At 73.6% G+C, this 56,916-nt stretch carries 47 protein-coding genes, 1 tRNA gene, 1 other RNA gene and 1 riboswitch (1 of these 50 only partly in view); of the genes, 13 read left to right on the top strand and 36 right to left on the bottom strand.

The features are described 5' to 3' along the window. On the top strand, positions 1-121 hold the 3' end of the coding sequence (locus ACFVGO_RS15795; RefSeq protein WP_359904158.1) for a hypothetical protein. The gene continues 320 nt to the left of window position 1, outside the view; the window shows 121 of its 441 coding nt (coding positions 321-441); the start codon falls outside the window, past its left edge; it ends in the stop codon at positions 119-121. Positions 122-151: 30 nt separating this feature from the next. On the opposite strand, the gene ACFVGO_RS15790 is transcribed toward ACFVGO_RS15795, so the two are convergent. Continuing rightward, complete coding sequence (locus tag ACFVGO_RS15790; RefSeq protein WP_359904161.1) at positions 152-748, bottom strand: DinB family protein; 597 nt, start codon at positions 746-748, stop codon at positions 152-154. 206 nt (positions 749-954) lie between these two features. Here ACFVGO_RS15790 and ACFVGO_RS15785 point away from each other — a divergent pair, with 206 nt between their 5' ends. Continuing rightward, entirely contained in the window at positions 955-1,536 is a 582-nt protein-coding gene (locus tag ACFVGO_RS15785) for a GNAT family N-acetyltransferase (protein WP_380351929.1), read from the top strand. Here the strand turns inward: ACFVGO_RS15785 and ACFVGO_RS15780 are convergent. The 4 genes from ACFVGO_RS15780 to ACFVGO_RS15765 all read right to left on the bottom strand — a co-directional run bounded on the left by ACFVGO_RS15780 (position 1,530) and on the right by ACFVGO_RS15765 (position 5,569). Further along, complete coding sequence (locus ACFVGO_RS15780; RefSeq protein ID WP_380632225.1) at positions 1,530-2,750, bottom strand: S8 family serine peptidase; 1,221 nt, start codon at positions 2,748-2,750, stop codon at positions 1,530-1,532. The genes ACFVGO_RS15785 and ACFVGO_RS15780 overlap by 7 nt on opposite strands. Before the next feature lie 84 nt (positions 2,751-2,834). Next, positions 2,835-4,271 (bottom strand): hypothetical protein, encoded by a 1,437-nt coding sequence (locus tag ACFVGO_RS15775; protein WP_380632223.1) that lies wholly within the window; start codon positions 4,269-4,271, stop codon positions 2,835-2,837. Between the two features lie 37 nt (positions 4,272-4,308). Beyond that, entirely contained in the window at positions 4,309-4,758 is a 450-nt protein-coding gene (locus tag ACFVGO_RS15770) for a hypothetical protein (protein ID WP_359904173.1), read from the bottom strand. 97 nt (positions 4,759-4,855) lie between these two features. Continuing rightward, positions 4,856-5,569 (bottom strand): endonuclease V, encoded by a 714-nt coding sequence (locus ACFVGO_RS15765; RefSeq protein WP_359904176.1) that lies wholly within the window; start codon positions 5,567-5,569, stop codon positions 4,856-4,858. A 222-nt stretch (positions 5,570-5,791) separates the two neighbouring features. Between ACFVGO_RS15765 and ACFVGO_RS15760 the strand changes: the two genes are divergently transcribed. After that, a complete protein-coding gene (locus tag ACFVGO_RS15760) occupies positions 5,792-6,094 on the top strand; it encodes a hypothetical protein (protein ID WP_380632220.1) in 303 nt (100 codons plus the stop codon). A gap of 36 nt (positions 6,095-6,130) precedes the next feature. Here the strand turns inward: ACFVGO_RS15760 and ACFVGO_RS15755 are convergent, their stop codons facing one another. Beyond that, entirely contained in the window at positions 6,131-6,883 is a 753-nt protein-coding gene (locus ACFVGO_RS15755) for an RDD family protein (RefSeq protein WP_359904181.1), read from the bottom strand. A gap of 73 nt (positions 6,884-6,956) precedes the next feature. Then, complete coding sequence (locus tag ACFVGO_RS15750; protein WP_380632218.1) at positions 6,957-8,597, bottom strand: RDD family protein; 1,641 nt, start codon at positions 8,595-8,597, stop codon at positions 6,957-6,959. A 405-nt stretch (positions 8,598-9,002) separates the two neighbouring features. On the opposite strand from ACFVGO_RS15750, the gene ACFVGO_RS15745 reads away from it, so the two are divergent. Further along, positions 9,003-9,419 (top strand): SsgA family sporulation/cell division regulator, encoded by a 417-nt coding sequence (locus ACFVGO_RS15745; RefSeq protein WP_097237712.1) that lies wholly within the window; start codon positions 9,003-9,005, stop codon positions 9,417-9,419. A 173-nt stretch (positions 9,420-9,592) separates the two neighbouring features. Here the strand turns inward: ACFVGO_RS15745 and ACFVGO_RS15740 are convergent, their stop codons facing one another. From ACFVGO_RS15740 to ACFVGO_RS15730, 3 genes are all read right to left on the bottom strand, one after another. Then, entirely contained in the window at positions 9,593-10,993 is a 1,401-nt protein-coding gene (locus tag ACFVGO_RS15740) for a glycosyltransferase 87 family protein (RefSeq protein WP_359904187.1), read from the bottom strand. Positions 10,994-11,229: 236 nt separating this feature from the next. Then, positions 11,230-12,801 carry a sensor histidine kinase gene (locus ACFVGO_RS15735; protein WP_380632261.1) on the bottom strand — a complete coding sequence of 524 codons (1,572 nt, stop codon included), beginning with the start codon at positions 12,799-12,801 and terminating at the stop codon, positions 11,230-11,232. Positions 12,802-12,860: 59 nt separating this feature from the next. Continuing rightward, entirely contained in the window at positions 12,861-13,565 is a 705-nt protein-coding gene (locus ACFVGO_RS15730; RefSeq protein ID WP_380632215.1) for a response regulator transcription factor, read from the bottom strand. A gap of 134 nt (positions 13,566-13,699) precedes the next feature. On the opposite strand from ACFVGO_RS15730, the gene ACFVGO_RS15725 reads away from it, so the two are divergent. Then, positions 13,700-14,245 carry a hypothetical protein gene (locus ACFVGO_RS15725; RefSeq protein WP_380632213.1) on the top strand — a complete coding sequence of 182 codons (546 nt, stop codon included), beginning with the start codon at positions 13,700-13,702 and terminating at the stop codon, positions 14,243-14,245. 114 nt (positions 14,246-14,359) lie between these two features. On the opposite strand, the gene ACFVGO_RS15720 is transcribed toward ACFVGO_RS15725, so the two are convergent. Further along, entirely contained in the window at positions 14,360-14,902 is a 543-nt protein-coding gene (locus tag ACFVGO_RS15720) for a VOC family protein (RefSeq protein ID WP_380351918.1), read from the bottom strand. A 342-nt stretch (positions 14,903-15,244) separates the two neighbouring features. Here ACFVGO_RS15720 and ACFVGO_RS15715 point away from each other — a divergent pair, with 342 nt between their 5' ends. Both ACFVGO_RS15715 and ACFVGO_RS15710 read left to right on the top strand, forming a co-directional pair. Next, on the top strand, positions 15,245-15,706 hold the full coding sequence (locus tag ACFVGO_RS15715; protein ID WP_359904275.1) for an Lrp/AsnC family transcriptional regulator: 462 nt from the start codon (positions 15,245-15,247) through the stop codon (positions 15,704-15,706). A gap of 153 nt (positions 15,707-15,859) precedes the next feature. Next, positions 15,860-16,630 carry a helix-turn-helix domain-containing protein gene (locus ACFVGO_RS15710; protein WP_380632211.1) on the top strand — a complete coding sequence of 257 codons (771 nt, stop codon included), beginning with the start codon at positions 15,860-15,862 and terminating at the stop codon, positions 16,628-16,630. 44 nt (positions 16,631-16,674) lie between these two features. Here the strand turns inward: ACFVGO_RS15710 and ACFVGO_RS15705 are convergent, their stop codons facing one another. The 3 genes from ACFVGO_RS15705 to ACFVGO_RS15695 all read right to left on the bottom strand — a co-directional run bounded on the left by ACFVGO_RS15705 (position 16,675) and on the right by ACFVGO_RS15695 (position 20,355). Further along, positions 16,675-17,481 carry a S16 family serine protease gene (locus ACFVGO_RS15705; RefSeq protein WP_359904204.1) on the bottom strand — a complete coding sequence of 269 codons (807 nt, stop codon included), beginning with the start codon at positions 17,479-17,481 and terminating at the stop codon, positions 16,675-16,677. Between the two features lie 38 nt (positions 17,482-17,519). Then, positions 17,520-18,170 (bottom strand): IclR family transcriptional regulator, encoded by a 651-nt coding sequence (locus ACFVGO_RS15700; RefSeq protein WP_049654777.1) that lies wholly within the window; start codon positions 18,168-18,170, stop codon positions 17,520-17,522. A gap of 352 nt (positions 18,171-18,522) precedes the next feature. Beyond that, a complete protein-coding gene (locus tag ACFVGO_RS15695; protein WP_380632259.1) occupies positions 18,523-20,355 on the bottom strand; it encodes a DEAD/DEAH box helicase in 1,833 nt (610 codons plus the stop codon). Positions 20,356-20,667: 312 nt separating this feature from the next. On the opposite strand from ACFVGO_RS15695, the gene ACFVGO_RS15690 reads away from it, so the two are divergent. After that, positions 20,668-21,093: an SsgA family sporulation/cell division regulator gene (locus ACFVGO_RS15690; RefSeq protein ID WP_359904206.1), complete on the top strand. Its 426-nt coding sequence runs from the start codon at positions 20,668-20,670 to the stop codon at positions 21,091-21,093. Between the two features lie 114 nt (positions 21,094-21,207). Here the strand turns inward: ACFVGO_RS15690 and ACFVGO_RS15685 are convergent, their stop codons facing one another. Genes ACFVGO_RS15685 through ACFVGO_RS15675 form a run of 3 tightly spaced genes read right to left on the bottom strand, consistent with a single transcriptional unit; the run spans position 21,208 to position 25,741 of the window. After that, positions 21,208-23,781 carry a rhomboid family intramembrane serine protease gene (locus ACFVGO_RS15685; RefSeq protein ID WP_380632209.1) on the bottom strand — a complete coding sequence of 858 codons (2,574 nt, stop codon included), beginning with the start codon at positions 23,779-23,781 and terminating at the stop codon, positions 21,208-21,210. After that, entirely contained in the window at positions 23,778-25,103 is a 1,326-nt protein-coding gene (locus ACFVGO_RS15680) for an alpha/beta hydrolase-fold protein (RefSeq protein ID WP_359904212.1), read from the bottom strand. The genes ACFVGO_RS15685 and ACFVGO_RS15680 overlap by 4 nt, the downstream gene beginning before the upstream one ends. Beyond that, positions 25,100-25,741 carry a class F sortase gene (locus ACFVGO_RS15675; RefSeq protein ID WP_380351913.1) on the bottom strand — a complete coding sequence of 214 codons (642 nt, stop codon included), beginning with the start codon at positions 25,739-25,741 and terminating at the stop codon, positions 25,100-25,102. The genes ACFVGO_RS15680 and ACFVGO_RS15675 overlap by 4 nt, the downstream gene beginning before the upstream one ends. 404 nt (positions 25,742-26,145) lie before the next feature. On the opposite strand from ACFVGO_RS15675, the gene ACFVGO_RS15670 reads away from it, so the two are divergent. Continuing rightward, positions 26,146-27,468 carry a hypothetical protein gene (locus ACFVGO_RS15670; protein ID WP_380351911.1) on the top strand — a complete coding sequence of 441 codons (1,323 nt, stop codon included), beginning with the start codon at positions 26,146-26,148 and terminating at the stop codon, positions 27,466-27,468. Positions 27,469-27,471: 3 nt separating this feature from the next. Here the strand turns inward: ACFVGO_RS15670 and ACFVGO_RS15665 are convergent, their stop codons facing one another. After that, a complete protein-coding gene (locus tag ACFVGO_RS15665; protein WP_380351909.1) occupies positions 27,472-28,911 on the bottom strand; it encodes an MFS transporter in 1,440 nt (479 codons plus the stop codon). A 124-nt stretch (positions 28,912-29,035) separates the two neighbouring features. Beyond that, on the bottom strand, positions 29,036-29,350 hold the full coding sequence (locus ACFVGO_RS15660) for an SMR family transporter (RefSeq protein ID WP_359904224.1): 315 nt from the start codon (positions 29,348-29,350) through the stop codon (positions 29,036-29,038). Between the two features lie 44 nt (positions 29,351-29,394). Next, positions 29,395-29,460: riboswitch (guanidine-III (ykkC-III) riboswitch) on the bottom strand. 85 nt (positions 29,461-29,545) lie between these two features. Here ACFVGO_RS15660 and ACFVGO_RS15655 point away from each other — a divergent pair. Beyond that, a tRNA-Cys gene (locus ACFVGO_RS15655) sits at positions 29,546-29,617 on the top strand. Between the two features lie 106 nt (positions 29,618-29,723). Here ACFVGO_RS15655 and ACFVGO_RS15650 read toward each other — a convergent pair. The 6 genes from ACFVGO_RS15650 to ACFVGO_RS15625 all read right to left on the bottom strand — a co-directional run bounded on the left by ACFVGO_RS15650 (position 29,724) and on the right by ACFVGO_RS15625 (position 37,222). Continuing rightward, a complete protein-coding gene (locus ACFVGO_RS15650; RefSeq protein ID WP_359904227.1) occupies positions 29,724-32,051 on the bottom strand; it encodes a xanthine dehydrogenase family protein molybdopterin-binding subunit in 2,328 nt (775 codons plus the stop codon). Continuing rightward, complete coding sequence (locus ACFVGO_RS15645) at positions 32,048-33,373, bottom strand: 2Fe-2S iron-sulfur cluster-binding protein (protein WP_380632205.1); 1,326 nt, start codon at positions 33,371-33,373, stop codon at positions 32,048-32,050. Before ACFVGO_RS15645 ends, ACFVGO_RS15650 begins: the two co-directional genes overlap by 4 nt. Then, positions 33,370-34,236: an FAD binding domain-containing protein gene (locus ACFVGO_RS15640; protein ID WP_355265826.1), complete on the bottom strand. Its 867-nt coding sequence runs from the start codon at positions 34,234-34,236 to the stop codon at positions 33,370-33,372. Before ACFVGO_RS15640 ends, ACFVGO_RS15645 begins: the two co-directional genes overlap by 4 nt. A gap of 357 nt (positions 34,237-34,593) precedes the next feature. Next, positions 34,594-36,204, bottom strand: a complete 1,611-nt coding sequence (locus ACFVGO_RS15635) for a beta-N-acetylhexosaminidase (RefSeq protein WP_359904230.1) — start codon at positions 36,202-36,204, stop codon at positions 34,594-34,596. A 91-nt stretch (positions 36,205-36,295) separates the two neighbouring features. After that, positions 36,296-36,574: a DUF3039 domain-containing protein gene (locus tag ACFVGO_RS15630; RefSeq protein ID WP_359904233.1), complete on the bottom strand. Its 279-nt coding sequence runs from the start codon at positions 36,572-36,574 to the stop codon at positions 36,296-36,298. A 63-nt stretch (positions 36,575-36,637) separates the two neighbouring features. After that, entirely contained in the window at positions 36,638-37,222 is a 585-nt protein-coding gene (locus tag ACFVGO_RS15625) for a YqgE/AlgH family protein (protein WP_359904235.1), read from the bottom strand. Between the two features lie 300 nt (positions 37,223-37,522). Here ACFVGO_RS15625 and murA point away from each other — a divergent pair, with 300 nt between their 5' ends. Next, positions 37,523-38,863, top strand: a complete 1,341-nt coding sequence (gene murA / locus ACFVGO_RS15620) for a UDP-N-acetylglucosamine 1-carboxyvinyltransferase (protein WP_359904238.1) — start codon at positions 37,523-37,525, stop codon at positions 38,861-38,863. A 73-nt stretch (positions 38,864-38,936) separates the two neighbouring features. Here murA and ACFVGO_RS15615 read toward each other — a convergent pair whose 3' ends face one another. The 8 genes from ACFVGO_RS15615 to ftsE form a co-directional block, all read right to left on the bottom strand. Further along, entirely contained in the window at positions 38,937-39,221 is a 285-nt protein-coding gene (locus ACFVGO_RS15615; RefSeq protein ID WP_030242980.1) for an HU family DNA-binding protein, read from the bottom strand. A gap of 508 nt (positions 39,222-39,729) precedes the next feature. Continuing rightward, positions 39,730-41,202 carry an NAD-dependent malic enzyme gene (locus ACFVGO_RS15610; RefSeq protein ID WP_359904241.1) on the bottom strand — a complete coding sequence of 491 codons (1,473 nt, stop codon included), beginning with the start codon at positions 41,200-41,202 and terminating at the stop codon, positions 39,730-39,732. Positions 41,203-41,581: 379 nt separating this feature from the next. Beyond that, positions 41,582-43,885 carry a UvrD-helicase domain-containing protein gene (locus ACFVGO_RS15605; RefSeq protein WP_359904244.1) on the bottom strand — a complete coding sequence of 768 codons (2,304 nt, stop codon included), beginning with the start codon at positions 43,883-43,885 and terminating at the stop codon, positions 41,582-41,584. Positions 43,886-44,037: 152 nt separating this feature from the next. Then, positions 44,038-44,419, bottom strand: a transfer-messenger RNA (tmRNA) gene (gene ssrA / locus ACFVGO_RS15600). A gap of 86 nt (positions 44,420-44,505) precedes the next feature. Further along, positions 44,506-44,982: an SsrA-binding protein SmpB gene (gene smpB / locus ACFVGO_RS15595; protein WP_359904247.1), complete on the bottom strand. Its 477-nt coding sequence runs from the start codon at positions 44,980-44,982 to the stop codon at positions 44,506-44,508. A gap of 44 nt (positions 44,983-45,026) precedes the next feature. Then, entirely contained in the window at positions 45,027-46,163 is a 1,137-nt protein-coding gene (locus ACFVGO_RS15590; protein ID WP_359904249.1) for a S41 family peptidase, read from the bottom strand. Positions 46,164-46,275: 112 nt separating this feature from the next. Continuing rightward, positions 46,276-47,187: a permease-like cell division protein FtsX gene (gene ftsX / locus ACFVGO_RS15585; protein ID WP_359904252.1), complete on the bottom strand. Its 912-nt coding sequence runs from the start codon at positions 47,185-47,187 to the stop codon at positions 46,276-46,278. 78 nt (positions 47,188-47,265) lie between these two features. Then, the gene (gene ftsE / locus ACFVGO_RS15580; RefSeq protein ID WP_030059730.1) at positions 47,266-47,955 is read right to left on the bottom strand and encodes a cell division ATP-binding protein FtsE; all 690 of its coding nucleotides are present in this window, start codon (positions 47,953-47,955) and stop codon (positions 47,266-47,268) included. A 351-nt stretch (positions 47,956-48,306) separates the two neighbouring features. On the opposite strand from ftsE, the gene ACFVGO_RS15575 reads away from it, so the two are divergent. Further along, positions 48,307-48,501, top strand: a complete 195-nt coding sequence (locus ACFVGO_RS15575; protein ID WP_359904255.1) for a hypothetical protein — start codon at positions 48,307-48,309, stop codon at positions 48,499-48,501. Between the two features lie 67 nt (positions 48,502-48,568). On the opposite strand, the gene prfB is transcribed toward ACFVGO_RS15575, so the two are convergent. From prfB to ACFVGO_RS15560, 3 genes are all read right to left on the bottom strand, one after another. Further along, entirely contained in the window at positions 48,569-49,681 is a 1,113-nt protein-coding gene (gene prfB, locus ACFVGO_RS15570) for a peptide chain release factor 2 (RefSeq protein WP_359904258.1), read from the bottom strand. A gap of 81 nt (positions 49,682-49,762) precedes the next feature. Continuing rightward, entirely contained in the window at positions 49,763-51,040 is a 1,278-nt protein-coding gene (locus ACFVGO_RS15565; RefSeq protein WP_359904260.1) for a serine/threonine-protein kinase, read from the bottom strand. A gap of 225 nt (positions 51,041-51,265) precedes the next feature. After that, positions 51,266-53,179 (bottom strand): protein kinase, encoded by a 1,914-nt coding sequence (locus ACFVGO_RS15560; RefSeq protein WP_380632199.1) that lies wholly within the window; start codon positions 53,177-53,179, stop codon positions 51,266-51,268. 379 nt (positions 53,180-53,558) lie between these two features. Here ACFVGO_RS15560 and ACFVGO_RS15555 point away from each other — a divergent pair, with 379 nt between their 5' ends. Then, on the top strand, positions 53,559-56,411 hold the full coding sequence (locus ACFVGO_RS15555) for an FtsK/SpoIIIE domain-containing protein (protein ID WP_380632197.1): 2,853 nt from the start codon (positions 53,559-53,561) through the stop codon (positions 56,409-56,411). Positions 56,412-56,916 lie beyond the last annotated feature (505 nt).

Here is a 56,916-nt window from a genome sequence, read left to right as displayed (position 1 = left end):
GATCCTGCACTACGTCGTCGGCCTCGCCGCCCCCGAGATCGCCGACGTCATCGGCACCGACGCCGCCAGCGTGGCCGGACGGCTGCGCCGCACCATGCTGCGCGAGGCCTCCGGCTGGTGACCCCGCGCCCCCGCCGCCCCCGGCCCGGCCTCAGACCCGTTCGCCCGTCACGTCGAACAGATGGTGCACCGGGTCGTGGATCAGGTACCGGGCGAACGACTCGACCGTGAACCGCGCCCCGTCGCTGCGGTTCCCGGTCCGCCCCCACTGCTCGCCGGCCACCCGCTCGAAGGCCCCTGCGAGCCTCTCCGCGGCCTCCGCCAGCTCCCCGGCCACCACCTTCGGGTCCTGCTCCCCGTAGCGCTCTGCGACGGCCGTGTCGTCCTGGTCCCAGTTCGGGAACAGCGGGTCCTCCCGGTCCAGCATCAGGCCCAACCGGACCTCGAACAGCCGGAAGACGTCCCGGACGTGGCACGCGTACTCCAGGTCCGACCACACCCCCGCGGCGGGCCTGCGGCGCAGTCCGTCCGCCTCCCCCGCCAACACCGTCAGCCAGCCCTCCGCATTGGCCCGGACCATCCCCGCAACGTCCTCCCGGACCACCCGCGGAGTGTCCAACCCGCAGTCGGGACACGGGCGTTCCAACACCCAGGTCCAGTCCTTGGTGTCCGGGACGATCCCGGCGTCGGTGCTGTCGGTGGCGGCGATCGACGTGCTCTCGACTGGCGTGCTCTCAGAAGCGCTCATGGGCCCAGCATCTCCACCACCCGACAAGCCCCACCAGTGGCAATGACGCCAGCGATCGCCGAAATGCTGCCACCCCCGGCGCACCGACCGGCGCATTCCCTCATCACACGCCCCCATCCCCGCGCGCACACCAACCCGATGCGCACCCGCACCACCGGGATCAAATACGTGGACGAACCGGAAACCGGCCCGCCATCCTGAACGCCATGACCGCCGACACCACCAACCCCGCCGACCTCGCCGCCCTCGCCGTGAAACCCACCCTGCACGGCCCCACCATCCGGCTCGTCCCCCTCGACGAACGGCACACCGACCCGATGTGGGAACTCTGCACCGACAAGACGACCAACCGGCTCACCGGCACCCGCACCGCCTTCACCCGCGACCGGATCCACCAATGGTGCGCCACCCGCCCCGACCAGCCCGACCGCCTCGACCTCGCCGTCGAGGACCCCACCACCGGCCGCTTCCTCGGCGAAACCGCCCTCACCGACGTCGACCCCGACAACTCCTCCGCCAGCTTCCGGATCGCCCTCACCCCGGACAGCACCGGCCGCGGCATCGGCACCGAGACCACCCTCCTGGTCCTGCGCCACGCCTTCGAGACCATCCGCCTCAACCGCGTCCACCTCGAAGTCTTCGAGTACAACGAACGCGCCGCCCACGCCTACCGCAAATCCGGCTTCACCCTCGAAGGCCGCTCCCGCCAGGCCCACCACTGGGACAACCGCTACTGGGACGTCCTCCAGATGGCCGCCCTACGCGACGAATGGCTCACCACTCACTGATACGAACCCCCACCCGCCGCCCCCCGCCGCCGCGCCCGCACCACGAGCGCCACGACGCCACCGACCACCAACACCAAACCCCCGGCCGCCACCCCCACCACGACCCCCACCCCGCTCCCGCTGCTCCCGCGGTCCCCCTCGGGGACCATCGGCTCCACGGAGGGCTCGTCGCTCTCCTCAGCAACCGGAGGCGGGGTGCCCAGCGATTCCACTCGATTGACGAGCGGATTCTCCCGGGGACCGTTGTCCACGGCGGAGTTCGGTTCCAGCGCCTTTGCCGGCGAGAGCACCCCGTAGCCATAGTTGCTATTGGGCACTGCAGCCCCGTCGAGCGGCGGAGCGGCCGACTTGATCATGCGATTAATCACCTGCCCAGCCGACAGGCTTGGGTATTTGGAGCGAATGAGCGCGGCCGTGGCGGAAACATAGGCGGTGGAGTCAGAAGTGCCGTTCCCGATCGCGTAGCTCGTCTGGGACTTCGCCGAAGCACGGTAGATCTCCACGCCGGGCGCAAGAAGTGTGAGTTCCGGGCCCGGCTTTGAGCTGTTCCATACACCCCCCTTGGAGTCGGCTGCCCCGACAGCCACCACCCCGGGGAAGGCGGCCGGGTAATTGACACTCAAATCCGTGACGCTGTTGCCTGCGCCTCCGATCAGCACGACATCCTTCGACACGGCGTAGGCAACGGCCTTGCGGGCCTGCGAGTCGAAGCGGAACGGCCCCCCGATGGACATGTTGACGACTTTCGCGCCGTGGTCCACCGCGAAGCGGATGGCCGCCGCAAGGTCGTTCTGCTCGGGGGCCGGGCCGCCTTCGCTCGTCCTCACCTTGATCGGAAGGATCTTCACTTTGGGGGCCAGGCCCATCACTCCGGCCTGTGCACCATGCCCGTGCCCCGCAATCAGGCTCGCCATGCCAGTGCCATGGCCGTCAGCATCGACTCGGCCGTCCGACGTGGTGCCGGAGAAGTCAGCCCCGGGAAGGACCTGTCCGGTCAGATCCTGATGGTCCGGGTTCACCCCGCTGTCGATCACCGCGACGGTGACACCGTCGCCCTGACTGACTGGCCATACCTTCGTCTCTACTTCAAAAGTCTTCAAAGCCCACTGCTGGTCTCTGATCTGATCGGCCAATGCCGCTGGTGCTGTGACAACCCAGATCAAGGTCCCCGCGGCAAGGGCCGCCGTACCACGCGCCAACAGGCGGCTCGCCACCCGAACACCTCACTCAATGAGGCATCCCGCAGATCACCGACCTGCGGGATGCGATCAGATCACCTGTCCGCTTACAGAGCGAACTCATTCCACCACGTTCGGATTGGTCGGCTTGTCCGACGCCCAGGTTTCCTCGTCCTCGACCAGGTAGTCCGGCCGTTTGCCATCCTTGCCCTGGCCCTTCCTGCGGCGCTGCGCCTCGCTCATCGGGATGCCGGGAGACATGACGCCCGTACCACGGGCCCCTGATTCGGCAGTCAGTCGACTGCGAGCTCCCAGCCCGGATCCGCCTTCCGTGAAAGCCTGTTTGCCGCCTGCTCCAGCCCCGGGAACCGCCTCACGGACGGCACCACCCGGGCGGGCCGATGGCCCACCCACCGCCTGGTTGGAACCGGCTCTCCCGCGGCCCCCGGGTCCCGTACCCGGATGGACCTCGCCACCGCCACCAGTGCCAACGGCTCTGCCTCCGCGTGGGCCCGGGCCCTCCACCGGCGTCGCACCGACGACGAACTCCCTACCGCTGAAGCCGCCCTTGCTCTGCCCGGGAGCAGGCCCAACCGGGGTGGGCTGCATGGTTGACCCTCCAGGACTGACACTCGTCTGCGTACCGCCGCCGGCGACCGGCCCACTCGTGGGGCCCGCAGGCGATGGCGTACTCAGACCGGACGTCTGAGTCCCGGAGGTAACGGGGCTCGGCACGCTTCCGCTCGGACGGGACACCGGAGTACCCGAGATACCGGCTTCAGGACCATTGCCCGTGGCGGCCGACAGCTTTGATGGAGCTTGCGCCACACCACCCTTGATCCCGGCGTCCGTCGGGGCGGCCACCCTGATGGGCGTGTTGCCAGCCGTCACCGGGGACTGGGAGTACTTCGGCCGCCGTGGTGCGGCCGCAGTTGCTGACCTCGCAGGCGTTCCCCCGACTCCGAACGACGTTCCCGAGACCACTGCGGCTGCCACTGCGGCTGCCCCACTCGGGTCGGCCTGCGATCCGACGTCACGGCCTTCGTCAACCGGCGGACGTTGAAGTGGCGGCGGGGGCTTCAGGGCCGGGGTGGCGATGCGGTAGTGCATGGCGAGGGTTTGCATGATGGCGGCCGCTTCGGCCTTCTTGCGGTCGGCGAGGGGGAGGTGTTCGTCGTCGTCGCCGAAGAGGGCGTCGCCGACGGTGTCCTTGACCTTGTCCCAGTTGCCGGGTTCCTCGGGCATGTCGCGTTTGGCCTTGGCCATGGCTTCGGAGGCGGTGTGGAGGATGTTGGCGGCGTCGTTGGCGTAGGCGGCGGCGTTGTTGATGCTGGCGGCCAGGGTGAGCATGCGGGTGTGGAAGGCGTCGCTGGTGGTGCCTTCCCAGGAGGTGGCGGCTTCGGTGCTGGCTTTGGTGAGGGTCTGGCGGATCTGTTTGAGGGTGTCGGCGGCCTTGCGCCAGGGGTCTCCGGCGGCCATCACCGCGCCGGGGTCGAGGGCCTGTGCCATGGTGCGGAGCTGGGCGTGGCTGTACTTGGTGAAGTCGGTGTAGACCACGGGCGGTCGGCCTCCGTTCGGTCCGGGCGGGCGGCGGTCAGACGGTGGCGTTGCCGCGGGTGGACGGGGTGAGGTTCTGCTGGGCCGCGGCCTGGCTGCCGGCGGAGGGGTGGGCGACGGACCAGCCGTCGTCGCCGAGTTTGAGTTTCGCGGCGGCGTGCTGGTCCTGCTCCTCGTAGTTGGCGGCGGTGAGGTCGGCCTTCTGCTGGGCCTCGTTCACGGCTTCCTGGAGCTGGTTGAGGACGTCGCGCAGCGCGTCCCGCATGGTGCCGTAGCGGCCGTGGATCTCGGTGGCTTCGGCGAAGGTGCCGAAGGCGTTCTTGCCGATGCCGCTGCGGCCGTGCGTGTCGCTGCCGTCGGCGTGTTTCTGGAAGTCGGCGAGCAGCAGCCGTACTTGGCCGGCGAAGGCGCGGAGTTGTTCGACTTCGATGCGGTAGCCCTGTCCGGCTCCGCCGGTCGATCCGGTTCCGGTGGTCCCTGATCCCATTTCGGCGCCTCCCCCGTGCGTCCGTCCCTGGCGGTCGGGGCCGGGCCCCGGTGTCTCATGTCTAACACACCGGGCCCGAATCCCGCCCGGGGCTTGGTCAGTTCGCGGTCGTCCCGGTCCGTCGGGCGTCGGTGAGGGCGCGTCGGCAGAGCGAGTCGGCGTGCCGGGTGGTTTCGGGGAGGCGGTAGTGGCGGGCGAGTTGGAGGGTGGTGCGGACGGCGGTGTCGAGGCCGGTGCGGTGGCCGACGGAGACGAAGACGGGTTTCACGCCTTCTCTGGTGCGGACGGCGCGGCCGACCTCCTCGCCGGTGGCGGGGTCGGTGAGCGGGGTCCAGGAGCCGCGGGGCGCGTCGGGTTCGTGGTGGTCGAAGGTGAAGGGGGTCTTGGCGACGCCGAGGGTGCGCAGTCCGGTGAGGACGCCGAGGTGGCTGGCGAGGCCGAGGCGGCGGGGGTGGGCGAGGCCGTAGCCGTCGCAGACGACGAGGTCGGGGGTGCGGGTGAGTGCGGCCAGTGCGTCGAGGACGGCGGGGAGTTCGCGGAAGGCGAGGAGTCCGGGGACGTACGGGAAGGCGATCCGGCCGACGGCGGTGGCCTGTTCGACGACGGCGAGGGTGTCGCGGTCGAGCAGGACGGCCGCGGCGGCGACGAGGTCGTGGTCGTCGTCGTAGGCGACGTCCACGCCGGCGACGAGCGCGTCGGGGCCCGGGTCGCCGGGGGCCTCGTCGTCGTGGGCCTGGACGAGCGGGCGCAGCCGCTCCTGTTCGGCGAGTGCCTCGGCCTCGGTGGTGGGCCAGTCGGCGGGGATGGGCATGGTCGGTTCCCCCGGGTGCGGTGGTGTGCGGCGGTGCGTGGTGTGGACGGGTTTCGCCTCACCGTACCGACCGGGCCGGACGACCCCGGGGTGAGCCCGTGCGCCCCCTGTGCCCCCGCGTTCGGGGGCTAGCCTGGACGTACCCGTCTCCCCGCGGGGTAGGAGCACTGGAACCCGGCACCATTCCCGCCCGTTTCCCCCGACGTGCGAAGGACCTCCGCCATGCCGCGCCCCTCCGTCGCCCAGGTCTGCCTCGGCTCGTTCACCGTCGTCGCCACCACGGTGGTGCTGCTGGCCGTTTCGGGTGCTTCGGGCGTCCTGGCGGTCGCGGTGCTGGTGGGGTTCGCGCTGGTGCTCGGCACCGTGGTGACGGTGCTTTCGATGTCCGCCGCCGCCGCGAGGGCCGCCGCCGCGGGGGCCGCGACCGTGGAGGCCGCGACCGTGGAGGACGGCGCCGCGGACCCGGCGCGGGCGCCCCGCCCCGCTGCGGCCGCCACCGGGCACGCGTACGCCCGGCAGCGCTGATCCGCCGCCGGGCGCCGGTGTGTCCTGCGCCGCCGCTCAGACCTCCGTGGTGACCACCACGGTCTTCGCGGCCTTGTCGTGCAGGCATTGCCGGTAGGGCTTGTCGAAGACGCCGAAGAACCCGTCGATGATCCACCAGAGCGCGGCGCAGCAGAGCACGGCCGGGAGGATGAAGACGGCTGCGCGGGTCCAGGCGGCGGCCGGGGTCGGCTTGTTCCCGTCGACGAGCATGGCGACGCGGACCTTCGTCGCCTTCTTGCCGAGGGTCTGGCCGTCCCGGCTGAGCATCAGGGCGTCGTAGACGAGGTAGATGGCGCAGCCGAGCCAGAACGCCTCGGTGGAGCCGTTGCGCGTGCCGAGGTCGACGAAGGGTCCCACGATGATCACGGCGACGGCCTGCACCAGGAGGTAGTCGATCAGCCGGGCGAGGATCCGTTTGGGCCAGGTGCCGAGCGGCGGCATGCCGGGGACGGGGCCGGCGCCGGGGGTGCCGTACGCGCCGGGGCCGTAGCCGTGGCCGTACCCGGGCGGCGTCCGGTCGTACGGGGGTTGGCCGTACGGGCTCTGACCGGGGGTCGGCTCGCCGTACGGGCTTCCGCCGTAGGTGCCCTGGTAGGCGCCGGGACTGCCGGACGGCTCATGGGGCTGCTCGGGGGACGGCTCGGGGGACGGGGTCGGGCCCGACGGCTCGCCTTCCGGCGTGCCGCCGCCCGACTGCGGGGGCTGCTTGTCGAAGGAGGGCTTGCCGCCCCCCTCCGGCTGGGGGCCTGAGGGGTCGTGGGTGCTCATGACCCCGAGTAGAACATCACACATTCTCGATGTTTGGGACATTCTGTCCGTTTTGCACTGGGCCTACCGGCCCTCAGCCGCGCACCACCCGGGTGCGGGCCGCGCGGTCCTGCCACCCCCGCCGCGCCGTCCGGTCGAACACCGGCCAGACCAGGCCGAGCAGCAGCACCGTGCCGAGTTGCCGCACCGCCCACCGGAGGAGCGAGCGGCCGAGGCTCAGCCTGGTCCGGCCGGCCGGGGCGGCGGTGTCCACCACGCGGATCCGGGCCAGCCGCTTGCCGAAGGTCTGGCCGGTGCGGGCGACCGGAAGCACCTCGTAGAGCAGGCTGACGAACAGCAGGATGCCGATCAGGACGGCGATCTTGCCCAGCACCACGTCGTCCACCAGCCAGACCTGGATCTGACGCCGGCTGAGGGCGCTGGCCATCCGGGCCTGGTCGACCTTCTGCTGGAGGTGGTCGGTCACCGAGCGGCCGAGCGGAATCCCGGCGGCGACCGCGACCACCAGCAGCACGGCGGTGTCCACCGTCCGCGCCGCCAGGCGACGGCCGAGGCCGGCCGGCACGGCGACCCGGGCGGTCCGGGCCGTCCGGGCGGGACGGGCGGGACGGGTGACGCCGGCCGCCCGGGAGGACGCGGTGGCAGCCGTGACGGCGGGGGCGGCGGCGGAAGGTCGGGGCTGGACGGCGGTCTCCCGCACCGTCCGTACGGCGGGCAGCGGGGCGGCGGAGGCCGCCATGGTCCCGGCGGTCACGGCGACCGCAGCCGGGGTCTGGACCGGGGCTGGAATCGCCCTCTCGCCGACCACCGGCACCGGGCCCGAGGCCAGGACGGCCGGCACCGGCGCCTCCCGCACGGTCACCGCCGCGGCGGGAGCGCCGGCCGCGGCCAGTTCGACGGCAGCCGGAGCGCGCTCGGGCTCCGCGCACCCCTCCTCCGCATCGAGCGCCTCCGGAAGCACCCCCCAGGAGACCCAACGCGGCGCGTCGCCCGTCTCCATCAGGCCCGGCTGCGCCCGGGGGTCGGCCTGCCACCCGGACTCCCCGACCACGGGCGCCGGGGCCGGCCCCGAGCCCGACCCCGAACCCAGGGCCGCGCCCATCCCCTGGACCGCCTCGGGCACCGCACCGACGGCCACCGGCTCCTCCAGGGGCCCGGGCAGCCCGGCGCCGGCGAAGCCCGACGGCACCACTGGCAAACCCCCAGGCGAAACGCCCGGTGAAACGCCCGACGAAACCCCCGGCCCATCGACCGTCCGGAACACCGGCCCGCCGATCACCTCCGCCACCCGCGGCCCGAGCACGAAGGACGCCCCGCCCGAGGTCTGGTCGAAGTACACCGGCCCGGTGTCACCCCCACCCGCGGGCGGCCCGACCCGGACCTCCGCCACCGCCCCCGGCACCACCGGCTCCGGGGCCATCCGCTCCGGGGTCACCGGCTCCGGCGCCGCTGCCACCTCCGGGAGCCCGGCCGGCTCCGGCACCACCGGCGACCGCACCGGCCGCACCGCCGCACCGCCCGGGGCGGACCGCCGCGTCGCGTACCGGGGCGGCTGCAGCACCTCGCCCCCGGCGGGCGCGGGCCGGCTGGTGCCGGGCACCCAGGCCGAGCCGCCCCAGTACCGGACGAAGCCGGGGATGGAGGGGTCGGGGTAGTAGCCGGGCTCGGGTGCGACGGCCGGGTCGCCGTCGGCGGCGAAGGGGCGGTCCGTCATGGGGGTCTTCTTTCCTGGCAGGTCCTGACGAGGACGGCGCGGGCCGACCGGGCCCGACCACCGCAGACGCGTCCACGCGCGCGCACGACCCGGCGCGCGCCCTGCGCTCGGCGCGCGTGGGGGCGCCACCGATGGGCGGACAGTCGCCGGACAGTCACAAAGGGTAGTACCTCACCGCAGCCGTGACGGAAAGTTCGCGATTCCCCGGACAGCAGGGGGTAGCTCAAGGTAGGGAACCCAGCGCACGACATTTGCTCGCGCGCCGTGCCACCCGCCGTTCACCACCCTCACCAAACTTCCCGAAGAAATCCCGGAAACGTGTGTAAGAGCCGGTGCGGACCGCCCTCTCAAAGGTCACAGGGGCCCGGAACCGGGCACCGCCCGAAGGCAGAGAGGAAGACGATCATGGAGCGTCCCGTCAGCGTCGTCGAGCACGAGCTGGAGCTCAACCTGGTGCTCTCGCCGGAACACAGCGTCCCCGTCCCGGCCCGGCTGTCCTACGGCAGCCACGACCCGTACGCGGTGTACATCACCTTCCACCTGGACACCGGTTCGCCGGTGACCTGGGTGTTCGCCCGCGAGCTGCTGGTCGAGGGCACCTTCCGCCCGTGCGGCCAGGGTGACGTGCGGATCTGGCCGACCCGTTCGGGCCGGCGCAGCGTGCTCTGTCTGGCGCTGAGCTCGCCCGCCGGGGACGCCCTGCTGGAGGCCCCGCTGCCGGCCGTCGCGGCCTGGCTGGAGCGGGCACACCGGCTGGTTCCGCCGGGCAGCGAGCTGGCCGCGCTGGACATGGACGGCTCGCTCGCCGAACTGCTCGCCTAGGCATGCGCCGCAGCGTGCACCGGCTCGTGCACCAGCACCAGCACCAGCACCCGAACCAGCAGCACCAGCACCAGTATCAGCACCCGGACGAACTCCCCCAGGAACGCGACCACGCCCGCAAGGACCAGCGGCGGCAACGGGAGCGGGGAAGCAGGAGCGGCGCCCCCGCCGGCTCAGCGGGCCGCGGGGGCCTGCTGACGACCGCGGGCGGTGTCCGGCCCCCCGGCGTCCCGCTGTCCGGGCAGCCGGACCAGCGGCGCGCCGGCCGAACGCCGTCGGGCCCTTATCCGGACGGCGGCGGCGAGCAGGAAGCAGAGTCCGACCCACGGATAGACCGAGGTCGGCAGCTGGCGCCACGGTGACATGTCGAGGACGGCCAGGCCGACCGGCTTCGCGGCCCACATCGCGAAGGACAGGAACGCGACCAGCGTGGCCCAGAAGACGGCCCGCCAGCGCAGCCGGCGGACGCCGGCCGGGCGGGCGCGCTCGACCGAGGCCTCGGCGGCGAGCAGGACGAGCATCGGCACGCACCAGACCCAGTGGTGGGTCCAGCTGATCGGCGAGATCAGGACGGCGGTGACGGCCGCGCAGCAGACGCCCCAGGCCTCGGCCCGGGGCAGCCAGCGGCCGCTGCGCGCGGCCCAGGCGGAGACCGCGAGGCCCGCCAGCGCGATCAGGCCGGCCCCGAGGGTGGCGACGGTGCCGGGGTCGGCGCTGTGCAGCAGGCGGGCGAAGGCGCCGCGCATCGACTGGTTGTCGACGATCCAGGTCTTGCCGACCCGGGAGGAGTCGTAGAGGTACTTGGTCCAGAAGCCCCAGGTGGCGTCCGGCAGGACCAGGGCGCCGAGCAGGAAGGTGCCGAGGAAGGTGAGGCCCGCCACGAAGGCGGCCCGGATCCGACCGGTGATCAGCAGGTAGACCGCGAACAGGCCGGGGGTGAGCTTGATGCCGGCGGCGATGCCGATCGCCACGCCCTTGCTCCGCCGCCCGTCCGCACGGGTGAGGTCCCAGAGGATCAGGCAGGCCAGCGCGAGGTTGATCTGGCCGTAGCGGAGCGTGGTGAAGACCGGTTCGAGCCAGACCCCGAGGCCGGTCGCCAGGATCACGCCGATCGGCCGCAGCTCGCGGCGCGGCCAGCCGACCAGTTTGAAGGACAGGTGGGTCAGCAGGGCGAGCAGCCCGACGTTGCCGAGAGTGATCGCCACCCGGAGGAAGGGCACCGGGAACCAGGTGGTCGGGACGAACAGCATCGCCGCGAACGGCGGGTACGTCGCGGGCAGGTTCCACTCGGTGACGCGCAGCGCGTACAGGTCGGTGCCGTTGGCCACGGCGGCGCCCTCGGCCCGGTAGACGATCATGTCCACCATCGAGGTGTGGACGAAGTGGCGGACCACCGCGTACACCAGCAGGGACAGCAGCGCCACGGCGGAGGCCGCCAGCAGCGGGCGCCGGGGGGCCTCGCGCAGCGCCCGGACGGGGGCGCCGAGGGACCGGCGCAGCCGGTCCGACAGGGGGGCGGGCGAGGGGTCGGGTGCGGTCCGCACCGGGCTGCGCTCGTCTTGCACCGCTGTCACTGTCCACTCCGTCCACGGCTCGGCCAACCAGCGACGATACCGGATGCCGTCCGAACGGAACCGGACACGATCAACTACCCAGCGTGACAAAGCGGCTCTGACCGGCCGCACTCCGTCGCGGACGGAGCGCGAACGGCCGGAACCCGGACGGCCGGAACCCTGACGGCGTGAACCCTGACGGCGGGAACCGGACGGTCGGAACCCGGACGGCGGGAACCGGGACGGCGGTCGCCCCCTCACCTCTGGAACAGCGCGCCCCGGCTCCGCCGCCGTCCGCCCCGCGCGGGCTCCGCCTCCTGGGGCCCGGTGCGCAGCCGCAGCCGGGTCTCGGCGCCGCCGAGCACCGCGGAGCGGCCGAGCGCGACGTCCCCGCCGGTGGACTCGGCGAGCTTGCGGACGATGTCCAGGCCGAGGCCGGTGGAGCCCTCGCCGCCGTGCCCCTCGCCGCGCTTGAGGGCGGCGGCCGGGTCGCTGTACCCCGGTCCGGCGTCGCCGACCAGCACGATCACCGAGCAGTCGGTGGCGAGCACGTCCACCGAGAAGGCGGTCCCGACGGAGGTGTGCCGGAAGACGTTGCCGAGCAGCGCGTCGACGGCGGCCGCGAGGTCCCCGCGCTGGACGGGCACCGGCGCCGCCCGCTCGGCGCCGGCCAGCTGCCAGCGGCGCCCCTCGTCCTCGGCCAGCGCCGACCAGAAGGCGACCCGTTCCCGGACCACCTCGGCGGCGTCGCAGCCGACGGCGACGGCGGGCGCGTCCTCGGGGGCGCGGCGGGCCGAGCGGATGATCTGGTCGACCTCGCGCTCCAGCTGGGCGACCGCGTGCCGGGTGGCGTCGGCCGCGTCGCCCTCGCCGAGCGAGGCGGCGTTGAGCCGCAGCACGGTCAGCGGGGTGCGCAGCCGGTGCGACAGGTCGGCGGCCAGTTCCCTTTCTGCGGCGAGGAGTTGGACCACCCGGTCGGCCATGGTGTTGAACGCGTGGCCGGCCTCGCGCAGTTCCTCGGGGCTGCCGTCGACCTGCTTGCCCTCCACCGGGACCCGCACGGAGAGGTTCCCGGCGCCGAGCGAGCGGGCGGCGGCGGCGAGCTTGCGCGCGGAGGCGACGATGCGGCTGCCCATCCGGTCGGCGACCAGCACCGAGATGGCGACCAGGCCGAGTGCCACGGCGGAGAGCACCTGCCAGGCCGTGGCGACGCCCCGGGTGAGGTCGCTCTCGGCCACGAACACCTCGACCACCGCGGTCCGCCCGGTGTCCACCGCGACGGGCTGGAGCAGGGCGTACCCGCCGGGCACCTTCACGGTGAAGGAGCGGCCCTGCCCGCCGGCCGTGGCCACGTCGGCCGTGGTGGCGCGCCCCTCCCCCAGCATCGGGCCCCCGGGCTCGCCGGTCCCGGCGGCCGCCGTCCCGGGGCCGCCTCCGCCCGGCCCTGCTCCGTCGCCCTCGACGGCGTGGGCCGCGTCGCCGCCGCCTCCGCTCCCACCGGCGGTTCCACTCCCGCCACCGGCTGCCGCGATGCCGGCTCCACTTCCTCCGCCGGCTCCACTTCCCCCGCCGGCTGCCGCGCCACCGTGGAGCGCGCCGCCGCCACCCGCCCCGGCGGGCTGCCCGGCCGCCGGTAGGTGCACCGCCATCCGCCCCTGCCCGCCGGCGTCCGTACTGGCCAGCGCCCGGGTGATCGCGTCCTCGTCGGTGGTGATCGCCAGGGCCGGCCCGAGCGCCGCGGCCTGCCGCTCGGCGGCGGTGAAGGCCCGGTCCCGTGCGGTCTGCTGGACCATCAGTCCGAGCGGGATCAGGAAGGCCAGCGCGACCATGGTGGTCCCGGCGACGGCGGCCTTGATCAGGGCCCAGCGCAGCGAGCGCCCGAACCGCCTCATGTCCGGTGCTCCGCCGCGCCCCCGACGGCTTCCAGCCGGACCCCGACGCCCCGGACGGTGTGCAGGTAGCGGGGGTTGGAGGCGGTCTCGCCGAGCTTGCGGCGCAGCCAGGAGAGGTGGACGTCGATGGTCTGGTCGCCGCCGTAGGTCTGCTGCCAGACCTCGGCGAGGATCTCCTTGCGGGGCACCACGACGCCGGGCCGGGCCGCCAGGAAGGCCAGCAGGTCGAACTCACGGCGGGTCAGGTCGAGCGGGCTCCCGTCCAGCGCGGCCTCCCGCCGCTGGAGGTCGATGGCCAGTCCGCCGACCCGCAGCACCTGGGCGACGGGCGCCGCGCCGCTGCCGAAGCGGCGCAGCACGGCGGTCATCCGGGCGCTGAGGTGCTCCCCGGAGAAAGGTTTCACCAAGTAGTCGTCGGCGCCGTCGTTGAGCAGCCGGATGATCTCGGCCTCGTCGTCCCGGGCGGTGGAGACGATCACCGGCACATTGGTCAGGCCCCGGATCATCTTGAGCGCCTCGCTGCCGTCCAGGTCGGGCAGTCCGAGGTCGAGGATCACCAGGTCGCAGCCGACCTGGGCGACCTCCCGCAGCGCCTCCAGAGCCGTGCCCACGCTGCGGACCGCGTGACCGGTGTCGGTCAGGTGGCGGATGAGGGCGGAGCGTACGAAGGGGTCGTCCTCGACCACGAGCACTGTTGCCATGGGCCTGCACGGTACGCCATCGCCGGTCAGTGGTCTGTACCTCGGGGGTGGGTCCGGACATTGTGCAACTGCCCTGCCGAATACCGGGGGTGCCGGTCTCCATCCGTTTGGAAATACGGCAGGATGTGCGGACGATGCGGAACGGACTGGTACAGCTCGGCGCCTGGGCGGCGGCCACCGGGGCGGCGGTGGCGCTGTCCTGGCTCGGCGTGCACGCGGTGCTGACCGGCGCCGCGTTCGAGCAGCCCACGGCGATCGCGCTGCCCTCCCCGAAGGCCGAGGGCACGCCGCACTCCGCGCCCGCCACGCCGGACCAGCCGCGCTCCACCGCACCGTCCACGACCCCTTCCCCGGCGGCCTCCCCGACCACCACCCCCGCCACCGCCCCGCACGGCCCGGCTCCCGCCACCGCCGCCACGACGCCCGGCCGCCGGCCCGCCCCCACCACCGCCGCGACGTCCACGGTGAAGAGCTACCCGATCCCCGGCGGCAAGGTCGCGCTGGACCTGAAGCCGGACCGGGCCACCCTGGTGTCCGCCGCCCCGGACCCGGGCTGGCAGATGCAGGTGTGGACCGACGGCCAGTGGCTGCGGGTCGACTTCACCCGCGGCGACGAGGCCAACTCGGTCTTCGCCTCCTGGAACGGCCACGCGCCGATCGTGGAGACGGTGGTCCGCTGACGCGCGGGCCCCGACACCCCGCCACCCCGACACCCCGTCAGGCGACGGGCGGCGGCACCGCCGGCCGTCGCACCGCGAGCGGTCGGACGGCGGACGGCCGCACGGCGGGCGCCGTCAGAAGCCGTCGCACGGCACGTACCCCGGCAGGTACGGCCCCACGTACCCCGCCCGGTCCACCAGCGTGTGCCTGGTCCCGCCCGGCACGCCGATGGTGGCCAGCACCACCGCGCCGTAGTCGTCCCGCGCCTCGTAGGGCTCGGTCAGCGACAGCGCGCCCCGGTCCACCGCGTAGTCATAGGCGTAGTAGACGTCCGGCACGCTCACGGTGAGGTCCAGCACCCCGTCCCCGTACCGGTCGAGGTACGCGGTCAGCTCCCGGCCGCGCGGGCCGGTGGTCCGCACCGGGGAGGTGAGCACGATCCGCGTCCCCGGCGCGGCGAGCACGTACGAGAGGGTCTCCGGGTCCCCGGTCCGCGGCCCGGCGTACGCGGTACAGCGCAGCCCGAGCGCGGCGCAGTAGCGGCGGGCCGCCCGCTCGGCGTCGGCGACCGCGAAGACCACCGCGTCGGCGCGGCCCATCGGCAGCGGCCCCTCCTCCGCGGGGTCCGGTACGAGGCCGGCCCCGAACAGGACGGGTTCGGCGGCGGTGTCGGTCATGACTGCCCTCCCGGTAGGCGTACGGACCATCCTGGCCGTCCCGGGCACCGGGGGTGGGGCCCTGCGCACGGGGGTGTGGCTGGAGGGTGGCGCCGGTCCGACCTGCGCGCAACTGTTCCGTTTCCTCCTGGTCAAGCTGTGCCCCGGAACGGGAGAATCGGCCGCGCCGCTGTACAGAATGCCCACCACAGGACGGTGCCGTCGATGCCCCCCGCTCACGTCCCGAGCTCCCCCGGCTCGCCCAACTCCGCCGCTCCGCAGGGATCTTCCTCCGCTCCGCAGGGGTCTTCCGCCGCCCCGCAAGGCCCGTCCGCCGCCCCGGCGGGCAGCACCAACGACGCCATCGACCTCCTGGACGGCCGGCTGATCCGGCTGCTCGCCGAGGAGCCCCGGATCGGGGTGCTGGAGTGCTCGCGCCGGCTGCAGGTCGCCCGGGGCACCGTGCAGGCCCGGCTGGACCGGCTCCAGGCCAAGGGCGTGATCGGCGGGTTCGGCCCGGAGGTGGACCCGGCGGCGATCGGCTACCCGGTGACGGCCTTCGCCACGCTGGAGATCTCCCAGGGCCAGGGCGCGGACGTGCGGGCGCACCTGGCGAGCGTGCCGGAGGTGCTGGAGCTGCACACCATCACCGGGATCGGGGACATGCTGGTGCGGATCGTGGCCCGGTCCAACGCCGATCTGCAGCGGGTGATCGACCGGGTGCTGGGCTTCGACGGGATCGTCCGCTCGTCCACGGCGATCGTGCTGGAGAACCCGGTGCCGTACCGGATCCTGCCGCTGGTCGACCAGGCCGCCGCCGAGTAGGAGGATCGGATCGGTCCGACGCGCCGATTCGGGCATATGCGTGAGGCGCCGACGGCCGCAAGATTTCTATATGAACGTTCTACTACCTCTCGCGCCGCCCTCCGGTCCGCTGATACCCGCGGCAGCCGCGCCCCGCGCCGGGTCGGCCCCGGCATGACGAACGCGGTCGCGGCCGTCGGTACCGCCCCCACCCTCATCGCCTCCGCCCAGCGCGCCCTGCGCCTGCTGGAGGCGGCCGCCCGATACCCCAAGGGCGCCACCGCCAAGCAGCTCGCCCGGGACACCGATCTCGCCCTGGGCACCGCCTACCACCTGCTGCGCACCCTGGTGCACGACCACTACCTGGAACGCCGCAGCGGGCTCTACCGGACCGGCCCCGCGGTCGCCGGGCTGATCCGGGACGACGGCCCGGCGACCGGCCGGGCCCGGCTCCGGACGCTGCTGGGCGTGCTCGCCGACGAACTGTCCGCCGCCGTCTACTTCACCTGGTACCGGCACGGCGAGGTGGAACTGGTCGAGGCCGCCGAGGCCCCCGGCGCGCCGCTGGTCGACCGGCACGACTTCCGGGCCGGCGCGCACGCCCACGCGGCCGGCAAGACCCTGCTGGCCCTGATGACGGCCGAGGAGCGCCGGGCCCACCTGGCCCGCCACCCGATGGTGCCGTTCACCCCGTACACCCTGCGGGACCCGGCCTGCCTGCCGCTGCTGCCGCGCCAGGGCCCGCGGCGGGCCGTCCCGATCACCCAGTTCCAGGAGTACGCGCTCGGCACGGCGGGTGCGGCGGTGCCGGTCGTCGCAGGCACCGGCATCGGCGCGATCTCGGTCTCCCTGCCGATGGCCCAGGCCCACCGGCTGGCCGGGATCGCCGCCCGGCTGAGCACCCGGGTGGGCGAGGACTTCGCCGAGATGGCCTTCGGGGTCTGACCCCGCCGACCGGGCCGGCCCCGTGCGGGAGGGGCGGCGCCCGGTCAGCAGGAGGGGACGGTGCCGCCGCTCCTCAGCGCCTGGAGGGCGGAGACCGACTCGGCGAGGGTGCCGACCGGCACCAGGCGCAGCGAGGCCGGGGTGTTCACCTTGGCGTCCGCGCACTCGTCCTTGGGCAGCAGGAACACCGTCGCGCCGTCCCGGGCGGCCGCCTGCGTCTTCAGGGGGACGCCGCCGACCGGGCCGACGGTGCCGTCCTTGTCGATGGTGCCGGTGCCGGCGACGGTGAGCCCGCCGGTGAGGTCGCCGCCCTTGCCGTCGCCGGCCAGCTTGTCGACGATGCCCAGCGCCAGCATCTGGCCGGCGCTCGGCCCGCCGACCTCGCCGAGGTCGACCTTGACCTTCACCTGGTCCGGCGACAGGTGGAGGTAGCCCAGCGCGGCCGCGGTGGCGGCGTCCTGCGACTCGGCCATCTGCTGGGCGGTCGCCTCGTCGGCCTTCACCGGGTTGCTCTCCGGGTAGACCGTCTCGGTCGGGCGCACCGCCTCCTTGGGGTCGAACCACGCCTGCAGCGAGCGCCAGAAGGTGTTCTTCTGCCCAGCGTTGGTCGCCGTGATGGTGACCATCCGCAGCTCGCCCTCGGTGGTGCGCAGCGGCGCCCCGGTGATGGTGAGCACCGGCTTGCCCTGGTAGGAGCCCAGCGTGTCCGCGGTCAGGCCCGGCCAGGTGAGGGTGTACGGCAGCGGAACGAAGGCGGCCACGCCGAACAGCGCGGCGACCAGCACCCCGCACAGCGCGAGCGCGCGGGTCCGCGGGGTGGTGAGGGCCTTGGGGAGCTTGGTGTCGGACACAAGGGGAATCCAAACACACCCGACACCGTGTGCGGGCGCTACCTCAGGGCGTCGGCCACCTCGGTCGCCGCCTCCACCACCCGGGGGCCGACCCGCTCGGGCACCATGCCGTTCAGCATCACCACGCCGACGCTGCCCTCGATGCCGCTCAGCCCGACCAGTGCGGCGGCCGCCCCGCTCGCCCCGGACTGCTCCTCCGCACGGGTGATGACGAAGCCCTGCTCGGGCCGGCGCTGGCTGGGGAAGGTGCGCGCCTCCAGGATCGCCCGGCCGGCCGCGCTCTCGGTGAGCGGGTGGCGCAGGCCCGTCCGGTAGGCGACGTGGAAGTCGGTCCAGCTGGGCTCGACCACGGCGACGGCCAGCGCCTCGTTGCCGTCCACCAGGGTCAGGTGGGCGGTGGCGCCGAGGTCCTCGGCGAGGCTGCGCAGGGCCGGCAGCGCGGCCTCGCGCAGCAGCGGGTGCACCCGGTGCGCGAGGCGCAGCACGCCGAGGCCCACCCGGGCGCGCCCGCCGATGTCCCGGCGGACCAGGCCGTGCTGTTCCAGGGTGGCCAGCAGCCGGTAGACCACCGTCCGGTTGACGGCCAGCCGGGCGGCCAGCTCGGTCACGGTGAGCCCTCGCTCGGAGTCGGCGAGGAGCTTGAGGACCCGGACGCCGCGGTCCAGGGTCTGGGAGGTCTCGGCAGTCACGACGGGCAATCCTTTCCGCGGCGCTCGCAGGGCGGGCGGCGCCGTTCCAAGGTCGGTGTCGCGCGCAGGTGGGGGTGGCCGCGCTCGGGCCGCACGGCGTCGTCCTTGACGCGCACGGCCCCGCGACGCCGTCCCGCGGGGGTTGCCCGGCGGAAGAGCGTGGGGGAAAGGTAGTGAAGGAAATGACGCGACGGAAGTGGTTGTCCAAAATTCGGGCGTGATCAACTTCAACACCGGCTCGAATTCCGGACAAACCCCCGCGATTCGCCGGGTGCATCGGGGCACGGGAGCGCCCCTGGTCCGATGACCGGACGCGCCCCCGGTCCGACGGCCGGGCGCGCTCGCGGCTCCGCTACTTGGCCCACTCCCGGATCTTCGCGATCCGCGCGTTGAGCTGGTTGACGGTGGCCTGCGCGGTGAGCGGCCCGCCGCACTGGCGGCGCAGCTCGTTGTGGATGGTGCCGTGCGGCTGGCTGGTGCGGTGGTGCCAGGCGGCGACCAGCGTGTTCAGCTCCTTGCGCAGCTCCCGCAGTTCCTGGTGGGTGACCACCGGCCGCTGCTCGGCCGGCAGCTCCAGCAGGTCGGCCTCCTCGACGGGCTTGGTCTTGCTGCGCTGGATCTGCCGGTGCTGGCGCTTCTGGAGCAGCATCTGCACCTGGTCCGGCTCCAGCAGGCCCGGGATGCCGAGGTAGTCCTCCTCCTCCTCGCTCCCCGGATGGGCCTGCATGCCGAACTCCATGGCGTTGTACAGCACCCGGTCGAAGACCGCGTCGGAGCCCAGCGCCTCGTAGGAGAACTCCTCGCCGCCGGCGCCGTCCGGGCCGTCGTTGGCCCGTTCGGCCTCGGCGAGCAGCCGGTCCTCCTCGTCGAAGAGGCCCTCGCCCTCCTTCTTCGGCCGGTCCAGCACGTGGTCGCGCTGGAGCTCCATCTCGTTGGCGAAGCCCAGCAGCAGCGGGATGGTCGGCAGGAACACGGAGGCGGTCTCGCCGCGCTTGCGGGCGCGCACGAAGCGGCCGACGGCCTGGGCGAAGAACAGCGGGGTGGAGATCGAGGTCGCGTACACCCCGACGCTGAGCCGGGGCACGTCGACGCCTTCGGACACCATGCGGACGGCGACCATCCAGCGCGAGGTCCCCTCCGCGAAGTCGGAGATCCGCTTGGACGCCTCGGCCTCGTCCGAGAGCACCAGGGTGACCTTCTCGCCACTGATCTCGCGCAGCATCTTGGCGTAGGCCCGGGCCACGTTCTGGTCGGTGGCGATGACCAGCCCGCCGGCGTCCGGGATCGCCTTGCGGACCTCGGTGAGGCGCCGGTCGGCGGCCTGGAGCACGGCCGGGATCCACTCGCCCTGCGGGGACAGCGCGGTGCGCCAGGCCTGGGCGATCAGGTCCTTGGTCATCGGCTCGCCGAGCCGGGCCTCCAGCTCGTCGCCGGACTTGGTGCGCCAGCGCATGTTGCCGCTGTAGCTGAGGAAGATCACCGGGCGGACGACGTGGTCGGCCAGCGCGTGCCCGTAGCCGTAGGTGTAGTCGGCGACGGACTTGCGGATGCCGTCGCCGCCCGCCTCGTACGCCACGAACGGGATCGGGTTGGTGTCGGAGCGGAACGGCGTACCGGTCAGCGCCAGTCGGCGGGTGGCCGGCTCGAAGGCCTCGAAGCAGGCCTCGCCCCAGGACTTGGAGTCACCGGCGTGGTGGATCTCGTCCATGATGACGAGGGTCTTGCGGGCCTCGGTCCGGTTGCGGTGCAGCATCGGGTTGACCCCGACGCCCGCGTAGGTGACCACGATGCCGTGGTACTCCCGGGACAGCGGCCCGGAGGAGTACGCCGGGTCCAGCTTGATGCCTATCCGCGCGGCGGCCTCGGCCCACTGCTTCTTCAGGTGCTCGGTCGGCGCGACGACGGTCACCTGCTGCACCAGGTGGTTGTGCAGCAGGTACGAGGCCAGGGTGAGCGCGAAGGTGGTCTTGCCTGCGCCCGGGGTGGCGACCGCGAGGAAGTCGCGCGGCTGCGTCTCGATGTACTTGTCCAGCGCGCCCTGCTGCCAGGCCCGCAGCTTGCCCGCGGTGCCCCACGGGGCGCGGCCGGGGAAGGCCGGGGAGAGGTGGTGCGAACCGGCGGGCGTGCCATGGCCGGCGGATCGGGCGGGCGCCTGCGACTCCGGTGCGTCGGAGAACAGCGGCATCGAGGAGGCGGCGGCAGTACTCACGGTCTCCGAGGGGGGATCATCGCAGGTCAGAGGCGGTTTAGCGGCCTCGCCCCGCGGTCGGGCGGCGATCGGACAACCCGCCCAGCGTACCGGGTCCGGCGCCGTTCGGGCCTCCGGGCGAGGCGCCACGCCCGGCCCGCGCGGCCGGAAATCGATGTGACCCGGATCACATCCGATATCTCGTGAAACCCGGTAATCGCCACCCGTCCCGGGACTCTCACCAGGGTGAGGCCGCACCGACCCCACCTGCCGCACCGCGGCCTCGCACCGAACCGAAGGGACCCACCCGTGCGCACCGTCGAAGAGCCCGTCCAGGCCCGTCTGATCCTCTCCCCCCACCGCTCGGTCCGGCTGCGGGTGGTGCTCTCCTACCTGCCGGAGGACCCGCTGGCCGTCCGGATGGCCTTCCCCGCCGAGTTCTCGCTGGACGAGCCCGCCGAACGCCGGGACTCCGAGGACATCGTCTGGATCTTCGCGCGCCAGCTGCTCTCGGCCGGCATCGAGCTGCCGGCCGGCGTCGGCGACGTCCACGTCCGGCCCGCGGTCGGCCGGCGCACCATGGTCGAGCTGCGGGCCCCCGAGGGCACCGCGCTGCTCCAGTTCGACACGACCGACCTGCGCCGCTTCCTGTGGCGCAGCCGGCTGCTCGTCCCCGAAGGCGAGGAGCACCTGCACCTGGACGCCGACCGCGCGCTCGCCCAGCTGCTCGGCTGACGGGCGGCGGCGTCCGGAAGCGCCCCCGCGCTTCCGGCCACCCGCGTCCGTCGGCGGCAACCCGGGTCCGGGGCCCGGGAAGCCCGTGCGGTCGCCCGCCCGCCCCGGGGCGGATCAGCTAGAGAGCTTGCGCATCAGCCGGACGCCCTGGGCCGCCGTCAGGTGCGGCAGGTACGCCTTGCCGATCGCCCGGGTGATGCCGGGCAGCGCGGCCGGGTCGGGGTACGCCATGTACATCGGCCGGTACTCCGGCTGGAACTTCGCCTTGAAGGCCAGCAGCGAGCGGAAGCCGTACACCGGCTCCAGCACCTTGCCCATCCAGTCCAGCATCCGCTGCAGCCCGGTGGGCTCCTCGTCCTGCCCGGTGCGGGCCAGCGGCGCGCCCGACAGCGACAGGAAGCGCGCGCCCTCCTCCTTGAAGCCGAGCGCGGCCGAGGCGATCAGGAACTCGCTGACGCCGCGGAAGCCGTCCGAGCGCCGGCGCATGAAGTCCAGCGTCCAGCCGACCGGCACGCCGTCCTCGTACACCGGCATCCAGCTGGTCAGCCCGTGCACCACCCGCTGCTCGTCCACCGCGATCAGCACCCGCACGTCCGGGTCGTCCAGCTCCGCCAGCCCGCCGAGCGTGAAGCCCATCTCCGGCAGGCCCTTCTCGGAGACCCACTCCTCGGAGATCGCCCGGATCTGCTCCCGCAGGGCGAGCGGCGCCTCGTGGTACGCCCACCACTCCGCGGAGATGCCCTGCTTGCCGGCCTTGTTGAGGGCGGTGCGGATGTCCTGCCACTTGCGGCCGGTGAAGGCCAGCTCGGGCAGCGGCACCACGGTGTCCTCGGCGACCTGCAGCGAGCGCCAGCCGAGCCGCGCGGCGGCGTCCCTGGTCTCGCCGCAGACGCTGTAGAAGCACGGCGTCCAGCCGCGCGCGTCGCAGTACCGGGCGAAGCCGGCCACCGCCCCGGCGCGGTCCTCCGGCGCGCCGAACGGGTCGCCGGTGGTCAGCGCGACGGTGCCCACCACCCGGTAGGCGACGGCCGCCCGGCCCTGCTCGTCGAACCAGTAGTGGTTGCCGTCCCAGGTGGCGATGAACGAGAGCGTCCCGCCGCCGTGCTCGGTCAGCAGCGCCCGCGCCCGTCCGGCCGCCGCCGCGTCGGTGTGCAGCACCGGACGGCGGAAGACGGAGAGCAGCACGGCCAGCGCGACCGCCCAGAACGCCAGCCCGCAGTACGTCTCCAGGAAGCGCGCCACCGGCCCGACCGCGATCGGGTAGTCCGGCAGCAGGTCGTTGTACGCGGGCGGCAGGAACTGGGCCGGCAGCCCGGCCACCAGCCGGCGGGCGGTCGCCCCCGGCTCGAACTCCCCGGCCGCCAGCCGCCCGACCCCCACGTAGGTGGCCGCGGAGGCGAGCGCCGCGCCGCCGAGCACCAGGGCCAGCCGGCGCACCGAGCTGCCGGACAGCCGCAGCGGGAAGCGCTTGCGGGTGGCCACCAGCAGGGCGGTGGTCAGCAGCGGCAGCAGCAGCGCCTCGACGAAGTACTGCACCACGTCCCGGCTCACCGGCCCGGCGTCCAGGTACAGCCAGCACAGCAGCGCGGCCCAGAGCAGCTCGGTGGCCACGGTGACCAGCCAGGCCAGCCGCAGCCCCCGGCGCAGCCCCTCGGCGAGCACCAGCAGCAGCGCCGGGAAGAGCGCGGCCATCATCCGGCCCGGGGTGTCGAAGATCCGGACGACGGCGTGCGCGCGGGCGCAGTCGTGCGCCGACAGCGCGCAGAAGTCGGCGACCTCGTCCGGGCTGAGCCGGTGCGAGAAGTACAGCTCGGAGAAGGTGTTGAACGGTCCGCTGGCGTTGTCGTACAGCGAGGCGAGCAGCGGCCCGAAGGCGGCGGCGACCAGGCAGAGCGCGACCAGCACCCGGGTCTCGGAGTGCGAGGAGCGGTGCGTGCGCAGGTGCGGGCGGCCCCGGCTGACCAGCGCGCCCAGGCCGAGCCCGGCCAGCGCGGCGGCGCACCGCTGGACGCTCTGCAGGTGGCCCACGTACAGCGTCATCACCAGCGGGACGAGCAGCACCAGCAGGTGCAGCCGGCGGCGCCAGAGCACGGTGAGCCGGTACCCGAGCACCCCCGCCAGCGCGAACACGCCGACGCCGGGGCCGACCGAGATCTGGTCGGCCACCGAGGCGGTCCACTGCTCCCCCGCCGAGGAGCCGAAGGCGACCAGCGCGGTGCCCAGCAGGGTGCCGACGACCTGCCCGCCGACCAGCACCGCGAGGGTGCGCGGCCGCCCGAGCCGGTGCTCGGCGGCCGGGCCGACCAGGAGCAGCAGCAGGCTGGTGAACACGTACGAGCCGCTGCCGGAGCACCAGAACATCGAGGTGACCGGCGTCCACCAGTGGCCCTCGGCCAGCGTGGGCAGGCCGATCCCGGCCCGGTCCAGCAGCCGTTCGGACGGGCCGTGGCCCAGGCTCCCGGTGGCCGCGCCGAGCAGCCAGAGCCCGGCCAGCAGGGTCAGCGTCAGCGGCGCCGAGCGCAGCCGGGAGCCGAGCGCCCTGGCCGCCCGCCGGACCCGCTGCGGGCGCGGCTCCGCGGTGCGGGTGACCGGGGCCCGGTCGGTGCTTCGCTCGGCCGTGCGCTCCGCCTCCGGCCCCGGCTTGCGCTGCTCGCCGACGGTGGCCAGCGCGGTTCCCGCCCCGGTCACCGCGTCAGCCCGGTCTGCTGGGCGAGCCACGGGAGCTGCTGGACGATGCCGGGGCGGAAGACGACCCAGCCGTGGCCGCCCGGCATCAGGTCGAACTTGGACTTCATTCCGGCCGCCTGCGCGGCCCGGTAGACCTTCTCCATCTGCGGTCTGAACTCCTCGTCGGTCTCGCCGACGACCAACGCGACGTTGGTGTCCGGGAATTTCCTGCGGGCCATCACCTGGAGCGGATCGACCGCGTCGAACTTCTTCTCGTCACCGCCGAAGGCGGCCTTGACGGTCTGTTCCCGGCTGCCCAGGGTCGGTTCCTCCTGCCCGGACATGTCGAGGACGGTGCCGTACACGTCGGACGCGTTGACGCCGAGCTGGAGCGCGCAGGTGCCGCCCATCGAGGCGCCCCCGATCGCCCACGCGGTGCGGCCGGTCGCGGCCTGGAGGTTCTGGTGGACCCAGTCCGGCACGTCCACGGCCAGGTACGTCTGGGTCTTGGCGATCTTGGAGTCGAGGCAGAGCGTGTTGGCCCAGGTGGAGCCGAGCTGATCGGGCATCACCACGATCGGCGCGAGGCCGCCGTGGTCCGCGGCGAAGGCGTCCAGCGCCTCGTTGATCTGCGCGGAGAGCACCCAGTCCCCCGGGACGCCGGGCTGGCCGGTGATCATCACGACCACCGGCAGCAGCGGCCGCGGGGTGGCCTGGTAGGCGGGCGGCAGGTAGACGTACGCGTCGCGGGCCTTGAAGCCCGACCTGGTGCCGGGGATCGGCACCACCGAGACGGTGCCCTTCTCGGGCAGGTCCGCCGGGGGCTTCCAGACCTCCTCCAGCGACTTGCCGGGCGGGGCGCTCATGATCTGGCCCGCCTTGGTGGCGACCAGCCCGTCGGTCCTGGTCAGCCAGGGCGCCAGCATCACGCGCCCGCTCGGGAACTGGCCGAAGCCGATGTTGACCTCGGAGGAGGACATCAGCAGCACCAGGCCGCTCAGGCCCAGTGCGAGCCCCCGGCGCCGCCAGGTGAGCCGGCGCAGCCGGTAGCCGACCAGGCAGAGCCCGAGCAGGGCGACGGCTATCCACCAGGTGACGTACCGGGGAGTGCCCTCGGGGAAGGGGTGCCACCAGCCGTCGACCACCACGTCCAGCAGCCAGCTGAGCGCGGCCGCGGTGAACAGTGCGGCGGGTAGGCGGACCCGCCACCAGCTGCGGCCGCGGCCGATGGCTAGCGCGAACAGCGCCGCCCAGCCTGCCGCCAGCACGGCGTGCGGGATCAGGCCCTCGGTGAGCGGCCAGTCGATCGGGTTCCAGCGGGAGGCAAGGGTCAGCGTGGTCATGCGGCTTTGCCCGGCGGGGTGGTGTCGGCCAGGAAACCGTAGGCGACGACGTTGCCGTCGTAGCCGTGTTCCTCACTGTACGAACCGCCGCAGGTGATGACCCGCAGCTGTGCGTCAGCGGCCTGACGATAGACCCGGTCGTCCGGGAAGTCCTTTCGGTCGTGCACTTCGATGGCGTAGAGCTGGTAGACGGCGGTGGCGCCGTCCGCCCGGGCGATCTCGATCCGATCCCCGCGACGGAGCGCGCCCAGATGATAGAAGACCGCGGGGCCGGCCTTGTTGTCGACGTGTCCTGCCAGGATCGCGGTGCCGCGCTGGCCGGGGCTGGCCCCGCCGCGGTACCAGCCCGCCAGGTTGCGGTCCGCCTCGGGCGGGGTCTGGAGACGGCCGGCGCCGTCCAGCCCGAGCGCGGTGACCGGGGCGTCCAGCCGCACCGCCGGGATGCGGATCCGGGTCGGCGCGGACGGGCCGAGCGGCGGCACGATCGAGACCGGCGCGATCCCGGCCTGGGCCTGGCCGGCCCCCGGCGCGGGCGGCAGCGACGAACCTCCGTCGTGCAGCAGCCAGGCTCCGAGGACCAGCGCGGCCCCGGCCGCCAGGGTGCCCGGCCACGGGCCCCTGCTCTGCTGGACGCCCATGGGCGCTCCCCTCTGCCGACGGAACCCCGCTTCCTGGGAGTTTCCTGGGAACAATTCAACCGGAACGGACTGTAAGGCACGTCCATACGACGGTCGTACCGGCACCCGCCGATCGGCAGGGCGGACGGCCTCTTTTCTGCGCCGCGTGGGCGCCCGGTCGCGGAGCGCGACGACCGCCCCCCGCGCACGATCGCCGCGGGTGCACGCCCGACACGAGCTACCGACGGTTCAACGGACCCGATCGGTTGCGTCGTTCGAGCGATCACTCACGAGCTCGCGCTGCGCCTCTTCGACCGGCCCCGCCCTCGTGCCATGCTGACCCGGTTACGGGTTGTATCACCCACTTGTCCGACCGGACTCCGCACTCCCGCACGCCGCCCGCCCGCCCCACGAACGGAGTGACCATGGAAGCCCTCTCACGCCGCACCCTGCTGACGGCCGGCGCCGCCACCGCCGCCACCCTGGCGGCCGGGTGCGGCAGCAACCACGCCACCGGCGAGGAGCGGGCGACCGGCAGCACCGCGCCGGCCACCGGAGCGGCCGACGAGCAGGGCGCCACTCCGGCCCCGGCCCCGCTCCCCCGGCCGCAGCCGGTCCTGATCGGTGACGGCTCCACCTCGGACACCGGCGCCCAGCCGCACCAGCCCGTCCCCGACCGGCTGCAGCCCGGCCAGCGCCCGCCGCAGTTCGTGGTCTTCTCCTGGGACGGCGCCGGCGAGCTCGACAACGGCCTGTTCGCCCGCTTCCGCCGACTGGCCCGGGACCACGACGCGAAGATGACCTTCTTCCTCAGCGGCCTCTACCTGCTGCCCGAGTCCAAGAAGGACCTCTACCGCCCGCCGCAGCACAAGGCCGGCGCCTCCGACATCGGCTACCTGAGCGACCAGCACATCCGCGACACCCTGGAGAACGTGCACGCGGCCTGGCTGGAGGGCCACGAGATCGGGACCCACTTCAACGGCCACTTCTGCGGCTCCACGGGCGTCGGCGCGTGGTCCCCGGAGGAGTGGGACAGCGAGATCCAGCAGGCGATGGACTTCGTGACGAACTGGCGCACCAACACCGGCTTCACCGACCTGCCCGCGCTGCCCTTCGACTACCGCAAGGAGCTGATCGGCAGCCGCACCCCCTGCCTGGAGGGCCAGCGCAACCTGCTGCCCACCGCGGTCAGGCGCGGCTGGCGCTACGACAGCAGCGGCAACGGCACCCAGGTGTGGCCGCAGAAGATCCAGGGCGGCGCGCTGTGGGACCTCCCGCTGCAGTCCATCCCGTTCCCCGGGCACACCTTCCAGGTGCTCTCGATGGACTACAACATCATGTACAACCAGTGCGGCCCCAACACCAAGGCCGACCCGGCGCTCCACCCCGGCTTCCAGACCCAGGCCCGCGACGCCTACCTGATGGGGTTCGACCGCACCTACAACGGCAACCGGGCGCCGTACGTCATCGGCAACCACTTCGAGGAGTGGAACGGCGGCATCTACATGAACGCCGTCGAGGACGTCCTCAGGACCATCGCGGACAAGCCGGAGGTCCGGCTGGTCTCCTTCCGGCAGCTGGTCGACTGGCTGGACGCCCAGGACCCGGCGGTGCTGCGCAAGCTCCAGACCCTCGCCCCGGGGCAGTCCCCGGCCGGCGGCTGGGAGGCCTTCCTCGGCGCCCCGGCGGGGGCCGCGCCCCCCGCCACGGCCCCCGCCACGGCCCCCGCCGGCGCCACCGCCGGCTGACCGTCAGGCCTTCGTCCGCACCCGGCCGGAGAGCACCGCGCCGAGCAGCGCCACCCCGGCCATCGACAGCAGGATCACCGCGAAGGCGCCGGGCGAGCCGGCCTCCCCGCCGCCCCCGTGGGCGGCGGCGAGCGAGCCGCCGCCCAGCGCCGCGAACATCACCCCGGCCAGACCGGTCAGCAGCACATTGCCCAGCGCGTCGCTCATCTGGAGCGCGGCCGAGTTGGCCCCGGCGTCCTCCGGCGTGGAGAGCTTCATCATCAGCACGCTGACGCTCGCGATGGCCATCCCCATCCCGACGCCGCCGACGCCCCAGGCCACCGACGCGGCCCAGGCCGGCACCGCCGGGAACAGCACCAGCGCGGCGCCCGAGATCGCCACCGCGGTCAGCACGAAGCCGCCCCGGATCATCGCCGTGCGGTAGCGCTCCGCCCCGGGCCGGCCCTGGAGCCAGGAGCCGAGCGCCCAGGTGAGACCGCCGCTGGTCAGGGTCAGGCCGGCCAGCGTCGGCGAGAGCTCACGCTGGGTGGTCATCATCAGCGGGATGAAGGCCTCGGCGGCGAAGAACGCCCCCGCGGCCACCCCGCGCAGCAGGATCACGGCCGGCAGTCCCCGGCCGGCCCGCAGGGTCCGCGCCGGCAGCAGGCCGAGGACCGCCGGCACCAGCAGCGCCGCCCCGGCGATCCCGGGGACCAGTCCGATCAGGTCGCGCCGCTGGCCCGCGTACTGCAGCAGGCCGGCGCCGACCGCCGCCATCGCGGCCAGCAGGGTGCGACGGCGGTCGAAGGCCGCGCCCCTGGCCACCGGGTGCTCCCGCTCGGTGCGGGCCAGTGCCGGGCCCATCACGGCCAGCGGCAGCAGGATCAGCACCGGCACGGCCAGGAACACCCAGCGCCACCCCAGGTGCTGGGTGACGGCCCCGGAGACCAGCGGACCGATGATCGAGGGCAGCACCCAGGCCGAGGAGAAGGCCGCGAACACCGCGGGCCGCAGCCGCTCCGGGTAGGCCCGGCCGACCACCACGTACAGGGCGACGATCACCAGCCCGCCGCCGAGGCCCTGGATGGCCCGCCCGGCCACGAACACCCACATCCCGGGTGCCGTCCCGGCCACCACCAGCCCCACGCCGAACACGGCGATGCCGCTGAACAGCGGCCGCAGCGGGCCGCTCCGGTCGCACCACTGGCCGGAGACGACCAGGGCGAACAGGGTGGTGGTGAAGTAGCCGGAGAAGGCGAACGCGTACAGCCCGAGCCCGTTCAGCTCGCGGGCCGCGGTCGGCATCGCGGTGTTGACGGCCGTTGCCTCGAAGGCGATCACCAGGACCACCGAGACGATCCCCAGCGTCAGGGCACGGTAGCGGCCGCCGAGGACCCCACCACCGGGGTCGTCGTCGAGGGGTATCGGTACGGGGTCGACCGAGGTGGGGGAGGCAGTGGTCATACGTAACATCGTAAGAGCCGTCTGCCCCGATGACCCCTGACCCCGGTCGGTGATCTCCTCGGCCGCAAGGCCTAGGACGGGCCCCGGGACCCAGGACGGGCCCCGGCCGGGACCGCGGCGGAGGTCAGTGCAGCACCTTGAGGCCCACCACGCCGGAGACGATCAGCAGCAGGCAGGCGATCCGGGCCATGGTCACCGCATCCCCCAGGACGGCCATGCCGTAGACCGCGGTGCCGACCGCTCCGATGCCCACCCAGACGGCGTAGCCGGTGCCGATCGGAATGGTGCGCATCGCGTACGCCAGGCCGCCCATGCTGAACAGCAGTGCGATGCCGAAGACGAGGCTGGGAACGAGGCGGGTGAAGCCCTTGGACGATTCCAGGGCGACCGCCCAAACGGTCTCCAGGACACCCGAGACGATCAGAACGAGCCAGGCCATGACGGTGGTACCTCCGCAGTCCACAGCGGCCGGATTGCCGCTGAACTGCGCCGTCTTGTCGTCACCGGGTACGACGCGCTCGTCCGGGGTGGCGGAAATACCGCCACCTGTCCCCGACGGTAGCACACCTTGCCATACAGAATTTACATAAGGGCATTGACCCCTCTCCCCCGGATCGGCCACTATGAATTCACTGGCCGTGTGCCCGAGTGGCTTAGGGAACCGTCTGCAAAGCGGTGCACGCGGGTTCGATTCCCGCCATGGCCTCACCGGAAAAGGGAATTGCCGGTCGACTCGGAAAGTCGGCCGGCAATTTCCTTTCCCTGCTTTCCGCCTTTTCCGGGAGCTCCCGGTCCGTCCCGGGAGCTCCCGGTCAGGCGGTGACGGCGTCCTCCGCCCGGATCGGCAGCCGGCCGACCGGCAGGCCGGTGGCGGCGCGCACGGCCGCGGCGACGGCCGCCGGGGCGACCACCGCGGGCACCGCTCCGACCGCCTTCGCGCCGAACGGGGCCACCACGTCGCGCTCCTCCAGCAGCGCGGCGATCCGCACCTCCGGGGTGTCCAGCGCGGTGGGCAGCCGGTAGCCGGTGAGCGAGGGGTTCAGCAGCACCCCGCCCTCCGTCCGCAGGTCCTCCAGCAGCGCCAGGCCCACGCCCTGGGCCACTCCCGCCTCGATCCGGTCCTCGATCTGGCGCGGGTTCAGCGCCCGGCCGACGTCCTGGGCGACCGTCATCTCGACCACCCGCACGGCGCCCAGCTCGATGTCCACGTCCACCACCGCACGCATCGCGCAGAACGAGATGGAGACGAAGGCGTCGCCTTGCCCGGCCTCGTCCAGCGGCTCGGTGGGGTGCGGGCGGCACTGCGCGGTGGCCCAGAGCTCCTTGCCCTCCAGCGCCTCGGCGACCGGCATGCCGAGCACCCCGTCGTACGAGGTGATCTTGCCGTCGGCGATCTGGAGCAGCTCCGCGGACATCCCGAAGTTCGCCGCGATCGGCTGCAGCAGCTGGTGGCGGACCATCAGCGCGGCCCGCTCGACGGCGCCGCCGGAGACCCAGGTGTGCCGGCCGCGGGCGGACGGCCCGGCGATCGACTGGTCGCTGTCGGCCGGGGCGATGTAGACCTCGCTGACGCCCAGCACGGTCTGCACGATCTGCCGGGCCAGCGTGGCGAAGCCCTGCCCGGCGTCGACCGCCGCGCAGATCACCGTGGCGTGGTCCCCGCTGACCCGCACGGTCGCCGTGGAGACCTCGTCCTCGCCCTCGGCGCCCAGCATGTGCACCATGCCGACGGCGTAGCCGATCCCGCGCCGCACCGCCGCCGGGTCGCCCGCGCCGCCGGGCCCGCCGGGCAGCAGCCACTCGGCGTCCGGGTCGTCCACCGGCAGGGCCGGCAGCGGCTCGGCGGCGACCGCGTCCAGCAGGGCGCGCACCGGCGCCGGGCAGGTGACGGCCTGACCGGTGGGCAGCGGGTCGCCGGTGGACATCGCGTTGCGGCGGCGGATCTCCACCGGGTCCACGCCGATCCGGGCGGCCAGCTGGTCCAGCTGCGACTCGTACGCGAAGCAGGCCTGCAGGGCGCCCTCGCCGCGCATCCGGCCGGCCGGCGGGTTGTTGGTGCGCACCGCCCAGGCGTCCACGAAGACGTTCGGGCAGACGTACGGACCGGCCGAGAAGGCCGTCGCGGCGGCCAGCGCCTCGGCGGAGACGTCCGCGTAGGCGCCGCCGTCCAGCAGGATCTGCGCCTCGACCTTCACCAGCGTGCCCTCGGCGTCGGCGTGGTGGCGGTAGCGCAGGAGCGCGGGGTGGCGCGAGGCGTGGGTGTGGAAGGACTCCTCGCGGGTGAGCGTCATCTTCACCGGCCGCCCGGTGCGCAGCGCCAGCAGGGCCAGGGTGACCTGGAACGAGAGGTCCTCGCGGTCGGTGGTGGCGCCGGGCACGCCGGTGACCACCAGCCGGACCCGGTCCGGCTCCAGGCCCAGGCAGGCGGCGGTGCGGTCGCGGTCGCCGTGCGGGTCGGTGGAGGACAGGTGCAGCTCGACGCCGCCGTCCGGGCGCGGTACGGCCAGCCCGGCCTCGGCGCCGAGCGGGGCCGGGTCCTGCCGGCCGACCTGGTAGAGGCCCTCGACGACGATCTCGCCGACCGCGTCCGGGTCCCCGGTGCGCAGCGGCAGGTGGCGGAACAGGTTGCCGTCCGGGTGCAGCGGCGGCGCGGTGAAGGCCTGCTCCGGGTCGGTGACGGCCTCCAGCGGCTCGTAGTCGACCGCGATCAGGCCGACCGCCAGCCGGGCGGTGTCCGGGTGGTCGGCGGCCACCGCGGCGATCGGCTCGCCGTGGTGGCGCACCACGCCGGCGGCCAGCACCGGCCGGTCGGCGACGATCGGCCCGGCCGGGGCGCCGTCGGGGGTGCCGTCCGGTCCGGGCGGCAGGTCGGCGGCGGTGACCACGGCGTGCACGCCGGGCAGCGCCAGCGCGGCCGAGGTGTCGATGCCCCGGATCCGGGCGTGCGGGTGCGGAGAGCGCAGCACCGCGCCCCACAGCAGCCCCTCGGCCCACAGGTCGGCCGCGTACGGGTAGATGCCGAGCGCCTTGGGCAGCGCGTCGCTGCGCAGCGGGGAGCTGCCCAGGCCGATCGGCTCCGGTGCGCCGCCCTCGCCGCCGTCCTGCTGGAGTGCTGCGCCGATGTCGGTAGGCGACGTCATGATGCGTGGTCGTCCTCGGGGAGCCGGATGCCGTGGGCGGGGGTGGCACCGTACGGGACACCGGCCGGGGCGCCGCCCTCGGCCGGGGCACCGTGCGGGTGCGGGGCGGCGTACGGGGTGCCGTGCGGCGGCGTGCCGTCGTAGACGGAGCCGGGCAGCGGGGTCCCGTGCGCGGGGGTGGGCTCGTAGACCGGGGCGTCGTACCCGGTGTCGTAGCCGTTCTGCTGCTGGTGGCCGTCCGGGTAGGGCACGTAGGTGCCGTGCGCGGGGGTGGCCTGGTACGGCTGCTCGGGGTAGCCCTGCGGCGGGTAGTACACCTGGTCGTCGGCGGCCTGGGCGGGGATCCGGGCGGGGATGTCGTCCCGGATCGGGGCCAGCACGGTGGTGTCGTACACGCCGGTGTCGTAGCCGCCCTGGGGGTCGCCGTACGGCAGCCCGGCCGGGGCCTGCTCGACGGCGGGCTGTGCCATGGCGGGCTGTTCCACGGCGGGCTGCGCCGGGTGGTGCTGCTCGGCGGCGTGCTGCTCCGGGTGGTAATGCTCCGCCGGGTGGGCGACCGGGTGGGCCTCGACGGGCTGCTGCGGGACGTGCTCGATCCAGGCGTCGGCGTCGGCGTAGACCGGCGGCTCGACGGCCTGCCCGGGTTCGACCGGCGCGTCCACCGGCACGTCGGCGGGCGGTTCGGCGACCGGCTCGGCCCGCCCCCCGGGGGCGGGCCCGGCGGCCTGCGCGGCGGCCTCGGCGAGCGCGGCGGCCTCCTCCGCCTCCTCGGCCTCCGCCGCGCGGGCGTCCGCGACGGTCTGGACGGCGGCCAGCACGCCCCGGTAGCCGGTGCAGCGGCAGAGGTTGCCGCACAGCGCCTGACGGGCCTCCACCTCGGTGGGCCGGTGGTTGCGCTGGAGCAGGTCGTGCACCGCCATCGCCATGCCGGGGGTGCAGTAGCCGCACTGGACGGCGCCGGAGGCGGCCAGCGCCTGCTGGACGGCGCTCGCGCCGCCGGCGGCGGACAGGCCCTCGACGGTGCTGATCTCGCTGTCCGCGGCCAGGGCGGCGGGCACCAGGCAGCCGGCCACCAGCTGGCCGTCCACCTGCACCGAGCAGGCCCCGCACTCGCCCTGCTCGCAGCCGTCCTTGGCGCCGGCCAGGCCGAGCCGCTCGCGCAGCACGTAGAGCAGGCTCTCGCCGATCCACGCGTCGGTGACGGGCCGTTCGAAACCGTTGACCCGCAGCGTGTACGAGGCGCACGGGCGCAGCTCGCGGCTGACCTGCGGGGAGAGGCCGAGCGGGTCGGCGTCCAGGGTCTCGATGGGGTCTGTGGTCACTTCAGCGCCCTTCCCAGTGCCCGTCGGGCCAGCACCGATACGGTACGCCGCAACCGAACCGCGGCCGCGGTCGGCCCCTCGGTCACGGCCTCCCAGGCGCCCTCGGCGCCGTAGTTGTCGGGGACGCAGGCGGCGGCCACGTACTCGCCGAAGGCGGCGGTCGCGGCCGGGTCGATCTCCCGGCTGCCGTCCCAGTCGATGCAGCCGGCCACCCAGGCCTCGGCCTCCAGCGGGCGCAGCGGCACCGGCGCGACGGCCCCGACGGCGCAGCGCACCGAGCGCCGGGCCGGGTCGAGGACCAGGGCGACGGAGGCGGTGGCGCGGGCCGGTCCGCTGCGGCCGGTGGCCTTGAGGAAGACCTGCGGGGCGTGCAGCAGCGGGACGCGCACCCAGGTGAGCAGTTCGCCGGGGCGCACCGGGTCGAGTCCGGTGAGCAGGTGACTGACCGGCACCTCGCGGGTGCCCCCGGCCCGGGCCAGGGTGACGCTGGCCTCCAGCGCGGTGAGCACCGGGAGGGTGTCGCCGGCCGGGGCGGCGGTGACGATGTTCCCGCCGAGGGTGCCGACGTTGCGGACCTGCGGCGGGCCGGCGGTGCGGGCGGCGTCGGCGAGCGCGGGGATGAGCGCCGCGAAGTCGGGGCGGTCCATCCGGGCGTGGGTTAGTCCGGCGCCGAGCACGGCCGTGCCGCCGTCCTCGTAGCGCCAGCCGCGCAGTTCGGTGATCCGGCCGAGGCCGACCAGGGCGGCGGGGCGCAGTCGGCCGGCGTTGACGGCCTCCATCAGGTCGGTGGCTCCGGCCACCGGTACCGCGGCCGGGGCGGCGGCCAGCGCGTCGACGGCCTCGTCGAGGGAGGCCGGCAGCATGATCGTCCGGTTCACCTGGGTCCCACCGTGCTCCACTTGCTCATCGATCGCCTGCCGCCCGCCGGCCTTCGGCCGTACTGTCCTGCGTCAGCAGCCCGGCCTGGCCCGTAGGGTACGGGCGATCGGGCCGGGTTGGGCAACTCTGGCACACAATGCTCGATGATCATTTCGGGACCGGTGAACGGGACTGCCCGATTGGGACTGATACCGGGCGGTATCTGCCCCGACCCGCTCCGGGCCAGGGCAGATGTTCATCAGTTCTTGACGTCGGACGACCGCTCAGAAGTTCCCCGCGGGTAGGACCGGGGCGTTTCCCGCGGGTCTTCGCCGGGTCCGGCAGGCCCCGCGGGACACCCCCTACCGCACCGGCGGCGGGCCCTCGATCGGCCGGCCGAGCACCCCGGGGCGGCGCTGCCACGGGTGCGGACCGTCGGCCGGGCGGTACTCGACGCCGAGCGCGTCCAGCGCCCTCAGGTGCGTCGCCAGCCGCTGCTCGAAACCGGCGAAGTCCCGCTCGGCCGGCTCGGCGGGCAGCTCCGACCAGGCGACCTCGGCGAAGGCGACCAGCCGGGGGAAGGCCCGGTAGTCGATGTCCCGGGCGCTGTCCATGAACTCGCTCCACAGGTTGGCCTGGGTGCCGATCACGTGCCGGGCGGCGGCCTCGTCCAGCTGCTCGGGGACCGGCTCGAACCGGTAGACGTCCTCCAGCGTGCGCACGAATCCGACCGGGATCGGCTCGTCCGGTCCGTCCGCCTGCCGGTGGTCGAAGTAGACGTGCTGCTCGGGGCACATCACCACGTCGTGCCCGGCCTTCGCGGCGGCGACCCCGCCCCCGAAGCCGCGCCAGGAGGAGACGGCGGCGCCCGGCGCGAGCCCGCCCTCCAGGATCTCGTCCCAGCCGATCAGCCGGCGGCCGCGGTCGGCCAGCCAGCCGTCGAAGTGCCGGATGAGGTGGCTCTGCAGTTCGTCCTCGTTGGCCAGGCCCAGCTCGCGTATCCGGGCCTGCGCGGCGGCGCTGTCCTTCCACTGCTCCTTGGGGCACTCGTCGCCGCCGAGGTGGATGAACTCGGACGGGAAGAGCTCCAGGACCTCCTCCAGCACGCCCTCGAAGAAGCGCAGGGTCTCCTCGGAGGCGTTGAGCACGTTGTGGCTCACCCCCCAGTCGGTCCAGACCCCGAGCGCGGCGGTGTCCACCACGTCGGTGTTGCCCAGCTCGGGGTAGGCGGACACGGCGGCCTGGGTGTGGCCGGGCAGGTCGATCTCCGGGACGACGGTGACCCCGCGGGCGGCCGCGTAGGCGACGATCTCGCGCAGGTCGTCCTGGGTGTAGTAGCCGCCGTGCGGGCGGTCGTCGCGGCGCTGCCCGGCCCGGTAGCCGACCATCGAGCGCTCCCGCCAGGCGCCGCGCCCGGTCAGCCTCGGGTAGCGCTTGATCTCCACCCGCCAGCCCTGGTCGTCGGTCAGGTGCAGGTGCAGCACGTTGAGCTTGTGCGCGGCCAGCAGGTCGACGAAGCGCAGCACGTCCGACTTCGGCAGGAAGTGCCGGGCGACGTCGAGCAGCGCGCCGCGCCAGCCGAACCGGGGGGCGTCCGCGATGTCGGCGCCGGGCAGGACCCAGCCCTCGCGGCGCAGCGGCGAGCGGCGGTAGGCGTCCGGCCCGAGCAGCTGCCGCAGGGTCTGCGCGCCCCACAGCGCTCCGGCCGGGCCGCCCGCGGCGAGCAGGGCGTGGCCGGGGCGCACCGTGATCCGGTACGCCTCGGCGGCGAGCGTCCGGTCCTCGACCAGCTCGATGCCCGAACCCGGCCGGCCCGGGCCGAGCGGCAGCCCGGTGGCGGCGGACAGTGTGGTCCGCAGCCAGCGCTCGGCGTCGGCCAGCGCGGGGGGTGCGGTCAGCGTGGTGGCGGAGTCGAGCGGGTAGTCCTCGTCCGGGCGGCGAACGGCACTCGACGGTGCGGGAATGAGGTCCATTCCGACATCCTGCCCACGCCCCGACGATTGGCATAGACCACCGGGGAAACCCTGGTGCTATGCAAAACGGCGTTGTGCGCGGCGCCGCGGACTACTTGTTGTCGCCGTCGCCGCCCTGCGGCTTGCCGATGCCGTCGTAGATCTCCTTGCACATGGGGCAGACCGGGTACTTCTTCGGGTCGCGCCCGGGCACCCACACCTTGCCGCAGAGCGCCACCACGGGAGACCCGGAGAGGGCACTCTCCATGATCTTGTCCTTCTGGACGTAGTGCGCGAAGCGCTCGTGGTCGCCGTCCCCGTGGGACACCTGTGGGACGGGCTCGACCAGGGTGCCGGTGCCGAGGCCGCGCTCGGGCTCAAGAGTGCTCATGGGTGCCAAGTCTATGGGGGCCTCCGGAAACCCGGCCAGTGTCGCGGCGCGGGGCCGGTCGGCTCAGTTCATCGTGGGGTCGTCCGGGTAGGTCGCCAGCAGGGCGAGCGGGCCGCGCTGGCGGCGCAGGACCGCACGCCACAGCCGCTCCGGCTCGGGACTGGAGACGTCCCCCGGCTCGCAGTCCACCAGGTACCAGGCGCCGCTCTCCAGCTCCGCCTCCAGCTGCCCCGGCGACCAGCCGGCGTACCCGGCGAAGATCCGCAGGCTGCCCAGCTCCCCGGCCAGCACCTCGGGCGGCGCCTCCAGGTCCACCAGGCCGATCGCGCCGTGCACCCGGCGCCAGCCGAGCGGCTCGCCGGTGCCCGGCTCCCCCGGTGCCACCGCGAGGCCGAGCGCCGAGTCCAGCGCCACCGGGCCGCCCTGGAACACCACGGCCGGCTGTCCGACGAGTCTGTTCCAGCCGTCCAGCACGCTTCCCACCTCGACCGGCGTCGGCCGGTTGAGGACCACGCCGAGCGCCCCCTCGACGTCGTGGTCGAGGAGCAGCACCACCGCCCGCGCGAAGTTCGGGTCGGTGAGCAGGGGCGTCGCGACGAGCAGACAGCCGGTGTGGGACCGGCCTCCGTGCGAATGGGCCGCCGTCATGCCCACATGATCCCGCAGAACGGCACCGCTCGGACACCGCAACACCCGGAAACCCCCACGCCGGACGAACACCCGTACGGCCGCACCGGGGGGCGGGCGCGGGCCCGGAGAGAGCACCATCACGGGAGAGGCTCACGGGAACCAACGGAGCGCCTACTACCATCTACGTCTGGTGGACGCCTATACGGTGCCGACTCGGTTTCGCCGGGGGCCCGAACGCGCCCGTACGAACGGTCCACCACCGGCTCTCTCCCGGAGCCGCCCTTTCCGACTCCTCTGGCACCCCGGATTGCGAGAACGATGACCGACGACGTCCTGCTGGTCCATGGCGGAAATCCGCTCGAAGGCGAGATCCGCGTCCGCGGTGCGAAGAACCTGGTGCCCAAGGCCATGGTCGCCGCCCTCCTCGGGCAGGGCCCCAGCAGACTGCGCAACGTCCCGGACATCCGCGACGTCAAGGTGGTCCGCGGCCTGCTGCAGCTGCACGGCGTGACCGTGCGCACCGGTGACGAGGACGGCGAGCTGATCCTCGACCCCTCGCACGTCGAGAGCGCCAACGTCGCCGACATCGACGCGCACGCCGGCTCCTCGCGGATCCCGATCCTGTTCTGCGGCCCGCTGCTGCACCGCCTCGGCCACGCCTTCATCCCCGGCCTCGGCGGCTGCGACATCGGCGGCCGCCCCGTCGACTTCCACTTCGAGGTGCTGCGCCAGTTCGGCGCCACCATCGAGAAGCACCCGCAGGGCACCTACCTGGTCGCCGCGCAGCGGCTGCGCGGCACCAAGATCGAGCTGCCCTACCCCTCGGTCGGCGCGACCGAGCAGGTGCTGCTCACCGCCGTCCTCGCCGAGGGCGTCACCGAGCTGCGCAACGCGGCCATCGAGCCGGAGATCGTCGACCTGATCTGCGTGCTGCAGAAGATGGGCGCGATCATCACGCTGGGCACCGACCGGACGATCCTGATCACCGGCGTGGACGAGCTGAACGGCTACAACCACCGCGCGCTGCCGGACCGCCTGGAGGCGGCCTCCTGGGCCTGCGCGGCGCTGGCCACCAAGGGCGACATCTACGTCCGCGGCGCCCGCCAGCTGGAGATGATGACCTTCCTGAACACCTTCCGGAAGGTCGGCGGCGCCTTCGAGGTGGACGACGAGGGCATCCGCTTCTGGCACCCGGGCGGCGAGCTCAAGGCGATCGCCCTGGAGACCGACGTGCACCCGGGCTTCCAGACCGACTGGCAGCAGCCGCTGGTGGTCGCGCTGACCCAGGCCACCGGCCTGTCCATCGTCCACGAGACGGTGTACGAGTCGCGGCTCGGCTTCACCGGCGCGCTGAACCAGATGGGCGCGCACATCCAGCTCTACCGCGAGTGCCTGGGCGGCACGCCGTGCCGCTTCGGCGCCCGCAACTTCCTGCACTCCGCGGTCGTCTCCGGCCCGTCCAAGCTGATCGGCTCCGAGCTGGTCATCCCGGACCTGCGCGGCGGCTTCTCGTACCTGATCGCGGCGCTGGCGGCCGAGGGCACCTCGACCGTGCACGGCATCGACCTGATCAACCGCGGCTACGAGAACTTCATGGACAAGCTGCGCGACCTGGGCGCCCACGTCGAGCTGCCCAGCGAGCAGCTGGTCGACGCCTGACGGTCCGGTCCCAACGGCGAGAGGCCGGGCTCCCCAGCGGGGAGCCCGGCCTCTCGGGCGTTCAAGGGGTGGCTCAGGCAGCGCCCTTGGCGGCTTCCTTCAGCTTCGAGCCGGCGCTCACCTTGGCGCTGTAGCCCGCGGCGATCTGGATCGGCTCGCCGGTCTGCGGGTTGCGGGCGGTGCGGGCAGCGCGGTGGGTGCGCTCGAAGGTCAGGAAACCGGGGATGGTGACCTTCTCGTCGCCCTTGGCGACGACCTCGCCGACGATCTCGGCGAAGGCGGCCAGAACGGCGTCGGCGTCCTTGCGGGTCACCTCGGCGCGCTCGGACAGCGCGGCCACCAGCTCACTGCGGTTCATGTGTACTCCTGTGGTCTGTTCGCTTGCGGTGCGCGGGGGCCCATCGGTGCTCCCACCGGGGGGCACCCGGATGGGCCGCAGGTCCGCACACTGTGCTCATGCAGGCAATGCGTGGTCGCAGGCCGGGTCCGTACCCGATGCCGCGCGCCGGAGCCGTCGAAGGCCCACCCGCCCGCCTGGATACGAATCCTGCCCCGACCGGCCCCGAGAAAGCCAATCGGGCCCCGGGCGAGCCACCCGAACATCGCCCGCTCGCTGGAGGTGTGACGCTCCGTCGGCTCCGGCGGACCGGGCGCGGGCGGCGGTCGGGACGACACGCCGGAAGACCAGGGGGACGTTCCGTACTTGTCGGACACGCCTGCCCCGTGCAGGGCTACGGTACGCCCTAGGACTGACAAGCCCAAACACGCCCCTCGCCCTTGTGTCGCAAGGGTTCGGGGCGGGCTGGGCGGGTATGGCCCTTATTCGTACATTTGAGCGATCTGTGACACGTCGCCCGACCCGGTCGTCAGAGCTTGACGACGGGGAACGCGGCGGTGTCCAGGGTGCCGACGATGCCGGGGGTCGGACGGGCCGGCGCGGGGTCCTCCTGGGCCCCCGCCAGGGCCGCCTCGCGCACCGCGGAGGCGACGGTCTTGGCGACGTCCTTGTGGAACACGCTCGGGATGATGTAGTTCGCGTTCAGCTCGTCGTCCGCCACGGTGGTGGCCAGCGCCCGGGCGGCGGCGATCATCATCTCGGTGTTGACGGTGCGGCTCTGGGCGTCCAGCAGGCCGCGGAAGACGCCCGGGAAGACCAGCACGTTGTTGATCTGGTTCGGGAAGTCGCTTCGGCCGGTGGCGACCACGGCGGCGGTCTGCCGGGCGATGGCCGGGTCGACCTCCGGGTCCGGGTTGGCCAGCGCGAAGACGATCGAGTCCTCCGCCATGGTGGCCAGGTCGTCGCCGTCCAGGACGTTCGGGGCCGAGACGCCGATGAAGACGTCGGCGCCCGCCACGGCCTCCTTGAGGCTGCCGGTGCGGCCCGAGCGGTTGGTGTGCTCGGCGATCCAGCGCAGGTTCTCGTTGAGGTCCCCGCGGCCCAGGTGGACCACGCCGTGCACGTCCGCCACGGTGGCGTGCTCGACGCCGGCCGCCATCAGCAGCTTGAGGATCGCGGTGCCGGCGGCGCCGGCGCCCGACATCACCACCCGGATGTCGGCGATCCGCTTGCCGACCACCTTCAGCGCGTTGGTGAGGGCGGCCAGCACCACGATCGCGGTGCCGTGCTGGTCGTCGTGGAAGACCGGGATGTCCAGGGCCTCGCGCAGCCGGGCCTCGATCTCGAAGCAGCGCGGCGCGGAGATGTCCTCCAGGTTGATCCCGGCGAAGCCCGGGGCGATCGCCCTGACGATGGCGACGATCTCGTCGGTGTCCTGGGTGTCCAGGCAGATCGGCCAGGCGTCGATCCCGGCGAAGCGCTTGAACAGGGCCGCCTTGCCCTCCATGACCGGCAGCGCGGCCTCGGGGCCGATGTTGCCCAGGCCCAGCACCGCCGAGCCGTCGGTGACCACGGCGACGCTGTTGCGCTTGATGGTCAGGCGGCGCGCGTCCTCGGGGTTCTCCGCGATCGCCATGCAGACCCGGGCGACGCCGGGGGTGTAGATCATGCTGAGGTCGTCACGGTTGCGGATCGGCAGCTTCGAGGACATCTCGATCTTGCCGCCGAGGTGCATCAGGAAGGTGCGGTCCGAGACCTTGCCGATCGACACGCCGTCGATCGCGCGCAGCTTCTCGACGATCTCCTCGCCGTGCGCGACCGAGGAGGCCGCCACCGTGACGTCGATCCGCAGCGCCTCCAGGCCGGAGGCGGTGACGTCGAGACCGGTCACCGACCCGCCGGAGGACTCCACGGCCGTGGTGATCGCACTGACGGCGTTGCCCCGGGCCGGGACCTCCAGCCGTACCGTGATCGAGTTGGAGACACTGGGCACCGTCGCCATCGACGCTTCCTTCTTCCGTCTGTCCCGCAGGCTCAACATTTTGTTGAAGGCATCGCCCGCGCATGCTAGACCTCGATCGTCGCACCTTCCAAGGGGTAGCCAGAAATAACGTTCATTGAGTGTGCGGACCCGACAATCCCGCCCAATGGCCGCCGGTCCCCGCCGCTCACTCCTTGCCTCTCCCGGCCGATGCGTTACATTGGACGGGACACCGGCTCGATCCAAGCCCCCGGGCCCAACCTTCGTCCCTTCGAGGGACCACTTGCCGCGAGGCGAGCATGGCGGGTCGGTGTCGTAAACGTCTGAAGGCCCCTCACCGTCCGGTGAGGGGCCTTCTTCCGTCGGGTCCCGACGAGTGCCGTCGGGACCCGACGGGCCGTCAGCCGTGCAACAGCGCGGGCACGCCGTCCGCGTCCGGCAGGTCGTCCGGACCGGAGAGCACGGTCAGCCGCTGGGTCGCGCGGGTCAGCGCCACGTACAGCACCCGCAGCCCGGCCTCCGACTCGCCGGCGATGCCGGTCGGGTCGGCCACCACGGTCGCGTCGTACTCCAGGCCCTTGGCCTCCAGGCTGCCCAGCGCCACCACGCGCCCGCCCAGGCCCTCGGCCCAGCCGGCCGCCTCGTCCCGGCGGTCCATCGGCACCACGATCGCCACGGTGCCGTCCACCTCGGTCAGCAGCCGCTCCAGCTCGGCCCGGGCGGCCTCGCCGAAGGCCTCCGGCGAGGGGTCGGTGGTGGCCGCGAAGCGCGGCTCCACGCCGACGCGGCGCACCGCGCTCGGCGACGGGGTGCCCGGCGCGGCCAGCGCCAGCACCTTCGCCGCGACCTCGGCGATCTCGGCCGGGTTGCGGTAGTTCACGGTCAGCGTGAAGCGGCGGCGCGGCTTGCCGGAGAGCACGTCGTCCAGTGCGGCCTGGGCCTCCTGCGGGAACGGCCAGGAGGACTGCGCCGGGTCGCCGACGATCGTCCAGGTGGCCATCCGGGCCCGGCGGCCGATCATCCGCCACTGCATCGGGGTGAGGTCCTGCGCCTCGTCCACGATGATGTGCGCGTACTCCCTGCGCTCGACCGGCTGGCGGTCGCGCTGGCGGGTGGAGCGGTCGGCGAAGGTGGTGACCTCCTCCAGGCCGCTCAGCAGGTCCACCGCGTCCACCTCGCGGACCTTCGGGCGGGCCGGCTCGCCCAGCAGCACCTGGAGCTCGTCGATCAGCGCGACGTCGTGCGCGGACAGCGCGCCCGCGCCCTCCGCGGACAGGTGGCGCCAGGAGGCGGCCAGCAGCCTGGCCTCGTCCGGGGTGACGGCGCGGCGGGCGATCCGGTTGGTGTGCCGGTGCTGCCGCAGCGTGCCGAGCACCCGGCGCGGGCTCAGCGCCGGCCACCAGGCGTCCAGGAAGTCCAGGAACGACGCCTCGTCCGAGACGTACTCGTCGAAGGACTCCTTCTCCTCCTGGCGCTGCTCGCGGGCGTAGTGGTCGGCGGGCTTCGGCAGGTCCCTGGTGGCCTGCTGCCACAGGGCGTCCAGCAGCAGCCGGCGGGCCCGCGGGCGCAGCAGGTTCAGCGGGGTGCCGCCGGAGCCCACCACGTTGCCGCGCACGGCCTTCAGCCGGGAGGCGTCCAGCTTCAGCACCTCGCCGCGGGCGACGACCTTCAGCTCCTGCGGCGCGCCCAGCTCCAGCGCCGCGCGGGCGGCCCGGCGCAGCAGCTGCACCATCCGGCCCGAACCCTTGACCCGGGCCGCCTCGGGAGTGTCGTAGGTGCCGGCCTCGATGCCGTCCACCAGCGAGCCGACCGCCCGGATGGCGACCTGGCCCTCCTCGCCCAGCGCGGGCAGCACGCCCTCGGTGTAGGACACCAGCAGCGGGGTCGGCGAGACCACCAGGATGCCCCCGGCGTAGCGGCGGCGGTCCTGGTAGAGCAGGTAGGCGGCGCGGTGCAGGGCCACGGCGGTCTTGCCGGTGCCGGGGCCGCCGGTGACCAGGGTGGCGCCCGCGGCGGCGGCGCGGATCACCTCGTCCTGCTCCTTCTGGATGGAGGAGACGATGTCGCGCATCGAGTGGCTGCGGGCGCGGCCCAGCGAGGCCATCAGCGCACCGTCGCCGACCACGGCCAGCTCCTCGCCGTCCAGGGTCGGGGCGAGGTCCGGACGCAGCAGGTCGTCCTCGACGCCGATCACCTTGCGGCCCTTGGAGCGGATCACCCGGCGACGGATCACCCGGCCCGGTTCGACCGGGGTGGCGCGGTAGAAGGGGGCGGCGGCGGGCGCGCGCCAGTCGATCACCAGCGGTCCGTACTCGGCGTCCAGCACGCCCAGTCGGCCGATGTGGAGGGTCTCGGCGACGGCCGGGTCGGCCGGGTCGAGCGGGGTGTCCGACGGGATCCCGTGCTCCTCCGGGGCGTCCGCCCGCTGGAGGTCGATCCGGCCGAACAGGAAGTCCTCGAACTCGCTGTTCAGTCGGTGGAGGTGGGCGCCGGCCCGGTAGACCTGGGCGTCGCGTTCGGCGAGCGCGCCGGGGGTGCCGACCTGGACCCGCTTGGCGGCGTCCTCCAGGATGTACTCGGCCTCGGCGAGCTTCTCCTCCAACCGGTGGTAGACGGTGTCGAGGTGCTGCTGCTCACCGGCGATCTCGCGCGCGCGGACGGTCTCGTGGTCGGTGGCGGGGGTGGTGGGCGTGTTGCTCTGCATGGCCTCGGTGGTTGCGGCGGAATCCCGCTCCGGAAAACGAGCGGACGGATGATCCTACGCCGCCACCCCCGGGCCGCGCTGCTCCGGAACGTACAAAAATCGAAGGGCCGCCCTCCGCGGAGCGGAGGGCGGCCCTTCGAGTCAACATGGGGTGGTGGAGATGCCGGGAATCGAACCCGGGTCCAGTGGAGTTAATTCAGGGCTTCTCCGAGCGCAGTCCGCTGTGCTTTTCTCGGCCCTGGCGGTCACACGGACAAGCCGCCAACAGGCCCAGCTGCTGTTTGATTTCCCATCCACCCTCGCAGCCCGGGCGGACGGTTGAGTTCCCTAGATTATGCCAGGGTCCGGGTCGGGAACTCCCCGGTCTGACACCCAAGCGCTATCGGTGCTTATTAGGCAGCGAGAGCGAACTGCTGGGAATCGCGCTTAGAGTTGGCGATTATTTTTTTGCGACACGTGGTTAACGAGATCATTGCCGCGTTCCTCGGCTCGCTTCCCCTGTTTCAACATCCCCTGTCGAAACCGATCATCCCCATGTTTTGTTGAGAAACAGCTCGGACGGTGACCGTCCTTGTTGCTGGCGCCATACTACGCGAGGCGACCAGCGGGGGTCCAGCCGATTAACTCTGGCGCCGCCGGGCCGCCGCCACGGCGCGGGCCGTCTCGCGGGTGTCCTGCTTCTCGCGCAGGGTCTGCCGCTTGTCGTAGAGCTTCTTGCCGACCGCGAGGGCCAGTTCGAGCTTCACCCGGCCGTCCTTGAAGTACAGCGAGAGCGGGACCAGGGTGTGGCCCGCGTCGCGGACCTTGGTCTCGATCTTCTGGATCTCCATCCTGTGCAGCAGCAGCTTGCGCTTGCGCCGGGCCGCGTGGTTGGTCCACGTCCCCTGGGTGTACTCGGGGATGAAGACGTTGTCGATCCACGCCTCGTGGTTCTGGATGTACGCGTAGCCGTCGACCAGGTTGGCCCGCCCCTCGCGCAGCGACTTGACCTCGGTGCCGGTGAGCACCAGGCCGCACTCGTAGGTGTCGAGGATCGTGTACTCGTGTCGCGCCTTCTTGTTCTGCGCGATCAGCTTCTGTCCGGTTTCCTTTGCCATAACCCGGTCATTCTCGCACTTCGGGGCCGGATGGGGCAGCTGCTTTAGGCACGGGTGCCGAGCCCCGCGAGGACCCGCAGGGCGAGCTCGTCGGCCTCCTCGCCCGAACCGGCCGGGACGTCGGGCGTCAGGCCGGTACCGTCCGGGGAGCGTCCGGCCGGGGTGTAGTAGCGGCCGACGGTCAGCTCCAGCACGGCGCCGTCGGCGAGCCGGCTGGGCTGCTGGACGGTGCCCTTGCCGAAGGTCCGCGAGCCCACCACCACGGCGCGGCTGCGGTCCTGGAGGGCCCCGGCGAGCAGTTCGGCGGCGCTCATCGTGCCGCCGTCCACCAGCAGCACCAGCGGGGTGCGCTGGTCGCCGCCGGGCGGGGCGGTCAACTCCCTGGTCTCGCCGCGCTCCTGGTACGAGCCGACCGTTCCGCCGTCCAGGAAGATCCCGGCGGTGCCGGCCGCCTCGTCGACCAACCCGCCGGAGTTGCCGCGCAGATCGAGCACCACGCCGGTGTGCGGGGCGCGCAGCGCGGCGCGCACCTGGTCGGCCACGCCGCTGGTGAAGGCGCGCACGGTCACCCGCAGCACGCCCTTGCCCAGCTGCTCCGCGGTGACCTGCCGACTGTCCAGGAGCACGCGCCGCAGCCGCAGTTCGCGCTCCTCCGCCCCGCCGCGCCGGACCGCCAGGGTGACCTCGGAGCCGGCCCGGCGCTCCTCGCCCCGGCCGCGCAACCGCGCGACCACCTCGGTGACCGGCAGGTGGTCGGCCTGGTCCTGACCGATCCGCACGAGCCGGTCGCCGGGGGCGATCCCGGCCGCGGCGGCCGGGCCGCCGGGGGCGACCTGGGAGACCTCGGTGACGCCGTCCTGGCCGCGGCCGACCGAGAGGCCGACGCCCGGGTAGCGGCCGTCCAGGCCCTGGCTGAACTCCGCGTACTCCTGGGCGCTGTAGTACGCGCCCCAGCGGTCGCCGCCGGCCGCCAGCAGGTGCTCGGCCTGCTGCTCCGACAGGGTGGCGCCGGCCGGGTCCGCCGGTAGCCCGCCGGCGGCCCGGGCGGTGTCGGCGGAGGACCGGTGCGGCGGGTCGCCCGGGTCGCCCCAGGCGCCGGTGGCCGCGCCGGCCAGCAGCACGGCGCCGAACACCAGGCTGAGCACGGTCACCTGGCGGGCCCTGCGCGGAGTTTGCAGCATGGCACCGGAGTGTAGACACCGCCGCGCGCGGGACGAACCGCAACGGTGGACCGCGGAACGCCGACGGCCCCGTACGGCGCAGTGCCGTACGGGGCCGTCGGGCCTGCGGGAATCAGACCTTGAGGTACTTGCGCAGGGTGAAGAAGGCCGCGACGCCGGCCATGCCCATACCCACCACGATCAGCAGCGGTATCACCGCGAGCACCGAGCCGAGCCCGATGAAGTGGATGAACTGCACCCGGTCGGCCAGCCAGTTCTGGACGAAGAAGTGCCCGCCGATCAGCAGTCCGGAGGCCATCGCCGCGCCCAGCAGCGCCGAGAAGGCCGCCTCGGCGATGAAGGGCATCTGGACGTAGAAGTTCGAGGCACCGACCAGGCGCATGATCCCGGTTTCGCGCCGCCGGCTGTACGCCGACACCCGGACGGTGTTGACGATCAGCAGCAGGGCGACGAACAGCATCAGCACCATGATCACGAAGGCCGCCGTCTGGAGGCCGTTGAGCAGGCCGAACAGGTTCTCCAGGATCTTCCGCTGGTCCTCGACCGACTTGACGCCGGGCTTGCCGGCGAAGGCGCTCTGGATCACGTCGTACTTGGTCGGGTCGTTGAGCTTGACCCGCCAGGACTGCGGCATGGCGTCCGGACCCAGGACGGAGATGAGCGGGTTGTCCGGGTTCATCTCCTTCCAGTGCTTGTACGCCTCGGGCGAGCTCTCGTAGGTGGACGACTGGACCACCGAGGTCATCTTGTCCAGCTGGTCCTTGATGTCCTGGACCTGCTGGTCGGTGGCCGCGCCCTTGTCGCACTGGGGCGAGTTGCGGGCGTCCGCCTTCGTGCAGAAGTAGATGCTCACCTCGACCTTGTCGTACCAGTACCCCTTCATGGAGTTCACCTGGTCGCGGACCAGGAGCGAGGAACCGGCGAGGGCGAGGGAGAGCGCGACGCTGACCACGACCGCGATGGTCATGGTCAGGTTGCGTCGGAGACCCACACCGATCTCCGACAGGACGAACTGGGCACGCATGCGGGATACAACTCCAGGGTCGGTACTGCTCTGGTCTGGCGGGTCGGGCCGGCGGCCCCACGGGTCAGCGCTGGTCGGTCAGTGCTGGTATCCGTAGACGCCGCGGGCCTGGTCGCGGACGAGCAGCCCCTTGTCGAGTTCGATGACGCGCTTGCGCATCTGGTCGACGATGGCCTGGTCGTGGGTGGCCATCAGCACCGTGGTGCCGGTGCGGTTGATGCGGTCGAGCAGCTTCATGATGCCGACCGAGTTCTGCGGGTCGAGGTTGCCGGTGGGCTCATCGGCGATGAGCAGCATCGGACGGTTCACGAAGGCGCGGGCGATGGCCACGCGCTGCTGCTCACCACCGGACAGCTCGCCCGGCATGCGGTCCTCCTTGCCGCCGAGGCCGACCAGCTCCAGCACCTCGGGCACCACCTTGTTGATGGCGCTCTTGGGCTTGCCGATCACCTCCAGGGCGAAGGCGACGTTCTGCGCGACCGTCTTGTTCGGCAGCAGGCGGAAGTCCTGGAAGACGGTGCCCAGCTGGCGGCGCATGTGCGGCACCTTCCAGTTGGACAGCTTGCCGAGGTCCTTGCCCAGTACGTGCACCGCGCCCGTGCTGGGACGCTCCTCGCGCAGGCACAGGCGCAGGAAGGTGGACTTTCCCGAGCCGGACGAGCCGACCAGGAAGACGAACTCACCCTTCTCGATCTCCAGCGAGACGTTGTCCAGGGCGGGACGGTTCTGCTTGGGATAGGTCTTGGAGACGTTGTCGAATCTGATCACGGCTGCATCACGGAGGCCATCCTAGGCGGCGCCAGTCCTCGGTCGATCCGCCCCGGAGGCCCGGTCCATGGGCGGGCGAAAGGAGCGCGGTGGGCTGCTCCCGGTCTGGGACCATACGCGAATCGGCGACCGGCCCGCAGGGGCCGCCCGTGACAACGGCCGGACTCTGCGGGAGAATGTCCGCTTATGCCCCGAATATTGCGAGGCATCTCACAGCCCGGAAGCCGGAACTGCCGGAACCTGGCAGAGTGGAGGTGGGCGACCGTGTCACGGCCGCTCCCCCGTACAGGGCAGTGCATGGAACCAAAGCCCCGTCCGGTGCGTTGGCTGTAGCAGCGAGGAGGAGATCGCATGACCTGCGACCATCTGGTGTGCGCCAACTGCAACGGCCGCGTCAGCGACGGGCGTTGCCCGGTGTGCCGGGCCAACCGGGCCCGGCTTCAGGAGCAGCAGAGCCCGTTCGCCGCGCTCTCCCCCGCGATGCTGCTGGCCCTGCTGGCCGGACTGCTCGCGGTGGCGCTGATCGCCCGGCAGGCACTGGCCTGACGACCCACGACGCGTACGACGAAGGGCCCCGACCGCTGCGGTCGGGGCCCTTCGTCGATGTCGGCCGTTACTCGGCGCTGGTCTCGCGCTGCTTGCGCCAGCGGATCCCGGCCTCGATGAAGCCGTCGATGTCGCCGTCCAGCACGGCCTGCGGGTTGCCGGCCTCGTACGCGGTGCGGACGTCCTTCACCATCTGGTACGGGTGCAGCACGTAGGAGCGCATCTGGTTGCCCCAGGAGCTGCCGCTGTCCTTGAGCGCGTCCATCGCCGCCTTCTCCTCCTGGCGGCGCCGCTCCAGCAGCTTGGCCTGGAGGACGTTCATCGCGGACGCCTTGTTCTGGATCTGCGAGCGCTCGTTCTGGCAGGAGACCACGATGCCGGTCGGGATGTGCGTGATGCGCACCGCCGAGTCGGTGGTGTTGACGCCCTGGCCACCGGGGCCGGAGGCACGGTAGACGTCCACCCGCAGCTCGCCCTCGTCGATGTCGACGTGGTCGGACTGCTCGACGACCGGGAGGACCTCGACGCCGGCGAAGGAGGTCTGCCGGCGGCCCTGGTTGTCGAACGGCGAGATCCGCACCAGGCGGTGGGTGCCCTGCTCGACCGAGAGGGTGCCGTAGGCGTACGGCGCCTTCACGGTGAAGGTCGCGGACTTGATGCCGGCCTCTTCGGCGTACGAGGTGTCGTACACCTCGGTGGGGTACCCGTGCCGCTCGGCCCAGCGCAGGTACATGCGCATGAGCTGCTCGGCGAAGTCGGCGGCGTCCACGCCACCGGCCTCGGCACGGATGTTGATCAGCGCCTCGCGGGCGTCGTACTCGCCGGACAGGAGGGTGCGGACCTCCAGCTCCTCGACGGCCTTCTGGAGGGAGACGAGCTCGGTCTCGGCCTCGGCGCGGGTGTCCGCGTCGTCCTCGGCCTCGGCGAGCTCGAACAGCACGCCCAGATCGTCGATGCGGCTGCGCAGGCCCTCGACCCGGCGCAGTTCGCCCTGGAGGAAGGAGAGCCGGCTGGTCACCTTCTGCGCGTTCGCGACGTCGTCCCACAGGGTGGGGGCGGCTGCCTCCTCCTCCAGGACCGCGATGTCGGCCCGGATCTTGTCCAGGTCGAGGACGGCCTCGATCGACCCCATGGTCGTATCGAGGTTCTTGAGCTCTTCGGAAGGATCGACGGCTGCCACGCCCCCAGGGTAATGGTTCCGGGAGTGGTCATGACGACACCCCCGGCTCCCCGGGGGTCACGGCCGCCGTCACGGCCGCCGTCACGGCCGCGCCGGCGGCTCCGGCTGCGGGGCCCGCGGGCCGGTGCCCGACACCGCCGGACGGGCCGGGTGGCCGCCGTCCGGGACGGTGGCCGCGAACGCCGTCCAGGCCGCGGCGGCGCCCGCCAGCAGCAGGACGGTGGCGATCAGGACGGCCAGCATCCGGCGGCGGCGCAGCAGGGCCTGGCGGTCCCGGCGGTGGCCCGGGGCGGCGCGCTGGGCGCGGGACTCCAGCGCGTAGGCGGCCAGCTCGTCGGCGGACGGGCGGCGCAGGCTGGTGTGGGTGTCCCGGGTGGAGTCCGGGGCGGCGCCCGGCACCAGCGGGACGGCCGGACCGCGGCGGCGCTTGTGGATGCCGGGGCCAGCGTCGATCTCGGCGTAGACGGCCTCGCCGGGGGTCAGCTGCTCCTCGACCGGGGCCCGGCCCTGGCCGGGCACGGCGAGCACCGGCAGGCCGGCCAGCGAGGGCAGCTGCTCGCGCAGCCGGGAGGCCAGCTCGGCGGCGCGCAGCCGGGAGGCGGGGGCCTTGGCCAGGCACTCGGAGATGATCCGCCACAGCCCGTCCGGCAGGCCGGGGATCGGCGGCACCTGCTCGGTGACGTGCCGGCGCAGCACCGCGCCGGTGTGGCCGCCGCCGAAGGGGGTGAAGCCGGCCAGCAGCTCGTACAGCACGGTGGCGAGGGCGTAGATGTCGACGGCGGCGCGCGGCTCCAGGCCCTCGATGATCTCGGGGGCGAGGTAGTCGGGGGTGCCGATGATCCGGGTGGCCCGGGTCCGGCGGGGGGCGTCGACCAGGCGGGCCACGCCGAAGTCGGTGAGCTTGGCGCGCGGGGCGCCGCCCGGGCCGGGGGCGGCGGCGAGGTCGAGCAGGACGTTCTCGGGCTTGACGTCGCGGTGGACGATGCCGGCCGCGTGCGCGGCGGCCAGGCCGTCGGCGACGTCGGCGATGATCGAGGCGGCGGTCTGCGGCGGCAGCGCGCCGTCCCGCTCCAGCCGGGAGCGCAGGTCGGTGCCCTGGACCAGCTCCATCACCAGGGCGAGGTCGCTGCCGTCCACCACCATGTCGCGCACGCCGACCACCCGGGGGTGGTCGAGGCTGGTCAGCGCGGTGCGCTCCTGGACGAAGCGGCCGACCAGCACCTGGTCGGCGGCGAGGTCCTCGCGCAGCAGCTTGACCGCCACCGGGCCGTCGGGCCCCTCACCGAGCCAGACCGTGCCGGCCGAACCCCGGCCGATCACCTGGTGGACGGTGTACCGGCTGCCGATCTTGCGTGCCAATGCTGCTCCGTGGGCGGCGCGGGAGCGCTCCGGGGGTCCGGCGCGCTCGGTGGGGCGGGACAACAGCGACCAACCTACGCGCCCGGAGGCCCTGCGCGGGCCGCCCGAGGGGCCCGGAGCGGGAGTCCCGGCCGAGAAATCTCGCGAATTGTCGACATAGCGTCAAAATTGCCGCCCGGGGCGGGCCGGGGCCCGGATCGGCTCCGGCCCCGGCCCGCGGCGGCGCTAGCTGCCGACGAGGCCGTTCACCCAGTCGCGCGCCGAGTCGAACCAGCCCACGACGTTGTCCCAGTACTGCGGCAGCGGCGTGAAGTTCCACAGCGCCAGCCCCGCCACGGCGAGCACCAGCAGCACCATCAGACAGCCCTTGAGGCAGCCGAGCCCCGGAATGTACATCCGGTTGCGGCTGCGCGGACGCGGCTCACGGGCCGGCGCGGGCTCGCGGCGGGCCGGTGCCGGCGGCTCCTCGCGGCGCTGCGGCGGGGCCTCCCGGTACTGCGGCGCGGGCGGCTCGGCCCGGCGCGCCACCGGGGCGGGCGCGGGCGGCGGCGGGTAGCCGCCCTGCGACTGCCCGTACCCGGACGGGGCCTGCCGGTAGCCACCGGGCGGCTGCGGACGGCCGCCCTGGCCGCCCTGGCCTCCTTGGCCCCGCTGGCCCCCCTGACCGCCCTGGCCGCCCCGGCCCGCCTGGTAGGGCGGCGGGGCCACCGGCGGACGCTGGGCGTAGCCGGGCGGGGGCGGGGACTGGCGGTAGCCGCCGGGCTGCTGCGGCCCGGCGGGGCCGCCCGGGGCGCCCTGGCCCGGCCGGTGCCCCTGGCCGGCGTGGCCCCCCTGGCCGGCCTGGTAGGGCGGCGGGGCGACCTGCGGCTCCGAGTGGCCCTCGTAGTCCTCCGGACCGAAGTAGCCGACCTGGGTCTGCTGGTTGCGGTCCCGCGCCGCGCGCAGCTGGGTCTGCCACGGGTGCGGCGCCTCCTCCTGCGGCGGCGCGACGGGCGGGGGCGGCGGCACCGCGACGGGCGGCATCACCCGGGTGCGGTCCGCGGCGCCCTGCGGGGGCGCCGGCGGCGGCTGGGTGCCCATCACCCGGGTCGCCGCGGCCGGGTCGAACGACCCGGCCGGGGTCGGCGGCAGCACCTGGGTGCGGTCCTCGGTGCCCGGGGCCACGGCGCCCGGCATCGTCGCCATCGGCGACATCGGCGCCATCGTGGTGGGGACCGCGGTCGGCTGCGGGTCCGGCAGCAGCAGGGCACCGACCGCCAGCGCCTCGTCCACCGCCGGCGGGGAGGCGTGCACCCCGACGCCGGCCGCGACCACCCGCAGCGCGTGGGCCAGCGAGGTGGCGCCGGGCCGCTGGGCCGGGTCCTTGCGCAGGCAGCGCTCGATCACCGTCCAGAGCGGCTCGGGCATCGTGCTGGGCCGCTGCGGCTCGTGGGCCAGGTGGGCCTGGAGCACGGCGAGCGCGCTGTCCCCCTGGAACGGCTGCCGGCCGGTGACCAGCTCGTACAGCATGATCCCGGCGCCGTACACGTCCACCGCGGAGGTCTGCGGGCGGCCCTCGGCGGACTCCGGCGCGACGTAGGCGGGCGTGCCGACGAACTCGTGGGTGCGGGTGACGCCCGGGGAGTCGGCGAGCCGGGCGATGCCGAAGTCGGTCAGCAGCGGGTGCATCCGCTCGGCGCCGTCCACCACGGTGGAGGCGAGCAGCACGTTGGCCGGCTTGAGGTCGCGGTGGACGATCCCGTCCGCGTGGCTGGCCGCCAGCGCGTCCGCGACCTGGGCCATCAGCAGGGCGCCGGCGATCGGGCTGAACGGGCCGTTGGCACGCAGGTAGCGGGCCAGGTCGGGGCCCTCCACCAGGTCCATCACCAGGGCCAGCAGCTCGCCCTCGACGACCAGGTCCCGGACCCGGACGATGTTGGGGTGGGTCAGCCGCAGCAGCAGCGAGCGCTCGCGCAGGAAGCGCATCACCACGTCGGGGTCGGCGGCCAGCTCCTCGCGCAGCACCTTGATCGCCACCCGCTGCCCGGGCGCACAGCCCGGCACCTGCGCGTCCTCGCGCACCACGCCGCGCCAGACGGTCCCGGTCGCACCCCGTCCGAGGGTCTCCTCCAGCAGATATTTGCTGCCGACTGGCCGCACCTGTCGCACTCCTCGCCGTGCCGCCCGCGCGGGGCGCTCCTCCGCCGGTGCGGTGAGCCTGCCGGGCCCGTGTCTGCGGCCACTCTAACGGTGCCGGTTCGGGTTTTCGGGGTGGCCGGTAGGCCATCCGTACGGTCTGGGGAAGGGTTGGGGGACATCCCCTAGGGAAGGTCCCGGGCACCCCGCGAGGAGGCGGTCGGCCCTGACTCCCCGTCGCCCCGTCACGGTGCCGATCGCAAGATCGTCAAATCCGGTACCGTGCGCGGACCGTCCTCGACGGATGGCAGGATGGACACTCGCCACTCGTGTGGCCCAACGGTGCCCACGGCACCGGGCAGCGGTACCAGGTTCACATCAGCAGAAGGGACCCGCGGGCGAGATGCAGATCCGGCTGACCGTCCTCCGACCGCGCAGCGGCCCGGCCGCCGCCGGCTCCGCCATCCCCTACGTGGACGTGCTGGTCACCGCGCCCGTCGGCACCGCACTCGGCGCCATCGCGGGTGCGCTCGCCGGCGCCGTGGGCGTGCGCGGGCCACGGGCCGCCACCCACGTGCACCTGTACGCCGGGGCGCACCGGGTCGACGAGCACACCCTGCTCGGCCACCCCCCGCTGCTCGACGGCGCCGTCCTCAGCCTGAACGAGCCCGACCCGACCGCCGACGACCCCGACGACGCCCCCGCCGCCGCCGAACTGCGCGTGGTCGGCGGCCCCGACGCCGGCGGCGTGCACCGGCTGCACGGCCGGGAGATCCGGGTCGGCCGCTCCGCCGAGGCCGACGTCCCGCTCGACGACCCGGACGTCTCCCGGCTCCACCTCTCCCTGCACCTCGCCGAGGACGGCCGGGTCTCCGCGCGCGACCTCGGCTCCACCAACGGCACCACGCTGGACGGCCGCCTCGTCCCGCCCGGACCGCCGGAGGCCGCCGTCCCGCTGGAGCCCGGCGCCGTGCTGCGGATCGGCGAATCCACCCTCCAGGTGACCGCCCCCGACCCGGCCGAGGCCGCCGGCACCACCCGCGCCGCCCTGCCGGACGGCAACGGCCACCTCCAGCTCGCCGCCCCCGGCCCGGCCCGGCCCGCGCCGCCCGTGGTCGAGCCGCCCACCGCCCCCGAACCGGCCCCCGGCCGCGGCCGCGGCCTGTTCTCCCTGCTGCCCGGCCGCACCGCCGAACCGCCCGGCCAGGAGAGCGCCGAACGCCACCACGCCGCGGTGCGGCTGCGCCAGACCGCCGCCCAGCGCGAACGCTGGCCCGACCTCGCCACCCTGCTGCTCAACGCCGTCGGCCCCGGCCCCCGCCTCTGGGAACGCGGCCCCGGCCACCCCGACGCGCTCACCCTGCGCCTGGGCACCGCCGACCGCCCCGGCGGCCCCGGCACCACACCCGGCACCACGCTGCCCGCCGTCCCGGTCACCCTCGACCTCCAGACCGCCGGCAGCCTCGGCCTCAGCGGCCCGCGCGAGCGCCTGGACGCGCTCACCCGCGCCGTCGTCGCCCAGCTCGCCGCGCTGCACCCGCCGACCGGGCTGAGCCTGGTCGTGGTCGACGCCGACCAGACCCGCACCGCCGAGGAGCGCGCCGACACCTGGGCCTGGGCCCTGTGGCTGCCCCACCTGCGCCCGGTCGACGGCCAGGACTGCCGACTGCTGATCGGCCTCGACGACGAACAGGCCACCGCCCGGCTGACCGAGCTCACCGCCCGGCTCAGCGGCCCCAGCGGCCTCGGCGGCCACCCCGCGACCGTGGTCGTGGTGGACGGCCGGCCGGCCACCGAAGCCGCCCGCCAGGCACTCGACCTGCTGCTGCGCCAGGGCCCGGCGGTCGGCATCTTCCCGATCTGCCTCGCCGAGCAGCCCGAACTGCTCCCCCGGGGCCTCGGCGCCACCGCCCTGATCACCGGCGAGGTCGGCACCCAGCTCTCGCTGAACCGCCCGGTCGCCCGCGGCCGGGAAGCCCTCCACGAGGTCTCGCTGGACGCCGTCTCGGACGCCTGGGCCGAACGGCTGGCCCGCGTCCTCGCCCCGCTGCGCGAGGCCGTCCCGGCCGCCCGCGGCCCGCTGCCCGACGTACTGCGGCTGCTCGACCTGCTCCAGCTCGACACCGTCACCCCGGCCAAGCTGTCCGCCCGCTGGGAGGCGCACGCCGGCGGCATCGGCGCCGCCACCGCCCTGCTCGGCACCACCCGCGACGAGCTCTGCACCCTCGACCTGGCCGACCCCGAACTCACCCTCCCCTCCCCCGACCCGGGCGGCCCGCACCTGCTGATCGGCGGCGCCCGCGGCTCCGGCAAGACCGAACTGCTGCGCACCCTGGTCGCCTCGCTCGCCGTCTCCGAACGGCCCGAGCGGCTGACCGTCACGATCATCGAGGGCCGGGCCACCCCGGACGGCCAGGACGGCCTCGACGGCTGCACCGACCTGCCGCACGTCACCGGCCGGGTGAACGCCGCCGCCGACCCGCGCGCCGCACTGCTCGCCGCCGAGGCACTGGAGGACGAACTCGCCCTGCGGGAGCGGCTGTTCGACGGGCTGGACTTCGCCTCCTGGCACGCCGCACGGATCCTCGATGAACAGGGCCTGGACGGGCGGGGCCCGGACGGGCGGGAGGCGCACGCGGAGCACCCCAGGGTCCCGGTACCCGCCGCCGTCGGCGGCGGCGCGGCCACCACACCCCGGATCATCCCGCCGCGCAGCGCGGAGGGCCCCCGCCCGACCGGACCCGCCGCCGCGCCCGCCCGGCTGGTAGTCGTCGTCGACGACTACGACGCACTGCTCTCCCCCACCTCCGCCGCCGGCCGCCCGCTCACCCGCGCGCTGGCCGCCGTCGCCCGCCGCGGCGGACCGCTCGGCGTGCACCTCGCCGTCGCCACCGGCCGCCCGGAGGAGAGCGCCGGCACCGAGGTGGACGAGGCCGCGCTGCTCCGGATCGCCCTGCGCACCGACGACCCGGCCGACTCCGACCTGCTGATCCACCTCGGCGACGCGGCGGCCCTGCCCGAGGACACCCCCGGCCGCGGCTACCTCCGCCTCCCGGACGGCGGCGTCACCGCCTTCCAGACCGCCCGGATCAGCGGCCGCATCCCGCGCACCGCCACCCTGCGGCCCACCGTCGTCGCCATAGACCCGCTCCAGCTCGGCGCCCCGCCGGCCCGCCGCCCGGTCCGCGAACTCGGCAACGGCCCCACCGACCTCGCCCTCCTCGCCAGCGCCCTCCAACGCGCCGCCGCCCGCTGAGGCTCCGGGCGCCCGCCCAGGCCACGAAAGCAACGGCGGCCCAAGCCCGTTGCCGCTTCGCCAACGCCGAAGCGGCAACGGGTGCGCGGGAAGTCGACCCCGCCGACTTCCCGCGCGAGGAGTCCAGAACCCCCACGCCCCCAACACAGGACGCCCCCACCTGGCATTTCCGCAAGGACGAAAGGTCCGGGCGGGACAAGCCGGAACAGCGGCAACAGGTCCGGTGGCCGATCCATGGAGTTGGGTGGGCCCGCGTCCTCCGACGCAGGCCCGCCCAAAGAAAAGCGAAAGAGAAGGAAGCACCCCACCCTCCCGCCCCTTCCAGAAACCCCAAAGGCAACGGCGGCCCCGGCCAGGTTTGGTCGGGGCCGCCGAAACCACAGCTGAGCCCATTCACGGCGACCCAGAGCCCGTTGGGGGGTCGGGAGGGGAAAAGAGGGGAAGGGGGGAGGAAGCGAAACCCCCCGCAAGAGGGCGGGGGGGGCGAACTCCCGCGAGTTCGGGA

This window comes from Kitasatospora sp. NPDC057738, from assembly GCF_042798815.1.
In the GTDB taxonomy this organism is placed as follows: domain Bacteria; phylum Actinomycetota; class Actinomycetes; order Streptomycetales; family Streptomycetaceae; genus Kitasatospora; species Kitasatospora lactacystinica.
Note: the sequence above shows the minus strand (reverse complement) of the source record. Positions and strands in the feature narration are given on the sequence as shown.

Coding starts and splice junctions, on each gene's coding strand:
- ACFVGO_RS15790 (WP_359904161.1), bottom strand. CDS start 748: ATGAGCGCTTCTGAGAGCACGCCAGTCGAGAGCACGTCGATCGCCGCC.
- ACFVGO_RS15785 (WP_380351929.1), top strand. CDS start 955: ATGACCGCCGACACCACCAACCCCGCCGACCTCGCCGCCCTCGCCGTG.
- ACFVGO_RS15770 (WP_359904173.1), bottom strand. CDS start 4,758: ATGGGATCAGGGACCACCGGAACCGGATCGACCGGCGGAGCCGGACAG.
- ACFVGO_RS15765 (WP_359904176.1), bottom strand. CDS start 5,569: ATGCCCATCCCCGCCGACTGGCCCACCACCGAGGCCGAGGCACTCGCC.
- ACFVGO_RS15760 (WP_380632220.1), top strand. CDS start 5,792: ATGCCGCGCCCCTCCGTCGCCCAGGTCTGCCTCGGCTCGTTCACCGTC.
- ACFVGO_RS15755 (WP_359904181.1), bottom strand. CDS start 6,883: ATGAGCACCCACGACCCCTCAGGCCCCCAGCCGGAGGGGGGCGGCAAG.
- ACFVGO_RS15750 (WP_380632218.1), bottom strand. CDS start 8,597: ATGACGGACCGCCCCTTCGCCGCCGACGGCGACCCGGCCGTCGCACCC.
- ACFVGO_RS15745 (WP_097237712.1), top strand. CDS start 9,003: ATGGAGCGTCCCGTCAGCGTCGTCGAGCACGAGCTGGAGCTCAACCTG.
- ACFVGO_RS15735 (WP_380632261.1), bottom strand. CDS start 12,801: ATGGTCGCGCTGGCCTTCCTGATCCCGCTCGGACTGATGGTCCAGCAG.
- ACFVGO_RS15730 (WP_380632215.1), bottom strand. CDS start 13,565: ATGGCAACAGTGCTCGTGGTCGAGGACGACCCCTTCGTACGCTCCGCC.
- ACFVGO_RS15725 (WP_380632213.1), top strand. CDS start 13,700: ATGCGGAACGGACTGGTACAGCTCGGCGCCTGGGCGGCGGCCACCGGG.
- ACFVGO_RS15720 (WP_380351918.1), bottom strand. CDS start 14,902: ATGACCGACACCGCCGCCGAACCCGTCCTGTTCGGGGCCGGCCTCGTA.
- ACFVGO_RS15710 (WP_380632211.1), top strand. CDS start 15,860: ATGACGAACGCGGTCGCGGCCGTCGGTACCGCCCCCACCCTCATCGCC.
- ACFVGO_RS15695 (WP_380632259.1), bottom strand. CDS start 20,355: ATGCCGCTGTTCTCCGACGCACCGGAGTCGCAGGCGCCCGCCCGATCC.
- ACFVGO_RS15680 (WP_359904212.1), bottom strand. CDS start 25,103: ATGACCACGCTGACCCTTGCCTCCCGCTGGAACCCGATCGACTGGCCG.
- ACFVGO_RS15675 (WP_380351913.1), bottom strand. CDS start 25,741: ATGGGCGTCCAGCAGAGCAGGGGCCCGTGGCCGGGCACCCTGGCGGCC.
- ACFVGO_RS15670 (WP_380351911.1), top strand. CDS start 26,146: ATGGAAGCCCTCTCACGCCGCACCCTGCTGACGGCCGGCGCCGCCACC.
- ACFVGO_RS15665 (WP_380351909.1), bottom strand. CDS start 28,911: ATGACCACTGCCTCCCCCACCTCGGTCGACCCCGTACCGATACCCCTC.
- ACFVGO_RS15660 (WP_359904224.1), bottom strand. CDS start 29,350: ATGGCCTGGCTCGTTCTGATCGTCTCGGGTGTCCTGGAGACCGTTTGG.
- ACFVGO_RS15650 (WP_359904227.1), bottom strand. CDS start 32,051: ATGACGTCGCCTACCGACATCGGCGCAGCACTCCAGCAGGACGGCGGC.
- ACFVGO_RS15640 (WP_355265826.1), bottom strand. CDS start 34,236: ATGCTGCCGGCCTCCCTCGACGAGGCCGTCGACGCGCTGGCCGCCGCC.
- ACFVGO_RS15635 (WP_359904230.1), bottom strand. CDS start 36,204: ATGGACCTCATTCCCGCACCGTCGAGTGCCGTTCGCCGCCCGGACGAG.
- ACFVGO_RS15630 (WP_359904233.1), bottom strand. CDS start 36,574: ATGAGCACTCTTGAGCCCGAGCGCGGCCTCGGCACCGGCACCCTGGTC.
- ACFVGO_RS15625 (WP_359904235.1), bottom strand. CDS start 37,222: ATGACGGCGGCCCATTCGCACGGAGGCCGGTCCCACACCGGCTGTCTG.
- murA (WP_359904238.1), top strand. CDS start 37,523: ATGACCGACGACGTCCTGCTGGTCCATGGCGGAAATCCGCTCGAAGGC.
- ACFVGO_RS15615 (WP_030242980.1), bottom strand. CDS start 39,221: ATGAACCGCAGTGAGCTGGTGGCCGCGCTGTCCGAGCGCGCCGAGGTG.
- ACFVGO_RS15610 (WP_359904241.1), bottom strand. CDS start 41,202: ATGGCGACGGTGCCCAGTGTCTCCAACTCGATCACGGTACGGCTGGAG.
- ACFVGO_RS15605 (WP_359904244.1), bottom strand. CDS start 43,885: ATGCAGAGCAACACGCCCACCACCCCCGCCACCGACCACGAGACCGTC.
- smpB (WP_359904247.1), bottom strand. CDS start 44,982: ATGGCAAAGGAAACCGGACAGAAGCTGATCGCGCAGAACAAGAAGGCG.
- ACFVGO_RS15590 (WP_359904249.1), bottom strand. CDS start 46,163: ATGCTGCAAACTCCGCGCAGGGCCCGCCAGGTGACCGTGCTCAGCCTG.
- ftsX (WP_359904252.1), bottom strand. CDS start 47,187: ATGCGTGCCCAGTTCGTCCTGTCGGAGATCGGTGTGGGTCTCCGACGC.
- ACFVGO_RS15575 (WP_359904255.1), top strand. CDS start 48,307: ATGACCTGCGACCATCTGGTGTGCGCCAACTGCAACGGCCGCGTCAGC.
- ACFVGO_RS15555 (WP_380632197.1), top strand. CDS start 53,559: ATGCAGATCCGGCTGACCGTCCTCCGACCGCGCAGCGGCCCGGCCGCC.